55 protein-coding genes (1 of these 55 running past the window's edge) are annotated in these 57,671 nt (G+C 28.6%); 4 read left to right on the top strand and 51 right to left on the bottom strand.

The window, feature by feature from the left end; all coding sequences use genetic code 11:
- Together QX51_RS14515 and QX51_RS14510 are read left to right on the top strand one after the other, a co-directional pair.
- Nucleotides 1-2,362: the 3' portion of an ATP-binding protein gene (locus QX51_RS14515; RefSeq protein WP_039680613.1), read on the top strand. Its footprint begins 335 nt before the window's first position; 2,362 of the gene's 2,697 nt are visible here — the last part of the coding sequence; the start codon falls outside the window, past its left edge; the stop codon is at nt 2,360-2,362.
- A complete protein-coding gene (locus tag QX51_RS14510) occupies nt 2,355-3,053 on the top strand; it encodes a response regulator (protein WP_039680612.1) in 699 nt (232 codons plus the stop codon). Before QX51_RS14515 ends, QX51_RS14510 begins: the two co-directional genes overlap by 8 nt.
- 67 nt (nt 3,054-3,120) lie before the next feature.
- Here the strand turns inward: QX51_RS14510 and ppdK are convergent, their stop codons facing one another.
- The 33 genes from ppdK to gpr form a co-directional block, all read right to left on the bottom strand.
- On the bottom strand, nt 3,121-5,751 hold the full coding sequence (gene ppdK / locus QX51_RS14505) for a pyruvate, phosphate dikinase (RefSeq protein ID WP_039680611.1): 2,631 nt from the start codon (nt 5,749-5,751) through the stop codon (nt 3,121-3,123).
- Nucleotides 5,752-5,800: 49 nt separating this feature from the next.
- Nucleotides 5,801-6,640 (bottom strand): pyruvate, water dikinase regulatory protein, encoded by an 840-nt coding sequence (locus tag QX51_RS14500; RefSeq protein WP_039680610.1) that lies wholly within the window; start codon nt 6,638-6,640, stop codon nt 5,801-5,803.
- 10 nt (nt 6,641-6,650) lie between these two features.
- Nucleotides 6,651-7,280, bottom strand: coding sequence for a transcriptional regulator CcpN (locus QX51_RS14495; RefSeq protein ID WP_039680609.1), 630 nt, complete (start codon nt 7,278-7,280; stop codon nt 6,651-6,653).
- A 273-nt stretch (nt 7,281-7,553) separates the two neighbouring features.
- A complete protein-coding gene (glyS, locus tag QX51_RS14490) occupies nt 7,554-9,620 on the bottom strand; it encodes a glycine--tRNA ligase subunit beta (RefSeq protein ID WP_039680608.1) in 2,067 nt (688 codons plus the stop codon).
- Nucleotides 9,620-10,498: a glycine--tRNA ligase subunit alpha gene (gene glyQ / locus QX51_RS14485; RefSeq protein ID WP_039680607.1), complete on the bottom strand. Its 879-nt coding sequence runs from the start codon at nt 10,496-10,498 to the stop codon at nt 9,620-9,622. The genes glyS and glyQ overlap by 1 nt, the downstream gene beginning before the upstream one ends.
- A gap of 142 nt (nt 10,499-10,640) precedes the next feature.
- A complete protein-coding gene (locus QX51_RS14480) occupies nt 10,641-11,243 on the bottom strand; it encodes a DUF4342 domain-containing protein (protein WP_039680606.1) in 603 nt (200 codons plus the stop codon).
- Complete coding sequence (gene recO / locus QX51_RS14475; RefSeq protein WP_039680605.1) at nt 11,244-12,005, bottom strand: DNA repair protein RecO; 762 nt, start codon at nt 12,003-12,005, stop codon at nt 11,244-11,246.
- Between the two features lie 195 nt (nt 12,006-12,200).
- Nucleotides 12,201-13,574 (bottom strand): magnesium transporter, encoded by a 1,374-nt coding sequence (gene mgtE / locus QX51_RS14470; protein ID WP_039680604.1) that lies wholly within the window; start codon nt 13,572-13,574, stop codon nt 12,201-12,203.
- A gap of 11 nt (nt 13,575-13,585) precedes the next feature.
- A complete protein-coding gene (gene era, locus QX51_RS14465) occupies nt 13,586-14,476 on the bottom strand; it encodes a GTPase Era (RefSeq protein ID WP_039680603.1) in 891 nt (296 codons plus the stop codon).
- A 128-nt stretch (nt 14,477-14,604) separates the two neighbouring features.
- Nucleotides 14,605-15,327: a diacylglycerol kinase gene (locus QX51_RS14460; protein WP_039680602.1), complete on the bottom strand. Its 723-nt coding sequence runs from the start codon at nt 15,325-15,327 to the stop codon at nt 14,605-14,607.
- Nucleotides 15,328-15,332: 5 nt separating this feature from the next.
- Nucleotides 15,333-15,794, bottom strand: a complete 462-nt coding sequence (gene ybeY, locus QX51_RS14455) for an rRNA maturation RNase YbeY (protein WP_039680601.1) — start codon at nt 15,792-15,794, stop codon at nt 15,333-15,335.
- 19 nt (nt 15,795-15,813) lie between these two features.
- A complete protein-coding gene (locus tag QX51_RS14450; RefSeq protein WP_039680600.1) occupies nt 15,814-16,827 on the bottom strand; it encodes a PhoH family protein in 1,014 nt (337 codons plus the stop codon).
- A 34-nt stretch (nt 16,828-16,861) separates the two neighbouring features.
- The gene (locus tag QX51_RS14445; protein ID WP_039680599.1) at nt 16,862-18,154 is read right to left on the bottom strand and encodes a sporulation protein YqfD; all 1,293 of its coding nucleotides are present in this window, start codon (nt 18,152-18,154) and stop codon (nt 16,862-16,864) included.
- 12 nt (nt 18,155-18,166) lie between these two features.
- Nucleotides 18,167-18,400, bottom strand: a complete 234-nt coding sequence (locus tag QX51_RS14440; RefSeq protein WP_039680598.1) for a YabP/YqfC family sporulation protein — start codon at nt 18,398-18,400, stop codon at nt 18,167-18,169.
- Nucleotides 18,401-18,518: 118 nt separating this feature from the next.
- On the bottom strand, nt 18,519-19,016 hold the full coding sequence (locus QX51_RS14435; RefSeq protein ID WP_039680597.1) for a TspO/MBR family protein: 498 nt from the start codon (nt 19,014-19,016) through the stop codon (nt 18,519-18,521).
- A 133-nt stretch (nt 19,017-19,149) separates the two neighbouring features.
- On the bottom strand, nt 19,150-19,593 hold the full coding sequence (locus QX51_RS14430) for a GatB/YqeY domain-containing protein (protein ID WP_039680596.1): 444 nt from the start codon (nt 19,591-19,593) through the stop codon (nt 19,150-19,152).
- A gap of 26 nt (nt 19,594-19,619) precedes the next feature.
- Nucleotides 19,620-19,799 (bottom strand): 30S ribosomal protein S21, encoded by a 180-nt coding sequence (gene rpsU, locus QX51_RS14425; RefSeq protein WP_039680595.1) that lies wholly within the window; start codon nt 19,797-19,799, stop codon nt 19,620-19,622.
- 160 nt (nt 19,800-19,959) lie between these two features.
- Nucleotides 19,960-20,310 (bottom strand): histidine triad nucleotide-binding protein, encoded by a 351-nt coding sequence (locus QX51_RS14420; protein ID WP_039680594.1) that lies wholly within the window; start codon nt 20,308-20,310, stop codon nt 19,960-19,962.
- A gap of 45 nt (nt 20,311-20,355) precedes the next feature.
- Complete coding sequence (mtaB, locus tag QX51_RS14415) at nt 20,356-21,666, bottom strand: tRNA (N(6)-L-threonylcarbamoyladenosine(37)-C(2))-methylthiotransferase MtaB (protein WP_039680593.1); 1,311 nt, start codon at nt 21,664-21,666, stop codon at nt 20,356-20,358.
- Nucleotides 21,666-22,418 (bottom strand): 16S rRNA (uracil(1498)-N(3))-methyltransferase, encoded by a 753-nt coding sequence (locus tag QX51_RS14410; protein ID WP_039680592.1) that lies wholly within the window; start codon nt 22,416-22,418, stop codon nt 21,666-21,668. The genes mtaB and QX51_RS14410 overlap by 1 nt, the downstream gene beginning before the upstream one ends.
- An 8-nt stretch (nt 22,419-22,426) precedes the next feature.
- Nucleotides 22,427-23,368, bottom strand: a complete 942-nt coding sequence (gene prmA, locus QX51_RS14405; RefSeq protein WP_039680591.1) for a 50S ribosomal protein L11 methyltransferase — start codon at nt 23,366-23,368, stop codon at nt 22,427-22,429.
- A 158-nt stretch (nt 23,369-23,526) separates the two neighbouring features.
- Nucleotides 23,527-24,687 carry a molecular chaperone DnaJ gene (gene dnaJ / locus QX51_RS14400; protein ID WP_039680590.1) on the bottom strand — a complete coding sequence of 387 codons (1,161 nt, stop codon included), beginning with the start codon at nt 24,685-24,687 and terminating at the stop codon, nt 23,527-23,529.
- 139 nt (nt 24,688-24,826) lie between these two features.
- Entirely contained in the window at nt 24,827-26,656 is a 1,830-nt protein-coding gene (dnaK, locus tag QX51_RS14395; protein WP_039680589.1) for a molecular chaperone DnaK, read from the bottom strand.
- 57 nt (nt 26,657-26,713) lie between these two features.
- Entirely contained in the window at nt 26,714-27,313 is a 600-nt protein-coding gene (grpE, locus tag QX51_RS14390; protein ID WP_052233075.1) for a nucleotide exchange factor GrpE, read from the bottom strand.
- 17 nt (nt 27,314-27,330) lie between these two features.
- Nucleotides 27,331-28,362 carry a heat-inducible transcriptional repressor HrcA gene (gene hrcA / locus QX51_RS14385; protein WP_039680588.1) on the bottom strand — a complete coding sequence of 344 codons (1,032 nt, stop codon included), beginning with the start codon at nt 28,360-28,362 and terminating at the stop codon, nt 27,331-27,333.
- 115 nt (nt 28,363-28,477) lie between these two features.
- A complete protein-coding gene (locus QX51_RS14380) occupies nt 28,478-29,290 on the bottom strand; it encodes a coproporphyrinogen-III oxidase family protein (RefSeq protein WP_330376091.1) in 813 nt (270 codons plus the stop codon).
- Between the two features lie 278 nt (nt 29,291-29,568).
- Nucleotides 29,569-31,176: a gamma-glutamyltransferase family protein gene (locus tag QX51_RS14375; RefSeq protein ID WP_052233074.1), complete on the bottom strand. Its 1,608-nt coding sequence runs from the start codon at nt 31,174-31,176 to the stop codon at nt 29,569-29,571.
- 208 nt (nt 31,177-31,384) lie between these two features.
- On the bottom strand, nt 31,385-31,834 hold the full coding sequence (pgsC, locus tag QX51_RS14370) for a poly-gamma-glutamate biosynthesis protein PgsC (RefSeq protein WP_039680587.1): 450 nt from the start codon (nt 31,832-31,834) through the stop codon (nt 31,385-31,387).
- 18 nt (nt 31,835-31,852) lie between these two features.
- Nucleotides 31,853-33,052, bottom strand: a complete 1,200-nt coding sequence (gene pgsB / locus QX51_RS14365; protein WP_277613689.1) for a poly-gamma-glutamate synthase PgsB — start codon at nt 33,050-33,052, stop codon at nt 31,853-31,855.
- 502 nt (nt 33,053-33,554) lie between these two features.
- Nucleotides 33,555-35,357 carry a translation elongation factor 4 gene (lepA, locus tag QX51_RS14360; protein WP_039680586.1) on the bottom strand — a complete coding sequence of 601 codons (1,803 nt, stop codon included), beginning with the start codon at nt 35,355-35,357 and terminating at the stop codon, nt 33,555-33,557.
- A gap of 181 nt (nt 35,358-35,538) precedes the next feature.
- Nucleotides 35,539-35,733 (bottom strand): hypothetical protein, encoded by a 195-nt coding sequence (locus QX51_RS14355; RefSeq protein WP_039680585.1) that lies wholly within the window; start codon nt 35,731-35,733, stop codon nt 35,539-35,541.
- Nucleotides 35,734-35,747: 14 nt separating this feature from the next.
- On the bottom strand, nt 35,748-36,719 hold the full coding sequence (spoIIP, locus tag QX51_RS14350) for a stage II sporulation protein P (protein WP_039680584.1): 972 nt from the start codon (nt 36,717-36,719) through the stop codon (nt 35,748-35,750).
- 15 nt (nt 36,720-36,734) lie between these two features.
- Entirely contained in the window at nt 36,735-37,688 is a 954-nt protein-coding gene (gpr, locus tag QX51_RS14345) for a GPR endopeptidase (RefSeq protein ID WP_039680583.1), read from the bottom strand.
- Between the two features lie 273 nt (nt 37,689-37,961).
- On the opposite strand from gpr, the gene rpsT reads away from it, so the two are divergent.
- Nucleotides 37,962-38,228 carry a 30S ribosomal protein S20 gene (gene rpsT / locus QX51_RS14340; RefSeq protein ID WP_018591488.1) on the top strand — a complete coding sequence of 89 codons (267 nt, stop codon included), beginning with the start codon at nt 37,962-37,964 and terminating at the stop codon, nt 38,226-38,228.
- Nucleotides 38,229-38,428: 200 nt separating this feature from the next.
- Here rpsT and holA read toward each other — a convergent pair whose 3' ends face one another.
- From holA to QX51_RS14315, 5 genes are all read right to left on the bottom strand, one after another.
- Nucleotides 38,429-39,472, bottom strand: coding sequence for a DNA polymerase III subunit delta (gene holA / locus QX51_RS14335; RefSeq protein WP_039680582.1), 1,044 nt, complete (start codon nt 39,470-39,472; stop codon nt 38,429-38,431).
- Entirely contained in the window at nt 39,441-40,706 is a 1,266-nt protein-coding gene (locus tag QX51_RS14330) for a ComEC/Rec2 family competence protein (RefSeq protein WP_039680581.1), read from the bottom strand. Before QX51_RS14330 ends, holA begins: the two co-directional genes overlap by 32 nt.
- Before the next feature lie 122 nt (nt 40,707-40,828).
- Nucleotides 40,829-42,031: an aminotransferase-like domain-containing protein gene (locus QX51_RS14325; protein ID WP_039680580.1), complete on the bottom strand. Its 1,203-nt coding sequence runs from the start codon at nt 42,029-42,031 to the stop codon at nt 40,829-40,831.
- A 182-nt stretch (nt 42,032-42,213) separates the two neighbouring features.
- Entirely contained in the window at nt 42,214-43,371 is a 1,158-nt protein-coding gene (locus QX51_RS14320) for a GNAT family N-acetyltransferase (protein ID WP_039680579.1), read from the bottom strand.
- Between the two features lie 5 nt (nt 43,372-43,376).
- Complete coding sequence (locus QX51_RS14315) at nt 43,377-44,282, bottom strand: DUF2156 domain-containing protein (RefSeq protein WP_039680578.1); 906 nt, start codon at nt 44,280-44,282, stop codon at nt 43,377-43,379.
- Nucleotides 44,283-44,592: 310 nt separating this feature from the next.
- Here QX51_RS14315 and QX51_RS14310 point away from each other — a divergent pair, with 310 nt between their 5' ends.
- The gene (locus QX51_RS14310) at nt 44,593-45,426 is read left to right on the top strand and encodes a ComEC/Rec2 family competence protein (RefSeq protein ID WP_039680577.1); all 834 of its coding nucleotides are present in this window, start codon (nt 44,593-44,595) and stop codon (nt 45,424-45,426) included.
- A gap of 43 nt (nt 45,427-45,469) precedes the next feature.
- Here QX51_RS14310 and QX51_RS19615 read toward each other — a convergent pair whose 3' ends face one another.
- The 13 genes from QX51_RS19615 to QX51_RS14245 all read right to left on the bottom strand — a co-directional run bounded on the left by QX51_RS19615 (nt 45,470) and on the right by QX51_RS14245 (nt 57,653).
- Complete coding sequence (locus QX51_RS19615) at nt 45,470-46,870, bottom strand: sensor histidine kinase (RefSeq protein ID WP_052233072.1); 1,401 nt, start codon at nt 46,868-46,870, stop codon at nt 45,470-45,472.
- A 16-nt stretch (nt 46,871-46,886) separates the two neighbouring features.
- Nucleotides 46,887-47,915 carry a sensor histidine kinase gene (locus QX51_RS14300; protein WP_039680576.1) on the bottom strand — a complete coding sequence of 343 codons (1,029 nt, stop codon included), beginning with the start codon at nt 47,913-47,915 and terminating at the stop codon, nt 46,887-46,889.
- Entirely contained in the window at nt 47,869-48,588 is a 720-nt protein-coding gene (locus QX51_RS14295; protein WP_039680575.1) for a response regulator transcription factor, read from the bottom strand. The genes QX51_RS14300 and QX51_RS14295 overlap by 47 nt, the downstream gene beginning before the upstream one ends.
- A 213-nt stretch (nt 48,589-48,801) precedes the next feature.
- A complete protein-coding gene (locus QX51_RS14290; RefSeq protein WP_039680574.1) occupies nt 48,802-49,506 on the bottom strand; it encodes a tRNA threonylcarbamoyladenosine dehydratase in 705 nt (234 codons plus the stop codon).
- Nucleotides 49,507-49,702: 196 nt separating this feature from the next.
- A complete protein-coding gene (gene metK, locus QX51_RS14285; protein WP_039680573.1) occupies nt 49,703-50,896 on the bottom strand; it encodes a methionine adenosyltransferase in 1,194 nt (397 codons plus the stop codon).
- 20 nt (nt 50,897-50,916) lie between these two features.
- The gene (gene speB / locus QX51_RS14280) at nt 50,917-51,825 is read right to left on the bottom strand and encodes an agmatinase (RefSeq protein WP_039680572.1); all 909 of its coding nucleotides are present in this window, start codon (nt 51,823-51,825) and stop codon (nt 50,917-50,919) included.
- A complete protein-coding gene (speE, locus tag QX51_RS14275; protein WP_039680571.1) occupies nt 51,815-52,666 on the bottom strand; it encodes a polyamine aminopropyltransferase in 852 nt (283 codons plus the stop codon). The genes speB and speE overlap by 11 nt, the downstream gene beginning before the upstream one ends.
- Nucleotides 52,667-52,804: 138 nt before the next feature.
- Nucleotides 52,805-53,218 carry an adenosylmethionine decarboxylase gene (gene speD, locus QX51_RS14270; RefSeq protein ID WP_039680570.1) on the bottom strand — a complete coding sequence of 138 codons (414 nt, stop codon included), beginning with the start codon at nt 53,216-53,218 and terminating at the stop codon, nt 52,805-52,807.
- 19 nt (nt 53,219-53,237) lie between these two features.
- A complete protein-coding gene (locus tag QX51_RS14265; protein ID WP_039680569.1) occupies nt 53,238-54,716 on the bottom strand; it encodes an aminotransferase class I/II-fold pyridoxal phosphate-dependent enzyme in 1,479 nt (492 codons plus the stop codon).
- A 479-nt stretch (nt 54,717-55,195) separates the two neighbouring features.
- Nucleotides 55,196-56,008, bottom strand: coding sequence for a G5 domain-containing protein (locus QX51_RS14260; RefSeq protein ID WP_039680568.1), 813 nt, complete (start codon nt 56,006-56,008; stop codon nt 55,196-55,198).
- Between the two features lie 194 nt (nt 56,009-56,202).
- Nucleotides 56,203-56,517: a rhodanese-like domain-containing protein gene (locus QX51_RS14255; protein WP_052233071.1), complete on the bottom strand. Its 315-nt coding sequence runs from the start codon at nt 56,515-56,517 to the stop codon at nt 56,203-56,205.
- Between the two features lie 68 nt (nt 56,518-56,585).
- Complete coding sequence (locus tag QX51_RS14250; protein ID WP_039680567.1) at nt 56,586-57,260, bottom strand: uracil-DNA glycosylase; 675 nt, start codon at nt 57,258-57,260, stop codon at nt 56,586-56,588.
- A 15-nt stretch (nt 57,261-57,275) separates the two neighbouring features.
- The gene (locus QX51_RS14245; protein WP_039680566.1) at nt 57,276-57,653 is read right to left on the bottom strand and encodes a NusG domain II-containing protein; all 378 of its coding nucleotides are present in this window, start codon (nt 57,651-57,653) and stop codon (nt 57,276-57,278) included.
- Nucleotides 57,654-57,671: the final 18 nt, after the last annotated feature.

The raw sequence follows: 57,671 nt of genomic DNA, 5'->3' as shown, positions 1-57,671 counted from the left end.
ATTAGCTCATACAAATGCTGCTGGATGTCGTCATTTAAAAAGATATCAAGATGTAAACGAGCTTTTAAATTTAGGTATTAATGTTTACACTACTGTAAATGTTCAACATATAGAAAGTTTAAATGATATTGTATCTTCCATAACTAAAGTTATTGTTAGAGAAAGAATTCCTGACTATATCTTCGATAATGCCCATCAAGTAGAGCTTGTAGATATAGAGCCGGAAGAACTTATTAAAAGATTAAATGAAGGTAAGATTTATGCGTCAAATCAAGTAAAAAATGCCCTAATTAATTTTTTTAGTATTGAAAATTTAACAGCCCTTAGAGAAATTGCTTTAAGAAGAACTGCTGATAGAGTTAATAAGATTTCAGAAAAAGTAAAACAAAATGATAGTGCCAATTATTTTACTGACGAGAAAATCCTAGTTTGTCTTTCTTCTTCTCCTACTAATAGCAAAATTATCAGGAGAGCTGCTAGAATGGCTTCTGCTTTTAAAGGTGAATTTATTGGATTATTTGTTGAAACATCCGATGATGAAAATATGAGCGAAGAAAATAAAACTAGATTAAGAAATAATATTCATTTAGCAGAACAACTTGGTGCTAAGATAGAGACAGTTACAGGAGAAGATATTGCTTTTCAAATTGCTGAGTTTGCAAGACTTGCAGGCATATCTAAAGTAATACTTGGTAGAAGTAGTAGTAAGAAAAAATATTTTTGGGCCAAATCACCTTTGACTGAAAAACTTACTTCTTATGCTCCTAATTTAGATATTTATATTATCCCAGATACATCAACATTAAGTTATCCGTCAAATTCAAAACTTAATATTAAATCAAAATTAACTTTAAGAGATTTGGCTATATCTTTTTTTATTTTAACTTTAGCTACTATCATAAGTTTTATATTTTTTAACCTTGGATTTAGTGAATCAAATATTATTACTTTATATATCTTAGGCGTTTTAATTACAGCAATACTTACAGAAAATACCTTGCAAAGTATTCTCTCTGCACTTATAAGCGTTCTTGTATTCAATTTTTTCTTTACTGATCCAAGGTTCACTTTTAACTCTTATGATGCTGGTTATCCTGTAACATTTGTTATTATGTTTATCTCAGCTTTTTTAACAGGCTCTTTAGCTTCTAAAATAAAACGTCAAGCTAATCAATCTGCTTATACGGCTTATCGTACTAAGATTCTGCTTGAAACTAATCAACTTTTACAGCAAGAAGTGAAAAAAGAAGGGATCATAAAAGTTACAGCAATACAATTATCAAAGTTGTTAAATAAAAATATTATATTCTATAATTCAGAAAATAATCAATTATTAGAGCCTGTTATATTTTCACCTTCTGAATACACTTATGATACTTCTAGATTTGTTACATCTAATGAAAAAGCTGTAGCTCAGTGGGTATTCAAAAATAATAAACATGCTGGTGCAACTACAAATACCCTAGGTAATTCTAAATGTTTGTATTTAGCAATAAGAGTTAATAAAAGAGTTTACGGTGTAGTGGGTATCGCCTTAGAAAATGATTCTTTAGATGCTTTAGAAAATAATATTATGTTATCCATATTAGGTGAATGTGCTATTGCGTTAGAAAATAATTTTATACGTAAACAAAGAGAGGAAGCTGCTACTTTGGCAAAAAATGAGAAATTGAGAGCTAATTTACTACGTTCTATTTCTCACGATTTACGAACTCCCCTTACTAGCATATTTGGTAATTCAGAAATGTTATTAAAAGATAATGAAATTATTTCTAAAGAGAAAAAAATTCAACTTTATTCTGATATTCATGAAGACTCTTTATGGTTAATTAATTTAGTTGAAAATTTACTTGCTGCTACTAAAATTGAAGACGGTACTATGAGTCTAAATATAAAACCTGAACTTATGGAGGAAGTAATAGATGAAGCTCTTAGACATATAAAAAGAAAAAGTATTAATCATTTTATAAAAGTTACTACTTCAGATGAAATGCTTTTTGCAAAAATGGATTCAAAATTAATAATACAAGTAATAATAAATATTGTTGATAATGCACTTAAATATACACCAGATGACTCTCATATTAATATTAATACACAAAAATATGAAGACATGGTTCTAGTAGAAATTAGTGATGATGGTAATGGCTTATCTGACGAAGACAAGGAAAAAATCTTTGATATGTTTTATACTGTTAACAATAAAATTGTTGATAGCAAACGTAGTTTAGGATTAGGATTAGCCCTTTGTAAATCTATTATTTTAGCCCACGGTGGGGAAATAAACGTAAAAGATAATAAACCTTGTGGAACAACATTTTCATTTACATTACCATTAGAGGAGGTAAACTTATATGAATAAATCATTAATTTTAATAGTTGAAGATGATAAAGCAGTTAAAAATTTAATATCAACTACATTGGAAACACATAATTATAATTACCACACTGCTTCAAATGGCGAATCTGCCATATTGGATGCAACATCTAATAATCCAGATGTTGTTTTTCTTGATTTAGGACTTCCTGATATAGATGGTATCGATATTATAAAAAAAATTCGCTCTTGGTCTAACGTTCCTATTATTGTAATAAGCTCAAGAAGCGAAGATAAAGATAAGATAGATGCCTTAGATGCTGGTGCAGATGACTTTATTACCAAACCATTTTCTGTTGATGAACTTCTTGCAAGGCTAAGAGTTACTTTACGTAGGTTAAATAATATACAATCCAATTCAAATTTAGAAAGTTCTCTTTTTAATAATGGTGACTTGAGTATAGACTACGCTAGTAGATGTGCTTATAAAAATAATGAAGAATTACATCTGACTCCTATTGAATATAAATTGCTTTGTTTACTTGCTAGAAATGTTGGAAAAGTTTTAACCCATACCTTTATGACAAAGGAAATTTGGGGAAATTCTTGGGATAGTTATGTTTCTTCTTTAAGAGTTTATATGGCTACTCTTCGAAAAAAAATTGAAAATGATACTTCTCATCCTCAATATATTCAAACACATGTAGGTGTTGGATATAGAATGATAAAAATTTAATAAATAAAAAGGTCAAAGCACTTAAGCTTCGACCTTTTTATTTATATATTAATGTTATTTTGTGTGTCTACTTTAATTTATTTTTAATAGTTGCTTGTGCAGCTGCAAGTCTAGCTATCGGAACTCTATATGGTGAACAAGAAACATAGTTTAGTCCTGTTTCATAACAGAATTCAACTGATGCAGGATCTCCTCCATGTTCTCCGCATATTCCAAGCTTAATATTATCACCTTTTTCTTTTCTAGCTAGCGTTGATGCCATTTTTACTAATTTACCAACACCATTTTGATCTAATACTTGGAATGGATCTTTTTCTAGTATTTCTTCATCTACATATTGCCCTAAGAATTTTCCAGCATCATCTCTAGAGTATCCAAATGTCATTTGTGTTAAGTCATTTGTCCCAAATGAGAAGAAATCTGCTTCTCTTGCTATTTCATCAGCTATTAAACAAGCTCTAGGTATCTCTATCATTGTACCTACTGTATATTTTAAGTCTACATTACTTTCTTCTATTATTGAGTTTGCAGTTTCAGCTATAATATTTTTAACTACTCTAAATTCATTTAATGCACCTACTAAAGGTATCATTATTTCTGGTTCTACATTTAATCCTTCTTTTTTAACTTCAATAGCAGCATTTATTATAGCTTTAGTTTGCATTACAGCTATTTCTGGATAAGTCACTGCCAATCTACATCCTCTATGCCCAAGCATAGGGTTAAATTCAGCTAAATCAACTATTCTTTTTCTTATTTCGCTGGCATCTATATTCATATCTTTAGCAAGCTCTTCTATTGTTTCATCATCATGCGGTAAGAACTCGTGCAAAGGTGGATCTAATAATCTTATATTAACTGGTCTCTCACCCATAACCTTATATATATCAATAAAATCTTGTTTTTGCATAGGTAGTAGCTTATCTAAAGCTTCAACTCTATCTTCTACAGTATTTGATAATATCATCTTTCTAACAGCAGATATTCTATCTTCATCAAAGAACATATGCTCAGTTCTACAAAGTCCTATACCTTCTGCTCCAAAATCTACAGCTGCCTTTGAATCTCTTGGGTTATCTGCATTAGTTCTAACTTTCATATCTCTAATTTCATCAACCCAGTTCATTAACTTTTCAAAGTTACCTGTCATAGATACTTCTGTTTTAGCTACTTCTCCTAAATAAACAATACCTGTAGATCCATCTAGAGATATATAGTCTCCTTCTTTTAGTACTAAATCATCTTTTCTGACTTCCTTAGCAGCTTCATCAACTTTGATTTCACCACATCCAGCAACACAACATTTACCCATACCTCTTGCAACAACAGCAGCATGAGAAGTCATCCCCCCCCTTGCAGTAAGTATACCTTGTGAGCAAACCATTCCTTCTATATCTTCTGGAGATGTTTCTTGTCTTACAAGTATAACTTTCTCTCCATTTTTTGTAGCCTCTGCAGCATCTTCAGCTGTAAAATAAATTTTACCACTTCCAGCTCCTGGTGATGCTGGTAATCCTTTAGCTAAAATAGTTGCTTCTTTTAATGCTTTATCTTCAAACTTAGGATGTAATAATTGATCTAATTGCTTAGGTTCAACTCTCATTATAGCTTCTTCTTTAGTTATTAAACCTTCTTCTACTAAATCCACAGCCACATTTATTGCAGATGCTGCTGTTCTTTTACCATTTCTAGTTTGTAAAAAGAATAATCTACCTTTTTCTATAGTAAACTCGACATCTTGCATATCTTTATAATGATGTTCTAATGTTTTAACAGTATCTATAAATTGTTTATAAATTTCTGGCATTACTTCTTCAAGTGTAGCTATAGGCTCTGGAGTTCTTATACCTGCAACAACATCTTCACCTTGTGCATTTATTAAGTATTCCCCTAATAACTTATTTTCTCCTGTAGCAGGATCCCTTGTGAAAGCAACTCCTGTACCTGAAGTATCTCCCATATTACCAAATACCATTGATTGTATATTAACTGCTGTTCCTAAATCATTTGGAATATCATTTAGTCTACGATATATTATAGCTCTTGGATTATTCCAAGATCTAAATACAGCTTCTACAGCTAACATTAATTGTTTTTTGGGTTCTTGTGGGAAGTCTTCTCCAACTTCTTTTTTATATATTGCCTTATATTCTTCTACAATTGCTTTTAAATGTTCACATGTTAAATCTGTATCAAATTTGAAATTATTCTCTTTTTTATATCTATCTAGTACATTCTCAAATTTATATTTTTGAACTTCCATGGCAACATCAGAAAACATTTGAATAAATCTTCTGTAACTATCATACGCAAATCTCTCATTATCAGTTGCTTTAGCTAATGCCTTAACTGTATTATCGTTTAGTCCAAGATTTAATATAGTATCCATCATCCCTGGCATTGATATAACTGCACCAGAACGAACAGACACAAGAAGTGGATTTTCTTCACTTCCCAATTGCTTATTTAGGTCTTTTTCCAAAGATGATAATTTTTCTTCGATTTGGTTTATAATTTCTTGTTTTATTGTTTTGTTGTTTTCATAGTAATCGATACATGATTCAGTTGTTATTGTAAACCCTGGAGGCACTGGAAGCCCTATTTTAGTCATTTCAGCTAAATTAGCTCCTTTTCCTCCTAATAATGATTTCATTTCTTTACTGCCTTCATCAAAGCTATAAACGTATTTAACACTCATATCACGAATCCCCTTTAAAATATTTATTTATGCAAATCTTTAAAAGATTTTAATTAGCTGTGTGTATTTTTTTCTTTAAACCATTTTCTTTCATAATATCTAAAATTAGTCCAGCAGTCTCTTCTATTGCTTTATTGGCAACATTAATAACTGGACAAGATAATTTTTTCATTACTTTTTCAGAGTAATCTAACTCTTCTAAAATTCTATCTAATTTAGCGTAATTTGCACTACTTGATAATCCAAGGGCTTTAAGTCTCGCTTGTCTTATCTCATTAAGTTTTTCTGGTGTATTAGTAAGTCCTATTATTTTTTTAGGATTTACCTCATATACTTCCTTTGGTATTGGAATCTCTGGTACTAAAGGAATATTAGCTACTTTTATATTTCTATTTGCTAAGTACATACTAAGTGGAGTCTTTGAAGTTCTTGATATACCCACTAAAACTAAATCAGCTTTTAATACTCCTCTTGGATCTTTTCCATCGTCATACTTAACTGCGAATTCTATTGCTTCTATTCTTCTGAAGTACTCTTCATTCATCCTTCTGATTATACCAGGCTCTCTTTTTGGAGATTCACCTATTTTTTCTGTTAAAATATTTAATATTTGAGACATCAAATCTACACAGTGTAAATTTTCTTTTGAACAGAAATTTTCAACAATATCGCCTAAATTTTCACTTACTAAAGTATATACTATTATGGCATTTTCATTTTTAGCACTTTCTAATATTTCAAGAAGAACTTCCTTGCTAGATACATAGGGAAATCTTCTTACATCATAAGATTCTTCTTTTATATCAAATTGCGATATAGCTGCCTTAGCAACTTGTTGTGCAGTCTCCCCTATGGAATCGGATATTGCATATAATATAAAACTCTCCATATTCTCCTCCTTAATTGTCTACAATCTCTAAGAATAACTTTGTAATGTTTGTTTTTGATATTTTTCCTACTACCTTACTTTTATCATCTATATTTTCAACTACTGGAATAGAGTCGATTTCATGTTCTATAATTTTTTTAGCAACTACAATAACACTATCTTCTTTTTCTACTGTAATAATATTAGGAGTTCTAGTCATTATCATTCCTATAGGCATCTTATTCATATCTGCGCCACCTATAGTTGCTTTTAATAAATCTTTTCTCGAAACTATACCACATAAACTTTCATCATCATCTATGATAAAAATACTCCCCACATCTGATAAAAACATGTTTACTATTACTTCATATAAACTATCATCTTTTTTAGCTATTACAGGAATACTCATGATATCCTCGACCTTTTTATTTTTCATGTCGTTTCCTACTAAGTTAAGTTTATTTATTCCTGCATAGAAGTAACCTACCTTTGGTCTTGCATCTAATATCCCCGTCATTGTTAGAATAGCTAAATCTGATCTTAATGTAGCACGAGTAACATTTAACATAGAAGCAATTTGTTCACTTGTTATAGGTTCATTTTCTTTTACTATTTCTATTATCTTTTGTTGTCTTTGATTTAGTTGAATGACAATCACCTTCTTTCAATATGCTATACTTTTTATCCGTTACACCTTATATAGTATATTATATATCTATATATGCTATTGTGTAAATAGGTTTTTTCATTATTTATGATATATTTTTTATTATTTCTATGGATTATACACTTAGTTTTTACTGTAGCATTAATATTAATACATACTATATTAATTTATGCATAGTATTTGTGTCGTACTAAATATTCCCAGTCAAAAACGCCTTCCTTTATTTTGTGTTCAAAAGGAAGGCCATGATTTTTATAAAGTTGTTTATTTATAAACTATCTTAGATAAATCACAAATTGTAAGCATTGTACTATAAATTTGTTTTAATATTCCAAGTCTATTTTCTTTTATTGCTTCATCTTTATCCATTACCATTACATTATCAAATAAATTATCAACTAATGGTTTTAATGTTGCAAAAGCATCTAAAGCTTCATTATATTTCTTATCATCTAATAAACTTTCCACATTTGATTTTATTTCTTTGAAGCTATTATATAATTTAATTTCTGCATCTTCTTTTAACAATTCTTCTTTGACTATATCAGTAGTTGCCTTCTCTGCTAAAGTAGAAACTCTGTTGAACGCAGTTAACATTTCAACTAGTTCATCTTTTTGAAGCCATCTATTTAATTCAAGGGCTCTTGTATGTATATCCGATATATCATCTAAATTATTATTTAATACTGCGTCGATAACATCATATCTTATTCCTAAATCTTTAAATAAGTTTTTAACTCTTTCAACAAAGAATTCAACTATTTGAGAAGCGACTTCTTCTTTATTAAATTCTAAGTTAGAGTAATTATCTAATGCTGCATTTATTAAGTTATTTAGGTTAACAGATAATTTTTTATCCAATAATATAGAAAGTATTCCTAAAGCTTGACGTCTTAGGGCATAAGGGTCTTGAGAGCCTGATGGTTTTATTCCTATCGCGAAGAATCCTGCTATGGAATCTAGTTTATCTGCTATAGATAAAGCTATACCTGTATCAGTCTCAGGTAATATATCTCCTGCAAATCTTGGTAGATAATGCTCAAATATACCTTGGCATACTTCTTCATTTTCTCCACTTACTTTTGCATAATCTCTTCCCATTATACCTTGAAGCTCAGTAAACTCAAATACCATATTAGTTACAAGGTCAGCCTTACAAAGTTTTGCTGCTCTTGAAGTATTTGTAGCACTTTCACTCATATTTAATTCATCAAGTATAACTTGTGATAATTTTTCTATTCTTAAAGTTTTATCGTAAACTGTACCAAGTTTAGCTTGGAATACAACTGTATGTAATTTATCAACAAAGCTTTCTAAAGGCTTTTTAGTATCTTCATTATAGAAGAATAAAGCATCAGCAAGTCTAGCTCTTAATACTTTTTCATTACCAGCTTTAACTAAGTCTATTCTATTAGAATCACCATTTCTAACAGCTATAAAGTTTGGTAATAGCTTTCCATCTTTTAATACTGGGAAGTATCTTTGATGTTCTTTCATAGGCGTAGTTACAACTTCTTTTGGTAACTTAACATATTCTTCATCAAACTCTCCATAAAAAGCAGTTGGATATTCTACTAAGAATGTTATTTCTTCTAGTAAATCATCATCAAACTCAACTTCTCCACCTAAAGACTTAGCTACTTCTATAGCTTGCTCTTTTATCATTTCTTTTCTCTTATGTTGATCTAATATAACAAAATTCTTTTCTAACTTTTCAAAATAATCTTCTATTGAGTTTACTTCAAATTCTTTTTCCCCTAAGAATCTATGACCTTTAGTCATATTAGAAGATTTTACACCTTCTAAATCTACGTCTAGTACTTCATTGTTTAATAAAGTAACCATCCATCTTATCGGTCTAGCAAATCTCATGTTTTTACCACCCCAACGCATAGCCTTAGGGAATGTTACATTTTTAATTGCTTCCGGAATTATGTCTTTTAATACTTCTTTAGTATCTTTTCCTTCTTGCTTAATTGTACCAAATAAGTATTCAGCATTACCTACTTGCTTAAAGTATACATTCTCAGAATCTAATCCTTTACTTTTCATAAATCCAAGAGCAGGTTTTGTGAAGTTTCCTTCAGCGTCTACTGCTATTTTCTTAGCAGGTCCTTTAACTTCTTCTTCTAAGTCACTTGCTTTATCAGCTAAGTCAGCTATAACAAAAGTTAATCTTCTTGGTGTTGCATATTTTTTTATTTCTTTAAAGCTTACTCTTTCTTCTTTAAGTAGTTTACTTAAATTATTTTCTATTTGATCTAATGTAGTTTGTCCAAATCTTGATGGTAATTCTTCTACCCCAATCTCTAATAAAAGGTAATTATTCATTATTTGTCACCTTCCTTTAACAGTGGATATCCCATTTCTTCTCTTTGTTTAACATAAAGTTCAGCTACAGCTTTTGCCATATTTCTAACTCTACCTATAAATGAAGCTCTTTGACTAACACCTATAGCTCCTCTAGCATCTAATGTATTAAAAGTATGAGAACATTTTAGTACATAGTCATAAGCTGGAACTACAAGACCTCTGTCTATTATTCTTAATGCTTCTTTTTCATATGTATCAAATAAATTAAATAACATATCTGCATCGCATTCATCAAATGAATATGTACTATTCTCAAATTCAGCTTGCTTAAATACGTCACCATAAGTTATGTTATCATTCCATTTCAAATCGTAAACACTATCTACATCTTGGATATACATTGCAAGCCTTTCTAAACCGTAAGTTATTTCTCCAGTTTCTAATTCACATTCTATACCACCAACTTGTTGGAAATACGTAAATTGAGTAACTTCCATACCATCTAACCATACTTCCCATCCAAGTCCCCAAGCTCCAACTGTAGTTGATTCCCAGTTATCTTCAACAAATCTTATATCATGTTCTAATGGATTAATTCCTATAGCTTCTAAACTCTTTAAGTATAATTCTTGTATGTTTTCTGGAGATGGTTTTAGAATAACTTGGAATTGGTGATGTTGATATAATCTATTTGGATTTTCTCCATATCTACCATCTGCAGGTCTTCTTGATGGCTCTACATAACAAACACTCCATGGTTCTGGACCTAATGATCTTAAGATAGTGTTAGGGTTCATTGTTCCTGCACCTTTTTCTACATCATAAGGTTGCATCATGATACATCCTTGCTTAGACCAGTAACTTTGAAGTGCTAGTATCATATCTTGAAAATTCATATTAATACCTCCTAAATTTAATTTCTTAACTATTTATAGCAATAAGGCCTTCCGTATCCACGAAAGGCCTTTTAATACTTCGTTTATATTTGTAAGAATAACAAAACATAAAAAATTTGTCAATAAACTAGCTCATTATTTGTTATTCTTCATCCTTTTTTTCTCTGTAGTCGTTTTTATTAAGGTCAATTATAACTTCGTCATTATTTGATTCATTTTTATCTTCTGTGTTTTTATTTTTCTTATCAACAGCTTGCTTTACATCTTTAGCAGCAGAGCTTACCATATCTTTAATTATAGTTAACTTTTCTTCGCTAAATTCTCCTAAATCAACTGTTGTGCCTTCATCTTCATTTTCAATTTTTATTCTATATTTTGCAAGTACTGATGCTGATAAACCTATGAGTGATAATATTGGTGCAAATACTACTCCTACAACTCCAACAGTAATAGGTACATTAATTATAACTTTTCCATTTTTTTCAACAACTATACGTACTACATTGCTTTTTCTTATAAGTTCTGTAATTTCTTCTTTCATTTTATCTGAATCTTTTCCAAATACATCTTCAAAGGTTTTTTTATCTTTCTTTTCTCCTGCGCCTGTAGAATTATCTTGTAATAAAATTATAGCATCAACCACATCTCCATCACATTTGAGAAGAGCTTCTTTTACCTGAGCATAAGTTGCGTCTGGCACTCTCTCCATCACCTGATCAATGGACTCTATAGTTATTTTACTCATTTATTCCACTCCCTTTTTATTTAGACTTTTTAAAACATTTAGTGATTTTTCATTTATATTTCCTAGATATTCATTCATGTAGATATTTAAAATCTTATTTAGCTCATTTATTAGATATTTAGATACCTTTGCTTTTGAGCATGAAAGTATATCATTTTTTAATATATAATCCATAAGTTTTGTCGTAGTTACATTCATATTTAGGTTGTGGTCGAAATTATCACTACATTTTTCACATAATATTCCACCTTCATATATATTAAATACTGGACTTTTAAAATCACTATTATAGCAACTTACACATTTATTAACAATTGGTTTAAATCCTATATAATCTAAGAATTTAAGTTCAAAGCATAAACTCACATATTCCATATCTATATCCTCTTCACAAAATAAATAAAGAGATTGAGCAAGCAATATAAAGAGTCTATTATTAGATTGATTATCAACAATAAAGTTATCTATTAATTTTAGTATATGAGTTGCATAAGAAAAAGCCTCAAAATTATAAGATAAGTTATAAAAACTTTTTATAATTTCACTTTGGGTTACTCTATACATATTTCCTTCTTTTTTTAATGTAAAATTAGAGTATGCAAATGTTTGTGAAGAAGATAATAAAGAACTTTTACTTTTCTTAGCTCCTCTAGCTATTGCCGCTATTTTTCCCAGTTTCCTAGTATATATAGTTAGTATTAGGTCATTTTCTTTATAGGTAACTGATTTAAGTACTATACCCTGGGTGTTTAATATTACCATTACTTATCTCCCTTTTATTCTTTCTTTTTAAGTAAGGCTTTATGATTATTAATATACAAATAAGCTTCTATACTTCCACTTTTTTTAAAAAATTGCCATATCATATCATACATATTATTGCCCCCTTCTTACATTATTTCTAATTATTTTTCGTAAGAATAGAGGAAATAATTCATATCTTTTGAATACAATTTTTTACAGGAACATAGTTGTTATTAAGAAAAATATACATATTCCTATAAAATCAAGTATTACAGAAACTAGAGGTGCAGATACTATAGAAGTATCTATATCTAATTTCTTTAATAAAGCAGGTACAAAAGCTCCAATAGTAGCTCCAAATATCATATTTATAAGTATCGCTACTCCTACAAGCAATGCAATACTTTGATTATTTATTATAATATATGTTCCTGCTCCTCCTATTAGCCCACAGAATATACCTGTTATTATACCTACTAAGACTTCCTTTAATGTATTATTTAAAGATGTCATATCTTTATTTGATAATGTCATTATTGTTATAGATGATGATTGCATACCTATACTTCCACCTAAACATAATATAACTGGTAAGAAGAAAAGTATTTTTACATAGGTTGAGTCAGTTCCAATAAAATTTAACTTAGTTAAAAGTATTGTTGATAGTAATCCCATTATTAATATTATTATTAACCATGGCATTCTAGCTCTAACAGAAGAAGTTACTTGTTGAAGCGGTGTAGCATTTTGATCTTCTGCCACATCTCTTTCATGTTCCGAAGAGCCAGCTAGTTTATATAAATCTTCACTTGCTTCTTCTTCCATTACATCTATGATATCATCCACTGTTATTATACCTTTTAATACTCCATGTTTATCTATTACTGGTATAGCAATTAAATCATATTTTGATACTAATCTAACTGCTTCTTCTCTATCTTCTTCTACATCTATTGAAATAATATTTTCACTCATTAAATCTTCTACAATAACTGAGTCCCTAGCTGTTATCAATTCTCTAAGAGATAAAACACCAACTAGTTTTTCATCATTATCAACTACATAAATATAATATATTGTTTCTGCATCTAAAGCATTTTCTCTCATGTGATCTATTGCTTCTTTTGCAGTCATATTTTTATTTATTTCAATATAACCAGGAGTCATAATACCACCAGCTGAATCTTCATCATATACTAACAATTCTTTAATATCATCAGCATCTTCTTTACTTAAAAGATTCATTATTCTATGTCTTTCTTCTTCTTCTATTTCACTTAAAATATCTGTCAAATCATCTAATGACATTTGCTCTAAAATATTTTTTCCATGTTCCTGATCTATATTAGATAATAATGATTTAAAAAATTCTGGACCACTTTCCTCCAAAATAGAAGCAGACATATCTATTGGTAATACTTCAAATAATTTTATTTTCATATCTTCATCTAAGTTTTCCATTACATCAAAAATATCCATAATATGATATTCTTCTAGTAACTCTCTTAAATCTAATAATTTATTATTTTCAAGTAAGGATATAACATCCCTTAACAAATCCCTGGAATCTTCCTGTTTCTTATCCATATAATCCACCTTTATTTATCATTGTATCCAAAATTACTTATGTAATTTTGCGAGTTTCTCCAATTTTCTTTTACCTTTACCCATAACTGAAGATTTGCTTTTGTTCCTAAAAGTAATTCCATATCTTCTCTTGCTGACTTCCCTATTCCTTTTAGTTTTCTACCATTCTTTCCTATAATTATACCTTTATGTGAACTTCTTTCGCAACATATCACAGCTGAAATATCTACTATATTTTTATCTTTTCTAAATTTCATTCTCTCTATTTCTACTGCTACTCCATGAGGTACTTCATCATGAACATAGTGTAATACTTTTTCTCTTATTAATTCTGCCACTAATACTCTCTCTGGTTGATCTGTAATCATATAATCTGGGAAGTATTTTGGTCCTTCTTCAAGATACTCTCCTATTACCTTCATTAATTCTTTTACATTTCTTCCCTTTAAAGCTGATATAGGCACTATTCCTTTAAATATTCCTTCATTATTGTACATTTCCATTAATTTAAATAAATCAGCTTCTTCTATTTGGTCCATTTTATTTATAACTAATATTACAGGAGTTTTTATATTTCTTAACTCTTCTATTATCATTCTATCTCCTGGCCCTATTTTTTTAGACTCATCTACTACATATAAAACTACGTCTACATTCTTAAATGCATCCGTTGCTTGATTTACCATAAATTCTCCTAATTTAGTTTTAGGTTTATGGATACCTGGTGTATCTAAAAATACTATTTGCATTTCTTCATTTGTGTAAACTGCTTGTATAGTATTTCTTGTTGTTTGAGGCTTATCACTCATTATCGCGATTTTTTCTCCGACTACGTTATTCATTAATGTAGATTTCCCAACATTTGGTCTACCTACAATACTTACAAATCCTGATTTAAACATATATAATTCTCCTGACTTTTCTTTTGATTGTTTATATTATTGTTCATTTTTTCCCGTGTATATACATCTATTCGTTTCACTAATATTTTTTATAAAAATTAAATAAACATCTAATATTATAACACATTTTAATAAAAGTTAATTATTTTTAATTGGAAAACTAACATAGCTACTAAAATGCCTAATAATCCACCTGCAACTGTCTCCCAAAATGTATGTATTTTTCCTTCTATCCTACTTTGTGCTACTAATACTGCCATAATATAGCCTAAGGCTGCTACTACAGGTCTTTCAATCAACATTGCTATTGATGTGGCTATTGCAAACGCAAGAGCTGCATGACCACTTGGCATACCTCCTTTAAGTGGAGTCCCTGTAGATGTTAGTGCTTTTACAACAACTACACATATTAGTACTAATACAATACATATTAAGGTAACATGAGGATCTGATTTCCTTATAGTAAAAATTAATGATTTAGATAAATCTGTAAATTTATCATAAAATATAAGATAACCAACTGCCACTGCATTTAAAGCTGATATTAATACTCCTCCAGCTGCCACGTCTTTCGCTATTTTAGCTAGTTTATGATACTTGTCTGTAACTAAATCAACCGTATTTTCTATAGCAGTATTAAACATTTCAGATATTATAACCAAAGAAATAGATAGGATTAGTATCATCATCTCCAGTTTACTTAAATCAAAAAACAAACTTACAATCAATACTGATACTGCTATAAAGTAATGTATTTTCATATTTCGTTCATATTTAAATGTATATAAGATACCCTGAATAGCTGCATTAAATGCTTCTATAATATTAGGGCGAGTTTTTTTATCTTTCATAAAGATTACTCCCTTGTTATCCCAAGCTTATTTAAGATATGTTCTTCCTTTTCTCTCATTTCTTTTGTATTTTCTTCTGTATCATGGTCATACCCTAATAAATGAAATACACTATGACACACTAAAAAACAAACTTCTCTTTCAAAACTATGGTTATATTCTTTACTTTGTTCAAAAGCTCTTTCTAAAGAAATTACTATATCTCCTAAAGATTCTTCTCCAAAATCCACATCAAATTCTTCATCTACTAAAAGAGGAAATGATAATACATCTGTAGGTCTATTTACCCCTCTAAAGTCACGATTTAATTGGTGTATTTCTTTATTATCAACAAATGATAAACTCACTTCATAGTCATCGTCGTATCCTTCATAATCTAAACATTCAGATATAATATCTTTTATTTTTTCTATTAACTCTTCTGTTATGTCTAATTTATCTTGTCTATTGTCTATAATTAATTCCATTGTTCCACCTTCTATTGTCTTATTTTTTTGTACCGCTATCTTTTCTTTTCATTTCTTGTTTTTTATTTAGATTAAATTCTTCTTTGTTCTCAAATTTTTCATAAGCTCTTATTATCCTTTGAACTAACTCATGTCTTACAACGTCTTTTTCGCTTAGTTGAATACTGCCTATACCACTTACATTAGCAAGTATTTTTGTCGCTTGAACTAAACCACTCTTCTTATTACTTGGAAGATCTGTTTGAGTTATATCTCCAGTTACTACAGCCTTTGATCCAAATCCAAGTCTTGTTAAGAACATCTTCATCTGTTCTGGTGTAGTGTTTTGAGCTTCGTCTAATATGATAAAGGCATTATCTAAAGTTCTCCCTCTCATAAAAGCTAGCGGAGCAACTTCTATAGTTCCTCGTTCTAAGTATTTATTAAACCTATCAGCTCCAAGCATGTCAAATAAAGCATCGTATAATGGTCTTAAGTATGGATCTACTTTATCCTTCATGTCTCCAGGTAAAAAACCTAAACTTTCTCCTGCTTCAACTGCTGGTCTAGTAAGAATTATCCTACTTACTTCATCATTTTTAAAAGCTCTCACTGCCATAGCTACAGCTAAATAGGTTTTTCCTGTTCCTGCTGGTCCAATTCCAAAAGTTATATCATTATTTCTAATTAAATCAACATACTCCTTTTGCCCTAAAGTTTTAGGTTGTACAGGATTTCCTTTTTTAGTTAAAATTATTACATCTTCTAACTCTTTAATCTTTCTTTCACTGCCTTCTAATAATAGGGATAATGAATAAGTTATACTTTGTTTATCCAATGACTTACCTTTAACTACTGAGTCATGCAACTCATTCATTAGCCTAAGTGCCAAGTCTACATTTTTTTCTTCGCCCATTAATACAATATTACCTTCTCTAAGTATCACATCCATATTTAGAGTGTTTTCTATTAATTTTATATTTTCATCAAAGTTTCCAAATAACTCTCTTTCAAACTTTTCTTCTGATACCATAAATTTTTTTTGTATGATCAATTGAAATATTCCTCCTTAAGTGATATACATTTTATTAATTTTCTTTATCATTAGTGTTAGTTTTTATATCTTCTTCTTTAAATTCATTTCTTATATCATTAATAGGTCTATTTTGAGGATTTGAACTCTTTTGTTCTCCCTCTTCTTGCTTTTTCTTTTCTAAATTAGACTTAATTATAGCTTCTGCCTCGCTTTTACTTAATATATCCAGTTGAGCTATATCTTCACTTGTAGTCACTGTCACTATATATTCTACCATACTTTTATTTACATTATATTTGTCCTTTGAATCTACAATTCTTGCTGATACTGGTATTGTGTAATCCAACTCTTTTAATACAGCTCTAGATAGTTCTTCTTTTACTTTTTTAACATCTATTTTATTTTCAACTTTTCTTACTTCATAAAAAGTACTTACTGTTATTTTTATAGGAAATGTGTAATCTCCTAATTTAAGTTCATGTGTTTTATTTTCAATTTCATAATCCTTATATTTTATGTTTCTCAATATTTTATATTTTTTATCATAGAAACTTATGGTATAAACTTTTTTCTTATTATCAGTTCTTTGATTTTTAATATCTATGTAATTTGAAGATTTTTTTGCCTCATAAAAAGTTGTTGCCCAAACTTCTGGTAAAGCTGTAGTATTAGCTCCGTTGACTAATACATCTCCCTTTTTAACTATGTCACCTTCTTCTACAACGGCCTCACCGCTTCTAGGAACTACTTTTTCTATTATACCATCTTTTGTGGCTATAATATTACAATAATTAGAGTTTTCTTCTGAATTTTGACTTTCATCTTTTTTAGTAATATTTACGAATATGTTAGTTCCTTTAACATTTATTGATACGTAGGCAATTTGTTTAAATTTGCTCATTATATTGTCTCTTACGGTTTTTCTATCTATGCTTTTTTTATATATTCCTGGTTTAACTCCTTGTATGTAAAGCTCCTTTTTTAGAGCCGTTTTGTCTATCCCCTCTGGAGCTGTAATATACACATCTGTGACAAACTGCGATGTGGACATCAATATGATTAAAGAAATTATTGCACAAATAACCATTCCTCTATAAGTATATATTCTTTTCGCAATAAAAGGAATGCCTGTCTGTTTTTTAACCTTAATATTAAATTTATTACTTCTATGAATTTTTTTTAATTTTCTATAGTTATCTCTGTCAATATTAAATTGAATTTTCACTTTTTCTATCCTATTTACATTGTAAACATATATTTTATTTCTTATAAGGTAATTTAAAAAGCTTTCTGTATCTAACCCTTCTACAACAATTGTGTAATATCCTCTTACGAAACTTATCACTACTATCTCCTCCTAATCAACATACTCTAGGGAGTATATAAGTCCTTTTATTCCAATTTCTTCTGTTTCTATATACTTTAATAAAAGCTTATCCCCAGTTATTTTTATTGTTTTAACTTTAGTCTTTATTTTAATTAAACTAGTGTCATAAGTTATAATTGATAAATAGTTTTCTATCTTTACAAATGTATTACCTACTAAAGTAACCGTCGGTTGTGTTACTTTTAAATCTGGTGATATATCCATTATGAAAATCCCCTCCCTCTTGTATATTCTATTAATGTATCCCTTTAAAATTTCATGTTTTTTATATCTTTATACAAAAAAAACTGAGAATACTCTCAGTATTTTTCCTTGCATTTATCTACTTATTTATAAACCATATAAAGTAATTAAGGACTATAGCATAAATTAACCATAGAATATATGGTATGTTTAAATAAGCTGCAATCGGTTTAATATTATAAAATTTATAAACCATTATTACTACAAAAACAAAAAGTAGTATTAAGTCTACTAAAGCTGTTAATCTAAGTTGAAATCCGAAAAACAAAATAGACCATAAAAAATTTAGTCCTAACTGAGCCCAATAATAAAACATGGTATCCTTTATTTTCGATTCATTTTTCTTTTGTGATAACATTATGTAAGATGATGTACCCATTAATATGTATAGTATAGTCCAAACAATAGAAAATACTATGCCTGGAGGTGCAAAGCCCGGTTTGATAAGTTCATGATAATATATTATGGTATCTACCCCACTTATAGCTTGGGCTAAAATACTGCTTAAATATCCAACAAGTACTGGAATCAGCACACAGCATGTATATTTTTTAACTTCCTTTACTGATATAATCAACTTCTTACCTCACTTTCAATTATTATTCTTATGTATTTCTATTAAATAAATATGAATAATAAGAAGTGATTATGAGTATTTATTTATTAATTACAACATAAAAAAACCTAGAGATCACTCCCTAGGCTTTTATCTATTGTAAATTTTTCTTTACTAACTCATTTATTAGTTTTCCATCAGCTCTGCCTTTCACTTTAGGCATAATTGATGTCATAATTTTTTTCATATCTTTCATAGAAGTAGCTCCTACTTCAGATATAGTAGAAATTACAATTTTATTTAATTCTTCTTCGCTTAATTGTTGAGGTAGGTACTCTTTTAAAACTTCTATTTCTGCTTCTGCCTTACTTACTAAATCTTCTCTTCCAGCTTTTGCAAACTCCTCACGAGAATCTCTAGTTTGTTTTAATTGCTTTGCAATAAGATCTACTATCTCGTCATCTCCTAATTCAACTCTATTATCAACTTCATATTGTTTAATAGAAGCTCTTATTAAAGTTATAACAGATTTCTTAACAGTATCTTTATTTTTCATAGAAGATTTTAGATCTTCTTGTAACTTTTGTTTAAGGGACATTCCCCTCACCTCTTTATTTCTATTTACTATCTTTTAGCGTTTTTTCTTCTAGCTGCTTCAGCTTTTTTCTTACGTTTAACACTTGGCTTGTCATAGTGCTCTCTTTTTCTCACTTCTGACATTATGCCAGACATTGCACATTGACGTTTAAATCTTCTTAAAGCGCTGTCTAATGTTTCATTTTCTCTTACTCTTACTTCTGACATTCTTTTTCCCTCCCTCCGATTTCGCGAATTATGCTGGGACTGTAATTTGATTATATCTGCATCACTGCATTACAACCTCACACTTTGTTTATTATAAACTAAAATTAAATTTTTATCAAGTATTTAATTATCTATAATTTTAAATTCTTTATAAAAAAAACTATTTTTCATTTGCTTCATAATTAGGTAACTTTTTACCCGCTAGTACATGATAATGAAGGTGCTTAACTTCTTGACCTCCGTCGCTTCCACAGTTATTAATTATTCTAAATCCAGCATCACTAAAACCTTTATCTATAGCTATTTTATTTATAACTGAGTGAATGTGTGCAACAATTTCTATTTCTTTATCTGAAATATCTAATATACTATCGTAATGTTTTTTAGGAACAATTAGTATATGGTGTGGTGCCACAGGGTTTATGTCATTAAAAGCTAAAACTTTATCATCTTCATATACTTTATCACATGGTATGTCTCCATCTATTATTTTACAAAATAAACAATCCATTTTTCCACCTCCTAACTATTGATTATAAACCTAAAATTCTACATCTTATACTAAAATTCCTTCTACATATTCATCTTTTACTTCTATAATTTTAACTTTTAGTATTTTTCCACAAATATCTTCATTAGAAGTAACAATAGTTTTTAAATAATTAGGAGTTAATCCTTCATATTTATTTTCTCCTACTTCTTGTTCAAATAATACTTCAAACTCTTTACCAACCATTCTTGTTGCCATTTTCTCAAAGTTTTCTTTATTTAATTTCAAAAGTTTTTCACTTCTTTCATGCTTATCTTGTGGAGAAACTTGATTTTCCATATCTGCTGCTTTAGTTCCTTTTCTTGGTGAATATTTGAATATATGCATTTGTGATAATTCAATATCTTTTAGGAAATTATAAGTCTTTTCAAATTCTTCTTCAGTTTCACCTGGGAATCCAACTATTACATCTGTAGTAATCGCTACATTTGGAATTTCTTCTCTTAATTTATTTACTATTGTTTTATATTCTTCTGTTGTATATCTTCTATTCATTCTTTTTAATGTTTCATCACATCCACTTTGTAATGATAGATGGTAATGAGGCATTACTTTTTCCATGTTTGATACTTCATTTACAAATTCATCTGTGAATAATATAGGTTCAACAGAACTTGTTCTTATTCTCTTTATTCCATCGATTTCATTTACTCTCTTAATTACATCTAGAAGATTTGTATTTTCTTCTTTTAAATCTTTTCCATAAGAAGCAACATGTATACCTGTTAATACTACTTCTTCGTATCCATTTTCAGCTAGAGTTTTAGCTTCATTTACTATACTTTCCATATCCCTACTTCTTACTTTTCCACCTCTTGCGTAAGGTATTATGCAGTAAGTACAGAATCTATCACATCCATCTTGTATTTTCATAAATGCTCTAGTTCTCCCATTAGACTGGCTTATTTCAATTTCCTCGAAAGCTCTAACTTTCATTATATCATCAACTGTAGAAGCTTTTTTATCACCTTCTACAACTTCTAATTTTTTAATTTCATCAACTATAGTTCTTCTCTCATTAGTTCCCATTACCAGATTAACTTCTTCTATTTCAAGTATTTCTTCTGGAGATACTTGAGAATAACACCCAACAACTGCTATTATAGCATTTGGATTTTTCTTTTTCATTCTTCTTATATATTGACGTGATTTTCTATCACTCATATGTGTTACTGTACAAGTGTTTATAACATAAACATCTGCATAATCTTCACTATCAACTTGTTCATATCCATCTTCTTTGAACATCTCAAGCATTGCTTCTGTTTCGTATTGGTTCACTTTACAGCCTAAAGTATAAAAAGCTACTTTTTTCATTATATATTTCCTCCTAAGTCACTTAGCTCATATAAAACTATGGATGAAGCAACTACAGATGCAGTTTCTGTTCTAAGTATTCTAGGACCTAGAGAAACAACTTTTCCATCTATATTTTGAATTTTTTCAATTTCGTCTTCTTCAAATCCACCTTCTGGTCCAACAAAAATTCCAATTTTATTTGCACTAGAATCTTTTAAGCCTTCCTTTATAGAGATTGTCCTTTCATTTTCGTAAGGACAAAGGTTCAAATCATTATTTTTCATATCTTCTAATGCTTCTTTAAAAGTTAAAACACCTGTAAGTTTTGGTATTTTCCCTCTTTTACTTTGCTTTGCAGCTTCGTAAATGATTCTTTCCCATCTTTCCATTTTCTTATCTTCTTTTTTGTTGTCTATTTTAGTTACGCTTCTTTTAGTTTGTACTAAAACTATTTCATCTACACCTATTTCTGTTAATTTTTGAAGTATTAACTCCATTTTAGTTCCTTTAGGCATACCTTGATATAACTTAACCTTTAGGCTAGATTCACGTTTTATATTTACTGTTTCAATTATGTCTAATAATATATTGTCTTTGTTTATTTCCTTTATTTTACAAATATACTCATTATTGTCCATGTCGCATACTTCAAGTTTGTCATTTTCCTTACATCTAAGAACTCTTGAAATATGTTTAACATCTTCACCTTCTATAATACAAGTATTTTGTTCTAAATTAATATTGCTTTTAGGCGTGAAAAATCTATCCATAATTTCACCTACTTAAGTTTTGATACTATAGCTGACCATTCACCAAGTTTTACTATCTCAGCTATTTCAAATCCATTTTTCTCTAATGATTCTACAACTTCATCTATTTTAGCATGAATTATTCCTGATGATATAAATACACCATCTTCACTTAAGAATTTACTTACATCGTTAGCTAATATTTTTATAATATCAGCTATTATATTAGCCACGATTACATCAGCTTTTCCTTCTACGACTTCAAATAAACTACCATGTTTTACAGTAACTTTATCTGATACGCCATTTAGTTCACAGTTTTCTTTTGAAACTTTAACAGCAACTTCATCTAAATCTCCTGCAACAACTTCTTTTGCTCCAAGTTTTGCTGCTGCAATAGCTAGTATTCCACTTCCGCACCCAATATCAAATACTCTTTTTGTAGAATCTACATATTTCTCCAATTCTCTTATACACATTGATGTAGTTTCATGGGTTCCCGTACCAAATGCCATCCCTGGATCTAATTCTATTATTAAATCACCTTCTTGAGCTTCATAATTTTCCCAAGTAGGTTTTACTACTATTTGTTTTCCAATTTTTGTTGGTTTGTAGTATTTTTTCCACTCATTAGCCCAGTCTGATTCATTAACATTACTTAGAGATACCGTTCCTTCTCCTATATCTAGTCCACATGATGGTAATAAAGATATTTTAGCTTTTATAGTTTCTACAAGCTCTAATACATTTCTCTCTTCAGGTATATATGTTTTTATTAATACCCCTTCTTGATTACTTTTATTGAATACTTCTTCCTCAACGTAATCCCAATCTAACTCATTTTTCTTTTGGAATAAGAAATCTTTAGGGTCTTCTATCATTACCCCTCCACATCTTTCTTCTAATAATATATTACTTATAGCTTCTACAGCTTCTGTCGCCGTTTTAACTGTTACTTCTGTCCAATTCATATGTAAACCTTCTTTCAATATTTAATACTATTCTTTTCATGAACTTTATTATATCATAATTATTCTCTTTTATAATATTGTTTTATACATATAATAGTTATAATTAAATAAAAAATCCTACCAATATTATGTACATTGGAAGGATTTTATTATTTGCTTTATTTTTTTTTTAGATTTTTAAAAAAGTTATCTATTTTATCACTTAAAGTTTTTTGCCTTTGGTGGACTTCTTGACCACACTCTTTAGCAAATTGTCTAACTAATTCTTTTTGTTTATCATTTAATTTTTTAGGTATTTCAACAGTTACTTTAACATATTGATCTCCTCTAACATTGGATCTTAGTTTTGGTATACCTTTACCTTTTAATCTAAATACTGTTCCTGTTTGAGTTCCCTCTGGAATTTCATATTCTACTTTTCCATCTAAAGTAGGAACTTGTATTTTATCTCCTAAAGTAGCTTGAGCAAATGTTATAGGCATTTCTAAATAAACATCGTAACCTTCTCTTGTAAATAGTGGATGAGCATTTACATTAACCTCAATATATAAATCTCCTCTTGGTCCACCTCTACTTCCAAGTTCACCTTGACCACCTAATTTAATCATTTGACCTTCATCTATACCTGCTGGTATATCAACTTCAATAGTCTTAGTTTTTCTTATACTTCCTTTTCCATGACATTTTGTACATGGTGAGTCTATAACTTCACCCTCACCGTTACATGTAGAACATGTTCTTGTACTTGCTATGTTTCCAAAAGGAGTTCTTTGTACTGATTGCACTTGACCACTACCATTACATGTTGGACAAGTTTTTTTAGAAGTTCCTGGTTTTGCACCACTTCCATTACATTCTTCACATTCTTCACTTCTATTGATTTTAACTTGAACCTTTTTACCAAAGGCAGCTTCTTCAAAAGATATATTTACCCTTTGTTTTATGTCAGCACCACGTTCTGGACCTCTTCTTCTTTGACGTCCACCGCCAAAACCGCCTCCAAACATATCTCCAAATATATCTCCAAATATATCATCAAATCCACCAAAGCCTTGGCCACCAAAACCTCCAGCTCCACCAAATCCTTGACCATTTACACCTTCGTGTCCAAATTGATCATAGTTTCTTCTTTTAGTTTCATCTGATAATACTTCATAGGCTTCATTAATTTCTTTAAATCTTTCTTCAGCTTCTTTATCTCCTGGGTTTTTGTCTGGGTGATATTTCATAGCTAGTTTTCTATAAGCTTTTTTTATCTCCGTTGCATCCGCACTTTTACCCACACCTAAGACATCATAGTAGTCTCTTTTAGTACTCAAGTATTGTCACCACCTTTATATTACAAAACAATAGCTTGTAGAATATCAAACTACAAGCTATTATTAATTGTTTCAAAACAGATTAATATCCTTTAATTTATTATACACAATCAGTATATTTTTGCAACAAATTCAAATTTTATACTTCTTTAAAATCCGCATCTACTACATCATCATTTGATTGATTTTCTGTAGCTTGTTCTCCACCTTGAGCAGCTTGTTCAGCTTGAGCTTGTTGATACATTTGCTCAGATACTTTGTGGAATTTATTCATTACTTCATCTATAGCAGCCTTTATTTCTTCAGCAGTAGCAGCTTCTTTGTCTTTAACTTCTTTTAATGAAGCAAGAGCAGCTTCTATTGCAGATTTATCATCAGCATTTACTTTATCACCTAACTCATTTAAAGTTTTTTCTGTTTGATATATAGTTGAATCAGCTTGGTTAACAGCTTCTATTTTGTCTTTTTTAGCTTTATCAGCTTCAGCATTCATTTCTGCTTCTTTAACTTTTCTTTCTATCTCGTCTTCACTTAAGTTAGTTCCTGAAGTTATAGTAACTTTTTGTTCTTTTCCAGTTCCTAAATCTTTAGCAGTAACATGAACTATACCGTTAGCATCTATATCAAAAGTAACTTCTATTTGAGGTATTCCTCTTGGTGCTGGTGGTATTTCAGATAATTGGAATCTACCTAAAGTAGTATTGTCGTAAGACATACTTCTTTCACCTTGAAGAACATGTATATCAACAGCAGTTTGGTTATCTGCAGCAGTTGAGAATACTTGTGATTTCTTAGTTGGTATAGTAGTATTTCTTTCTATTATTTTAGTCATTACGTTACCCATAGTTTCTATTCCTAGAGATAATGGAGTTACGTCTAATAATAATAAGTCATTAACTTCACCAGTTAATACACCAGCTTGTATAGCAGCACCAGCAGCAACACATTCATCTGGATTTATACCTTTGTGAGGTTCTTTTCCTATGAATTTCTTAACAGCATCTTGAACAGCTGGTATTCTTGTAGATCCTCCTACTAATAATACGTCATCTATTTCTGATACAGAAAGACCCGCATCAGATAAAGCTCTCTTAGTTGGTTCCATAGTTTTTTCTACTAAATGATGAGTTAATTCATCAAACTTAGCTCTAGATAAATCTATATTCATATGCTTTGGTCCACTTGCAGTAGCTGTTATGAATGGTAAGTTTATGTTTGTTGTCATTGTTGAAGATAATTCTTTTTTAGCTTTTTCAGCAGCTTCTTTTAATCTTTGAAGAGCCATATTATCTTGTCTTAAATCAACACCTTCAGCTTTTTTGAATTCTTCAGCTAAATAATCTATTATAACTTTATCGAAGTCATCTCCACCTAATCTGTTGTTACCAGCAGTAGCTAAAACTTCGAAAGTACCATCACCTATTTCAAGTATAGATACGTCGAAAGTACCTCCACCTAAGTCAAATACTAATATTTTCTTATCTTGATCTAATTTGTCCATACCGTATGCAAGAGCTGCTGCAGTTGGCTCGTTTATTATTCTCTTAACTTCTAATCCTGCTATTCTACCAGCATCTTTAGTTGCTTGTCTTTGAGCATCTGTAAAGTAAGCTGGAACTGTTATAACAGCTTCTTTAACTGGTTGACCTAAGTAACTTTCAGCATCGGCCTTTAGTTTTTGAAGTGTTATAGCTGATATTTCTTGTGGTGTATATTCTTTTCCTTCTATATTAACTTTATAATCTGTACCCATATGAGTTTTTATAGATATTACTGTATTATCAGCATTTGTTACTGCTTGTCTTTTTGCAGGCTCCCCTACTATTCTTTCTCCATCTTTTGTGAAAGCAACTACAGATGGAGTAGTTCTCATACCTTCGTTATTTGCTATTATTTGTGGTTCTCCATTTTCTAAAACAGCAACACATGAGTTTGTTGTTCCTAAATCTATTCCTATTACTTTTGACATAATTTATTTCCTCCTTAATTATTCATCTATTTAAATTTTAATAATTTGTTATCTTAATTAACAAGAAACTTTAACCATTGTAGGTCTTATTACTTTTGTATTTAGCTTATAACCTTTTTGTAGTACCATTACGACTTTGTTTGGTTCTACTCCATCTACACTTTCTTGCATTACAGCTAAATGTAAATTTGGGTCAAAATCTTCATTTAATGCCTTGATTTCTTCAACCTCAAATTTTTGTAAACAGTCTATTAACTGTTTATGTACAAGTTCAATGCCTTTATACATGTCATCTTCTTTATCTGCAAAAGCATCCATAGCTCTTTCCATGCTGTCAATAACAGGTATTAATTCTGTAATTATTTTTTCATTGGCAAATATACCTATAGTTTGCTTTTCTTCTTGAGTTCTTCTAATATAATTAGAATATTCAGCTTGAAGTCTTTTATATTTGTCTTCTTTTTCTTCTACTTGTCTTTCAAGTTCTTCCATTTTGTCATTTATTTTTTTTTCTTCTAATTTAGAGTTTATATCTGTTACATTATCTTCACATGCAGTTTCTACTTCTGCATTTTCTTCAGATGTTTGTACTGCTTCTCCATCATTAGAAGTGCAATTTTCTTGTATGTTTTCATCCTGATTCATGTTTTTTTCCAAGATTTACACCCCTCAGCTTAAAATTTATTTGATTTATTATTTAATAATATATTCATATAATTTATTATTGAATATATTCTAGAATAATCCATTCTCGTAGGTCCTATAAAGCTTATACGACCAATTAAATCTGTATCTACCTTGTATGTGGCTGTTACAACACTGCATTCTTGAGCTTGCTCACAATCATTATCACTACCAATAATAATTGTAGCATTATCTTTTAATATACCCTTTGATTTAACTATCTTAGCTATAGTTTCTTTCGTTCCTAGCATATCTAAAAATGACCTTGCTTTTAGCACATCATTAAATTCAGGATAATTAAAAATATTAGTAGCTCCATTTAACGTCATTGAAAGCTCTTCCTCAGTAGGGTTTGTATTTAACATATTAAGTAATTGGTCTATTATTGATGAATATTCTCCAATTTCATATTTTATATATGCTATTAATCTATCATCTATCTCTGTTATAGTCTTGCCTGAAAGCTTTCTAGTTAAATTATCAGAAATTAAATTCAACTTAGCTTGATCTAAATCAATTTTAGCACTTAAGCTTGATTTTTTTATATCTCCCTTTTCTGTAACTACTATTAATAAAATTTCGCTTTCATGCATCCCAACTAATTGAATATGCTTAATTTCATTTAAAGTAGATACATGTTTTGTCATTGCAACTGTAGTATAATTAGTTAGTTGAGATAACATTTTTGATGTTTCATGTATTAAATTTTGAATATGATTCATATTACTTTCTACACATCTTTCAATTATCTCTTTATCATTGTCACTAAGTTCAATAGTATTCATAAGAGAATTCACATATAGTTTGTAGCCCTTTTCCGTAGGAACTCTTCCTGCAGATGTATAAGGCTGAACTAAATATCCCAACTCTTCTAAGTCAGCCATTTCATTTCTAATAGTTGCTGCGCTAACGCCAAGGTTATATTTTTTTGATATTGTTCTAGACCCTACAGCTTCAGCTGTTTCTATATAATCTTTAACTATTGCTTTGAGGATATTCATTTTTCTTTCATTTAATTCCATTCAAAAATACCTCCTTCGCTGTTAGCACTCATTAAGTTCGAGTGCTAAAAAGATTATATATATTATATACCACGTTAAATTTTTATTGTCAATAGTTTTTAAGTAATTTGTTTTCTTATTTCATAAATTCCACAAAAACACTATTAGATATCTCTCTTCCTTTTTGAGTCAACTTCATACCTTCATCCTTAGTTTCAATCAACTTCATTTTTTTCAATTTGTCGATCTCATTTTTATATTCTTCTTCAAAATTAAAATTGTACTTTTCATAAAAATATTTAAATTTTATACCTTCATTCATTCTTAATCCTAAGAATATACTTTCCTCTATTTCATCTTTGATACTTAGTTTTTCTTCCCACTCTATAGGTTTTTTACCACTATGTATTATATCTTCATATTTATCTAACTCACACAAGTTATTATATCTTGTTTCATTTAAAAAACCTGACGCTGAAACTCCAAGTCCAACATAGTTTGCACATTTCCAGTATAAAATATTATGCTTGCATTCAAATCCTTTTTTGGCATAGTTTGATATTTCATATTGATTATATCCATTAGATTTTAAATAATTTATTGTGTATTCATACATTTCAATGTCCGTATCTTCATCTAACAGTTTAAATTCATGCCTTTCATACATATTAAATAATTCCGTATTTTCTTCTAATATTAAGGAATATGCAGAAATATGAGTAGGATTTAGCTTTACAACCTTTTCTAAGGATTCCATCCAATCTTCTTTACTTTGATTTGGAAGAGCATACATAAGATCAATATTTATATTTTCAAAACCAACTTCTTTAGCTTGATAATAGTTTTTTTCAAATTCTTCATAAGTATGAACTCTTCCTATGTACTCTAAATGATTATTTTGAACCGCCTGTAGACCTATACTCAGTCTATTCACTCCACATTCCTTCATAATTTTTAATTTAAAGATTTTCTTTATATAATTCCATTTCTCTTTTTAAAGAATTTAAATATTTCCTTTTTTCATCAATATTAAGTTTAAATGAGTTAAAATCACAATATTTACATTTTTTCACACAAAAAGGAATATGTATATATAATCCTAACATTTCTTCACCTCTTTTACTTTATTTGTGTCTTTTTATATTATTACCCTTACTTATTAAATTTAAAATTCACTTAAATTTAATAAAACCTCATTTATTTTCATAAATGAGGTTTAATATATGTTTATTTATATTTAACTTGGTATTCTCCACGTCTTCTATAGTCAGCTCCACCAGTTATTCCTTTTGTTTTATCTTTTATTATGGTTTGGATAGAACCATAGAAAATATTAGAGTCATAATAACTCACTGAATATCCTTTAGAGACCATTTCATTAATAATATTATCAGAAAGTTGTCTTTCCGTTAATATTTCTTCATTATTTCTAAATACTGTTCTAGGTTCATCTATAGACTCAGATATATTTTGACCAAACTTAAAGTAATTTAATAATACTTCCGAAATAGCTTGAGGTATAACATTTCCTCCTGGAGAAGCAATACCCATTATAAAATCGTCACCTTTTCGTATTATAGTTGGCGCTATAAATGTTCTTGATCTCTTTCCTGGTTTATAAGCATTTATAGAGTGAGCATTTTCATTAAAATGACCTACTGAATCATTTAAGAAAAATCCACCTACTGTAATTTGAGAACCAAAGAAATCACCTAACGTATTTGTACAAGAAACTACCATTCCATCTTTGTCAGTTACAACAAAAGCTGTCGTATCTTCACTTTCATCTTCTGTTATATCCTCAACATATTTTCTCTCATATAGCTTTTTTACATAATTATCAGTTACATATTTTTGAGAATCAACATTTTCAAAGTTAGGATCTGCAATATGTGCCATTCTATTAGTATAAGCAATGTTTACTATTTGAGACATTTTTTCTAAATAATCTATTTCATTAGTAGCAAATTTTTGAACATCAGCATATTCAGCCATTTTCAGTATTTGTAATAATGTTGTCCCACTGAAAGGTGCTGGAGCTGTTACAACTTCATATCCATTAAATTCACCTGTTAATGGTTTTAAAATTTCTGTTTTATACGTAGATAAATCTTCTGGTTTCATTAGAGTCCCAACTGTTAACTGTTGAGCAATTACTCCATTATAAAAAGCCTCCGCTCCACCTTCTTGAATAGTTTTTAAAGTGCTTGCTAATTCCGGTTGAACTATGGTCGTTCCCTCACTTTTTGGTTCACCATCTTCATTATAGAATGTAGTCAAACTATTCATATCTGAGTAACCTTTAAAAATATCAAGTCTATTATACAAGCTCGTATCCATTTTAAATCCATTTTGTGCATAGTCAACAGCAGGTTGTATAAGCTCTTTCATTTCTTTCGTCCCATAAGTGTTATTTACATCTTCCATACCTTTTACAAAACCAGGTACACCAATACCACTAATTTGAGTTGTAGAACTTATAGGGGCTGTCTCTCTATAATTAAAGAATTTAAAATCATCATCTTTCGGAGAGTAAACAAGCATAGCTCCTCCACCTCCAATTCCAGAACCATAAGGTTCAACAACGCCTAATACATATGATATTGCTACTGCTGCATCTGCAGCATTTCCACCATTTTCTAAAACATCAATGCCCACTTTAACAGCTAAAGGATTAGATGAACTTACTCCATATCCTTCTAAGCCATCTCTTTTTAATACCTTATTCACACCCATAGTAAGCATAGTTTGAATATTATCATAGAAAACTAAACTTAAACCTAATGCGAGTGCTAATAGCACAGATGTAATTTGCTTCCATCTTGTTTTTTTCAATTTATTCTCTCCTTTTTGATATTAAATTTCAAAACTAGCGGTAAAGATTAAATTATCTATTTTAGAATATAACATCTAAAAACATATAAGTAAAACATAAAATTAACGATAATGTCAATAAATTAAAAAGTGTTATCTCTTTTCTATTTTTTATATATATTTGGATTTTTTCTTTTAAAGTCAAATTCTTAGTCATATTTTCATCTCCTTAAACTAATTGAGCTACATTTAAGATAACAAAAACCACTAAAGAAACACCTATAGTACTTACTGCTGTAAGCTTTATACCTTGCTTATAGAAACAGTTCGCTATTAAACCAGGTATAACTATTCCAACTCCATCAAGAGCACCTAATGACATACCCATTGATATATTTAATGTATCTATCGCTATTTTTAATAGCATGCATACCAATAGCATTGCTAAAAATCTTCTTCTTCCATATAGTATAAGGAATTTATTCAATCCAAATTCAACTATAATATAAGTTAAGACACTTAATAAAAATATTACTATTAAACTTTTAGGATTGTCCATTGTAAGCGCTAAGTAACCAGGAACTACCATACCTCCTGGGTTAATTCCGAATTTTTCTTGAAATAATAAACTTAGAGTTAGACCTAAGATTATTGCAACGTATAAATCTGTCGATACCATTATAGCCTCCTAAATTTTCTAGATTATAGCTTTTTGCTTTCTACTATAATCATTTATTGTTTTATCTTGACTCATACTTAAAAGTCTTTCTATAAATGGTTCACCCGTACCATGTATATTTCCTACACCATAGATTACTCTATTTTTCATTAACGGTCTTATAGTCTCTAATATTTCATCTGGTGTTGCATTTTCTAAATCAATATAATTTTTCACGTTTGGTAACATACCTTTTTTAAATGCCGTAGTCATAGGCTCTGTTACTTCACCTATACCAACTAGGGTATGAGCTTGAATATTTGGGAACACATCTCTTACGAATATTTCAGTTCTATCAACCCTATCTTGTCTACAGTTCATTATAACTATTGGATCATCTGATTTGTAATCCATTTCACATATTTTGGCCCAAATATTTAAAGTTGATTGAGGATCATTTGCCGCAAATCCATTTACAAAATGACAATTTAGAGATTCTTCACCTATTTTAGTAACTCTCATTGCACCTGGATCCGGATGAGCATTAAGCATTCCTCTCATACATACTTCTTTGTCTAAACCTAAAGCTTCACCTACAGCCAATGCTAAAGATGCATTATCTGGGAATACCATATAGTCAAATTTAGCTAAAAATTCACTGCTTATTTTTGAGTTATCAGCTACTATTACCTTAGTATTTCTTTCTTCAGCGACTTCTTTAAAGTAATCTAAATAAGGGCTTGGTATAGTAATTAAGTGTCCATCATATGGTATTGTTGCAGCGAATGCTTGTGCAACTTCATTTAATGTTGGTCCCAGTACATCCATATGATCTTCAAGGACATTAACTATTAAAACAATATTTGCTTCTAACATTCTAAATTGATATACCTTTTGATAGTCTGGATTTACTGCCATACACTCACATACTAAAGCTTCTGCCCCTAGATCAGCCGACTTTTGTAATACATCTAATTGTTCACCTATATTAGCACCTTGAGGTTTTCTTATTATAGGTTCTTCTTCATCTTGGAACCAATAAATCATTCTTGCTTCTGTTCCAGTTGTTTTTCCTACTGTTTTATATCCTGCTTCAGTTAATATTCCAGTTATTAATCTTGTAACAGTTGATTTTCCTCTTATTCCATTTATATTCACTCTTATTGGTATCTTTTTAACATTTTTCTTTTGAGCAAGTTGCTCTCTTATACCAAGTATAAGCAGAGTGATTATACACAATACTATAATAATAATAGCTCATCCCTCCCTAATTAATAATCATTGTATGATTGTTTTCATGTACCAAGGTTAATACTAAAAATATTTTATTTCATACATTAGTATAAAATCTAGATTATTATCATATCTTGTCTAACAACTAGTCAATTATATCAAAAACTCCTAATTTCTAAAAGTATTTATTTCAATTTCTAAATAATATATTTTTTATTAAAATTGGTATCTACTCAATGTTACAAATTTCTTCTCTATAGTGTATAATATTTTCGGATATTTTTCAATAAACTATATAATATCATATTTAATGTAGTTTGTATTAATTGTTAGGGAATATCTAACATAAATAAAAAGATTATCTTAAAATAAAAAATAGTTATACAAAAGTAAATATCAAAATCTAAGAATTTATTTTACATAATAAGCAAATAAAAAAGAAGCTATCTCTTATAACTGTAAAAACTATTTGAGATAACTTCTTTAACTAACTATTTATTTATACAATTTATTCATCTAATTTAAGAACTGACATAAATGCCTTTTGTGGAACTTCCACGCTACCAATCTGTCTCATACGTTTCTTACCTTCTTTTTGTTTTTCAAGAAGTTTCTTCTTACGAGATATATCTCCTCCGTAGCATTTAGCTAGTACGTCTTTTCTAAGAGCACTTATTGTTTCTCTTGCAACTATTTTATTTCCAACAGCTGCTTGTATAGGAACAGCAAACTGATGTCTTGGTATTTCATTTTTAAGTTTTTCACACATTGCCTTACCTCTAGAGTACGCTTTACTCTCATGAACAATAAAACTAAGTGCATCTACTTGTTCTTTATTTATTAATATATCTAACTTTACAAGTTGAGAAGGTACATACCCTTTCATTTCATAATCAAGAGAACCATAACCTCTTGTTCTTGACTTTAAGGCATCAAAGAAATCATATACAACTTCATTTAATGGCAAATCATAATGTAGCATAACTCTTTTTTCATCAATATACTCCATGTGTAACATTGTTCCACGTCTTTCTTGGCAAAGTTCCATAACTATACCAACAAAGTCTTTTGGGGCTATAATATCTGCTTTTACAATTGGTTCTTCTATCATTCTTATTTCTGAAACTTCTGGTAAGTTAGCAGGATTTTGAACCATAACTACTTCACCATCAGTTTTAGTAACTCTATATATAACAGAAGGAGCAGTTGTTACTAAGTTTAGATTAAACTCTCTTTCTAATCTTTCTTGTATAATTTCAAGATGTAATAATCCTAAGAACCCACATCTAAAACCAAATCCTAGAGCTGCAGAAGTTTCTGGCTCAAACTCAAGGGCAGCATCATTAACTTGTAGTTTTTCTAAACAGTCTCTTACATTTTCGTATTTTTCACCTTCACCTGGATAAATACCACAGTAAACCATAGGAGTTGCTTTCTTATATCCTGCCATAGGTTCTTCTGTTCTATTATTAGCATCTGTAATAGTGTCTCCTACATGACAACTTCTTATGTCCTTTATACTTGCTGCTATATATCCAACATCTCCAGCCGATAAACTATCAAGTTCAGTAGCTCCTGGGGCCATAACACCAACTTCTGTTACTTCGAATTTCTTCTTAGTATTCATCATTTCGATTGTCATACCTTTTTTAACTTCACCTTCAAAAACCCTAACATAAGCTACAACACCTTTATAAGCATCATAATACGAGTCAAATATTAAAGCTTTCAACGGTTTATTTGCATCTCCTATTGGAGCAGGTACATTAGCTACTATATCTTCTAATACATCTTGTATGTTTAAACCACTTTTTGCTGATATTAATGGTGCTTCACTTGCATCAAGTCCTACTAAATCTTCAATTTCTTCTTTTACCTCATCTGGTCTCGCACTTGGAAGATCTATTTTATTTATTACTGGTAATATTTCTAAATCTTGTTCTAAAGCTAAATACACATTAGCTAATGTTTGAGCCTCTACACCTTGAGCGGCATCTACTACAAGTAACGCCCCCTCACATGCTGCTAAACTTCTCGATACCTCATAGTTAAAATCCACGTGACCTGGAGTATCTATAAGATTTAAATAATATTCATTTCCATCCTTAGCTTTATATATTAATCTAACATTTTGTAGTTTAATAGTGATTCCTCTTTCTCTTTCCAAGTCCATGTTATCTAATAACTGACTTTTCATTTCTCTATCACTTACTAAACCTGTGTACTGTATTAATCTATCAGCTAAGGTAGACTTACCATGATCTATATGAGCAATTATACTAAAATTCCTAGTTCTACTTTGTTTGTCCACCTTTATTCCTCCTTAATAAGTTATTATCATAAACTTTATTTTATAATATATCTGCACTTCTGTAAATAAGTACTATATTACAAAAAAATAAGACTTATTTCTTAAGTCTTATTTTTTCTATTATTTTGATTTATTTTTGTAATTTGTATTCTTATATTATGTAACAATTAAATGCTCTAGCTTAAAATATATCCATTATATATTTTGTAAGATTACTTTTACTATCATCATCTAAGACTTCATTAGCTCTGTAATCTATTAACAGTATACTACTACTAGTAATTATTAACATTAGAAATAAAAATATAACTCTGCAAACCGTTTTATATTTCTTTTTAGAACTCTTTTCTTTTTGTATTCTTTCTAAACGACTCATAATTTACACCCTAATTATTTAATATTAGAATAATATTCATCTAGTATTTCTGCTACATATTTAGATGTAGCCAAAGCTTCTTTTGTACTTGTTGCATTATTTCCTATTTCTATTAATAAACCATTTTCTGACATATATTGATTAAATCTACCATATTGTTTTGTTACTACTGGACAAACTAGCCCTGGGTATTTCTTTTCAGCCAATGCAGTGATTTCTTCTGCCTGTCTTTTTAGTTCTCCAACATTTTGATTTCTCTGCCCAACTACCAAGAAAAATTTAGCAACGGTTTCTCCATTTATTTCAGTAGTATATTTATCATGCACTGTTTTTTTTGCTTGCTCACTCTTTAAACTTTGACCATCTCTATGCAAATCTATAGCTATTTTAACAGAATCATATTTAGATAGTATAGATTTGACTGTTTTAGCACTTGTTGCATAAGCTTCATTATATGATAAATCATTATATTTGGTACTATGAACTACCCCCCACCCCTTCTCTGTTAGCTCTGTAGATAAAGCACTACCTACAGCCATAACTGAGTTTTCTATATCTGTAGAGTGATAGTTATTCTTTGGTGAATCTGAATATGTTTCACTACTATGAGTGTGATAAATAAGTATTTGAGGTTTGTTCTTTGTTATCCTTAAGTTATTTGTATAACTTGAGTCAATAATATTACTAGTTGCCTTTGATTCTTTTTCTTTATTTGTTTCTGGCTTGTTTTCTTCACCAACATAAATATTAACATATTCTTCATCATCTTTATTACTTATATTGCTTTTTATATTATCTGTAGATTCTAAGTTTTCTTCATCATCTTTTTTATCGTTATCTTCTTTGTCTATAACCTTTACTTCAGGATAAGATGACTTCACCAAATATTTTAATATATCTTCTTTATCTAATGCTTGAGAAATAGTAGGTAAAATACAAACTATTAAAAATCCTATTTTTATAGCTTTTATTTTATTTTTTTTCATTAAAATTCCTCCTTGTTACGAAGTTCTCCCTGGATGAAGAGATCTATTTAATCCTTCACTAATTATTATTGATAGATTTTCTATAGTTTCATCTATATCCTTAGGAGTAACAATTAAATTTTTATCATAAGGATCTAGAGAATCTCTAATTAGTTGATATTTTTCTTCTTCCTGTAATTTTTGAAGCATTTTATAAAATACTTCACCTTGATTAGATTGCTCCATCAAATTTTTTATAGCCATATCTAATACATCATTTGTTAAAGTCGCTGCATCAACTACTGTCGGTACACCTATAGCTATAACATCCACTCCCAAATATTCTTTATTTAGAGCCTTTCTTTTATTGCCTACTCCTCCACCTGGGGCTATCCCAGCTGTTGATATTTGTATGGTAGAATTTACCCTATCCATCTTTCTTGAAGCAAGTGCATCTATGGCAACTACTCTGTCTGGCTTAATAGTATCTACTATTGCCTTTACAGTTTCGCTAGTTTCTATTCCAGTAATGCCCATAACACCTGGACTTAAAGCTGCAACTTCTGTAAAATCATCATCGTAATCCTTATTATAGTTTTTAAATATATGACGAGTTACAAGAGTTTTTGATACTGATTTTGGGCCTAGTGCGTCTGATGTTATATTCCAGTTTCCAAGTCCAATTACTAAAGTTTTCTTGTGTTCCTCTGAACCAAAAATATCTTTAAGTTCATTAGCTAAATAACTTATTATTTGTTCTCTTGATTCATCGTCATCATATTTCATCAATTTACTTTCTAATGTTACGTATGTTCCAATTCCTTTATTCATTATTTGAGAACCTTGCTCATTTAATACTTCGACTTTTGTAACTACGCAGTCATCAAGTTGTTTATTTATTGTTTTAACTCCTGGTATTTCACTACTATTACTGCTTTCTTCTATTATCTCCCTTGCTTCTAGAGCTAGGTCAGTTCTAATTTTTATCATAGTTTCCTCCAGTATTCAATAAAATGATATTATTGATTATTGACATGTACTAACATTTTAAACATTATTTATCATTTTTTATTACTTTTATGAATAAATAAATCTATTATTGTGAAATATTTTTATATGTGATAAAGTAAGTCATGCACTAAAAAAACAGTTAACAAATTATATTTAACTAATAAATATTAACTCTTGATTTTTATATTTATTTCTGTTAAAATCTAATATGTTGACGATGAGAATAATTATATTTACGAGGAGGTGTTTTTCGTGGCAAACATAAAATCAGCTAAAAAGAGAATAAAAGTTATCGATAAGAAAACTGCTTTAAACAAAGCTAGAAAATCTCAATTAAAAACTGCTATAAGAAGATTCGATGAAGCTGTTACTGCAGGTAACGTTGAAGAAGCTACAGCTAGATTCCAATATGCTCAAAAGAGAATATACCAAGTAGCATCTAAAGGAACTATACACAAAAACGCTGCAGCTAGAAAAGTTGCTAAATTAGCTCAAAAATTAAACGCAATGAACGCATAATAACAGTTTAATTTTTATAAATTTAAACCCTTGATTTTATCAAGGGTTTTTTATTATATTCATTTTAATATTACCTCTTCCCCAATTCTTCAAAAGTCTACTTTATTTTTGGCACTATATGAATGAAATATCTCAATGCCTCCAACTAACTTGATAAGATCCTCGCAATAAAAAAAGCCTTAGAATTTTAACCAAGACTTTTAACTAATATTTCTCTGACAATACTTACCCACTAAAATTTCTATGGCCAAAGTATCCTTTATTAATCCATTTTTAATTTTAAAATCATTTTCTAGGATAAAATTTAACATGTCTATTATTATATCATCCGAGAAATTACGACTTTGCTTTAAGGCTTTATTAACTACAAATTGTCTTAAACTTAATTTTTCACAAATATCATTTACAGATATACCTTGTATTTGTAGCTGCCTAACTTGTAAAACAATTTTAAATTGTCTACTTATCATAGCGAATATCCCAAGAACTGACTCACCTTCGCCAATCATATCATTTAATATTTTTATGGCAGATGATGAATTCTTCTCTCCTATATAATCTATAAGTTTAAAAATATCATTTTCTATTTTCTTTTGAGATAACCTATCTATAATCTCATTACTTACTTTATTTTCTTTACCTACAAAAGAGCTAATTTTAATTATTTCATTTTCTAAATCCGAAAGGGTCTTGTCACTATTTTTATCTCTGTATCCTTGAGATTCTATAAAATACATAACTTGTGCATTTTCTATTATGGCACCAAAAGCTTCAAACTTCCTTTTTGTCCATTTAAACAAGTCCATATCAGAGATTTTATCACAGTTAAATACAATACCTTTTTCTTGTATTTTTTTAACTATCTTCTTTCTTTTGTCCACTTCACCGTACACGACAAAAACTAAAACGGTACTTTCTGATATATTATCTAAGTAATCAATAAAGTATTTTTCATCACCTTCAGAAAAATTCTTTCTTTTCCCTTTTAGCAATTCAAAATCCTTCACTATGGTAATTTTTTTATCATCCATAAAAGGTAGAGTTTCTATAGAACTTAACAATTGATCTAAAAAAATTTCTTTACCATCTATTACATCTAAGTTGAAATCAATCATAGATTCATTTAGGCTTTCTTTAAAGTTTTTTATAGCATTATCAATTAAGTAATATTCCCTACCATATAAAAGATATATATTTTCAAAGTTTTTATTTTTAATATTCCTTATAATATCCTTGTAATCCATTTTCTTGCTCCTTCATAATTTTTAACTCTCTATATATCATATACGAAAAAATTAAAATGTAATAAAAAGTTACATAAAATAATTTAGGATTCTTCATTTCAATATATGCTAATTTGTTCTCTGCGAGTTTGTCCAATAAATAATATACCATAATAATAATACTTTTGCTCAAATATGCTAAAATTTTTGATATTAAAATACTAAATCTAAATAAAATCACACTAGTTATACTTAAATTCATTATTATACCAATTACAGGAACAATAATTACATTACCTAGAAGAAATAGTACTGGTATACCTTTAAACACATAGTATACAATAGGCAAAGTTAATATATTTGCACTTAAACTTATGGATACAACACTTATTTTTAAATACTTATTTATTATTTTATAAAAATATATAATAGATAATGTGGCTAAAAAGGATAATTGAAAAGATGTATTATAAATTATATAAGGATTATTTACAACCAAAAATGCACCTATCAAAGATAGGCTACATATTCCATCTCTCTTTTCCTCCAAAAAAATAGCCAAATACATAATTACAATAAAAACTATAGATCTACTTATGGATGGTGAAAACCCTACTATTACACTGTATAAGATCATTATAATAGTCAAAATTATAAGTTTGTAAAATTTATTAATTCCATTTATAATTATGGCAATCATTGTGCATAATATTCCTGTATGAAGTCCAGATATAGCTATAATATGACTCGTTCCCGTTTTCGAAAACATCTCCTTTTCATCCTTACTCAAATACTCCTTTTGCCCTAAAATTAATGAATTAACAAAATCAGATTTATCTTTATATAAATATCTAAATGTATCTCTTAAATAAGTTTTTATATCTCCTATAAAAGTATAGAATTTACTATCTCCTTTTATTTTATAATATTTTGAAGTTATAACACCTTTATATCCCATACTTTTTACATATCTACCATAATTAAAATCATCAAAGTTCATTTTGTCTAAACTTTTTATTCTTCCATTTATTTTAACTATTTTACCTATTTTTATGTCTAGTTTTCTACTGTAATCATTTACTAGGTATTTTTCAATTTTATATTGATCATATTTATCTTTTTCAACTTTATCTCTTACCACGCCTTCAATAGTTATTTTTTCTTTATCTTCAATTTTATCTAGTGGTTTATTATTTGTATAAATAAAAGATATGAATAATAAAAATATAAATAATATTAATATCGGCCTTCTCATCTTACCTCCATAATTCTTTTTTATTTATTTTTATTATCATCATCTTATTTTTTTTCAAACATATTATATAATTTCCTTGCAATTAAAAACATATCTTCACTTAAGAAGGTATGCCTTTTATATTAAACCTCAGCAGTTTCACTCACTGATTCATTTAAAACTTTGCCTAATCTTTTTATTCCTTCGACTATTTTATCCTCTTTACAACTAGAGTAATTTAACCTAAAGTAATTTTCTTTATTTCCACTTGGGAAGAAAAATCCACCTGGAACATAAGCCACATTGTTTTTTACACATTTTCCCATAAGTTCTTGAGCATTTAACGTTTCAGGTAATCTGACCCATGTAAATAATCCTCCATCAGGATGAGTAAAACTAACTCCTTCCGGAAATTCTTCTTTCATACAATTTAACATTAAATCTCTACGCTTTTTATATGTAGCTTTTATTTTTTCCACATGTTCATCTAAGTCATAATCATCTATGTATTTACTAAGTTCTCTTTGTCCTATAGTAGATGTTTGTAAGTCAGAGTTTTCTTTACAAGTTATAAATTTTCTTAATATTTCTGGTGATGCACAAGTCCATCCTAATCGATATCCTGGGCAAAATATTTTAGAAAAAGTACCTAAATATATTACAAGCCCCTTTGTATCAAATGATTTCAATGATGGTAAAAACTCACCTTCATATCTTAGTTCTCCATAAGGATTATCTTCTATAACAGGCATTTCATATTTATTTATAACTTCCATAAATTTTTTACGTCTTTCAAGTGACCAAGTTATTCCTGTTGGATTCTGAAAATCAGGTATCACATATATAAATTTTATTCTATCATTTTCTTTCAATATTTTTTCTAGTTCTTCTATTATCATTCCTTCTTTATCCATAGAGACTTCCATAACTTTAGGTTGATAATTTTTAAAAGCATTTAAAGCACCCAAATATGATGGACTTTCACATAATACTATATCTCCCTCATCTAAAAATATATTCCCAGCATAATCTAAAGCTTGCTGTGATCCACTAGTTATAAGTATATTCTCTGCTTTTACATTAGTTTTACTTTTAGCATTCATTCTATTAGCTATATGAATTCTAAGAGGTAGATATCCTTGAGATCCTGAATATTGTAGAGCTTCTTCTCCATTTTCATCTAAAACTTTAACTGCTACTTTCTTCATCTCCTCCACAGGAAATAACTCTGACGCCGGTAATCCTCCTGCAAAAGATATTATATCTGGCTTTTCAATAAGTTTTAATATTTCCCCTAATTCCGATTTTTTAAATAAGTCCATTCTTCTAGCATATTTAACTGCCATACATTGCCCCTCCTTTTCCAAAATTTTCTAAATATTTATAATAATAGTCCTTTTTGCTATTTTTTTCAACTGTTGTTTTATATTTTGTATACAAAATATAATTTAATTACCAAATATCTAATACACTTAATTCTTATATTTATGAAATTTATTATGCAAAAAAGACAGCCTTTAGCTGTCTTCTATATATATTCATTTATATAATTTTCTTTTTTAGTAAAAATCAAATCTAAAAACTCTATAGCCTCTTTATTTTCTTTTAAGTTATTTAATAAATAAGCTTCTTTTGCGCTTATATATGAAAATGCCAATTGAGATATGGTATTTATATTAAACTCTACATCATAATCAAATTTTCCTTCTTCAACGCTTAATTGATTATTTTCTAAAGTAATTTTAAATATCTTATTATTTTCCTTTATATAATCATCTTTAAGAGAAATAATTAAGCTCGATTGATTATTACCTTCTATATTCAAGCTTTCTAAAAAACTCTTAAAGTTAATAATTCTGCCCATCATAAAAGGCTTTAATTTCATGGTTACAGTTCTTGGATTTGATAAAATAAATCTTATTTTATCATCTACAGGTGATGTTATATTTACTTTTTTGCACTGAGTGTTATGATTGTATATAAATCTTAACATTCCCTTAAGAGCATTTATATTTTTATAGTATAACTCTCTAACAAAAATACTTTCTCCATTTATGAAGTATATTATATATCCATCACTTCCCTCATTTTCATGAATATAAATATGCCCATCTTCACTTTCTACTTCTTTAAATAAATTTTTATAGTAGTTTTCATCCCTTACTACTATTCCATTTAAGTTTTCTAAGAAAGATTCTTCTATATTTATCATTTCATTAATATGATTTAAGCTAGCTTTTTTTAAACATCCTAAAGATTTAAATCCTCTTAGATCTTCCATATTAATTTCATATTCTATTTGGTCATAACAATGCTCATAACCATATTTTCTATATAATCTATAATCTATTGGCATTAATATGGATACTAGTTGATCTTTTTTATATAACTCATTTAAAGTAAAATCCATAATATGCTTCATATACCCCCTACCCCTAGCTTCTGGTAAAGTAGAGACTCCTACTACATAAGATGTACTATATTCTTTATCATTCAATTTTATTTTATATTGATTTAATTGAAGAGAAGAGACTATATTCGCCTCTTCTTCAACTACTATTGTGTTATAATTTTTATATTTATTATTAAAATAATACTCTGTAAATTTAGGACCATCATTAAAACAATAGTTCCAAATTTCCATTATATTATTTTGATCACATTCACTAGCAAACCTAATATTCATAAATCTTATACCTCTCTAACAGTATATTTTTCTACAAATCTAACCGGGTGGTAAGAAAGTTTAGCTTTTCTAAGACCTTCTATTCCTAAATCCTCTTCTCTGTTTACAAATTCTACATCACTAAATTCATGAACTAAGAATTGTTGATTTATAAATGGATATAGTCCTCTTATACTTGGATTAGCTTTTTCTATATGAATTAGTGCCATATCAGGATTTATATATTCTCCCATAGTGAAAGCTTCTAATTTTCCATCTATAAATATACCTGCTATTTTAAGTTTGTCTTTTAAAACACTGTAGTTTTCAAATAACTTTTTAATTCCTATAAGTTCTTCTTCCATCTCTTCATCTATTTGACCATTCTCTTCTTTATTGCTAGTCCATTCTTGCACCAAGGCTAAACAAGCATCAAAATCTTCTTCATCAAGTAATCTATATTCATATCTTCCTTCATACTCTTTTATGAAGTAATTTATGTGGTTTCTTTTCTTTACGTTTTTTCTACCTTTTAGTTCTCTCATGCTTTCCCCGTCATAAACATAATCGAATAAATCTCTTTCTTCAGTATAATCAAACTTTCCTGGGTAATTTTCTTTTAAAAATTCTACCACTTCTTTCGTTATTCCTCTAAAGTAAATCTTCTTTTGTTCTTTTTCAAAATAATCAACAACAAATTCTATAACTCCTGGCATATCTTCTTTTTTCGCTAATGGTAATATTGAGAATGTATTTCCTTCGTACTCTGCAACTATCACAGCAAATCCATCTCCTATATAGTAACCAGTTTTATATAAATGTTGCCACATGTATAATGTATTGAAACAGTATTCACATGCTTCATAATCTACTAAATCGAAATATGGATTAAGAAGTTCTCTAGATTCCATACTTATGTCTTTAAAAATCATAATTTCCTCCTAATTTATTGCTCTAAATTCTATGTTAAATAGTAATTTTACATTTGTACTTTATTATTAAGTATTTTCGTTCAAAATTAAATTTAATATATATGATACCCTAACAATATATATATAAACATTTTATTTGAAATCAAATAACTTTTTATTTTATTCATTGTATATAATAGCACTTTTATCCAAATGTAACAAAATTTTTTGATATTTTTTTAAATTTATATTTGATAAGTGTATAACAATCTATATTTTACCTAATAATTGTGAATAAAATATGAAGAATAATTATTAGGAGGACTTATATTTGGTTAAGAAAATTAAATGTATAATAATAACTTTACTTCTTTTATTATGTTGTGGCTGTAATCCATATAAAGAATTTTTATCTGTACATATTATAGATGTTGGACAAGGAGATTGCATTTTAATACAAACGCCTAAAGAAAAAAATATATTAATTGATGGCGGAGATGAAAGTACTTATAAAATCATAAAAACTTATCTAAAATTTAATAAAGTGAAAAACTTAGATATAGTTATAGCTACTCACTTGGACAAGGATCATATTGGTAGTTTGGATGAGATTATTACTAATTTCAATGTAAATAAAGTTTATACACCAAATCAAAAAGATGATTCTTCTCATTATTATAATCTAGTAGAAGCATGCGAAAATAAAAATCTCAAAATTAATTATTTAAGTAAAGATGATTACATAAAAATAGACAACAACACAATTATAAATGTACTTAGCCCATCTTATATACAAGATAATAATAACCAAAATTCTATTGTTTTTAACTTAGAATACAATGATATGGATTTTTTATTTACAGGAGATTGTGAAGAACCAAATGAAATAGAAATGACTAGTTCATATAAACTTGATGATATTGATTTTTTGAAGGTGGCTCATCATGGAAGTAGTTCGTCTTCTACTGATGACTTTATAAAAGATAGCAGTCCTTCCATTGCAGCAATTTCTTGTGGTTACAAAAATCAATATGGTCATCCACATAAGTCAACTTTAGATACTTTAAAAAAATACGGTGCTAAGACACTTCGTACTGATATTAACGGAGATTTAGTATTTTATAGTGACGGTTACAAGATTTTTACTACTAAAAAATATAAGTAACTTATAAAATAAAAAACTGCATTGAAAAATGCAGCCTTTTATTTTATATCTTAGTAAATTTTAAAACAAGTTTAAATAAGTCCCCTTGGATATCAAATTCTACTTTTCCACCTTGTATATTTGCTAAACTTTTTATTATACTTAGGCCTAGACCATGACCTTCCATATTTCTTGATTTATCACCTTGAACAAATCTCTCACCTATTGTATTAACATCAACATCTATACCATACTTGCTAATATTCTTAAATGTTATTTCAACATTTTCTTCTTTTTTAATTATATCAACATAAACTCTTGTGTCCTCTAGTGAATACTTATTTATGTTACTAAGTATATTGTCAACAATTCTTATGGTTTTATCTTCATCTAAAAATAATGTTACATCTTCTTTGGGAACATTTAATTTTATATCTAAATTAGAGCTTTTAAATTTATCGCTATAAATTTCTATTTCATTTTTTATAAGCTCATTTATTTTTATTTCCTTTTTTTTGACTACTAAACCTTCATAATCTGTATCTACAGTTTCATTCAAGTCTTTTATTAAAATATTTAATCTTTCTAACTTTTTTTCTAATATTTCAATTTGTCCTTTTTTCTCTTTTTCGCTCAATGTTTCATTTTTTAATATGTAAATTGAATTGATAATAGAAGTTAAAGGTGTTTTCAAATCATGAGATAAATTAGTTATTAAATAATTCTTATTTTGATAAAGTTCTTTTTCTTCTTTTGTTATATCTTCAATTTTTCTAAATAGTGTTTTTATTTCCACAAGAATATGCTTAAATCCCAATCCCCAAATAAACTCTATTCCATCTCCATCGCCTATAAGCTCCGCCATAGAATCTTCAATTTTATTAAAATCTCCATTTTCCACTTCTTCTATGGCATCTTCCAAAGCTCCACTTATCATAGCTATTCTAAATTGGATTATTAAAAGTCCAATTAATTTTATAATTGTTTTTGTTACAATAGTTATTATAAGTATATTGAACCAAATCTGTAAATTTGAAGTTATATAGTTTATTAAGCTAATTGAAAATATTGTATTTAAAATGTATGTGCACCATTTTTTAAATATTTTCTTTTTTATAATCATTTCTCCCTCTTCATTACTGTTCGCTGACAAAGCGTAAAGTTGAACTGTTTTCACTATTAAACTTACTCCGGTTAACCCTATTATTGCATATATCAATATTAATAAATAGTATCCTACACTATTTGCCATAGGACCATTAAGAAAGCCTCCAAGTCCAGTTTCAAAAATACCATATGATAATTTTAAGTTTTTCCTTACCCATACACAATAAATTAATAATAATAAGTACCAAGTTAGTTTTTCTATAAATAAAGGGTTTATTAGTTTTCCCCTATACTTTAATTCTTCTTCACTTAAATATTTTAATTCTTCATCGTGAGAATAAATATATTTTTCTATCATTTATATCTCACTCCTTTCATCCTTGTAGCCCTTTGTTTTTAAACAACAAAGTTACTTTAAACATATCTCCATCTATGTCTATATCAAACTTACCACCTTGCACTTCAATTAGACTGATAGCTATAGGTATTCCTAAGTTTTTATTTTCATTTATTAATTCATAAAACTTTTTAACATCCATATTTAACTCATTTTTTGAAATATTAATCAAAGTTAACTCAATATTATCTTCCATCTCTTTAACTTCAACATAGGCTCTAGTTCTCTCTTTAGCATGATTTAATATATTCTCAACCAGTATTTCAAGAACCCTCCATAATTTATCTCCATCAGCATCTATAAATATCTTCTCATTTGGAATATATTTTTTTATTTTTATATTTTTATCTTCCAATCTTCCTTCATATTCAACCAATGCCTGTTTTATTAGAGAAACTATATCAATTTTTTGAATATCAATTTCTAAGGTTTTTGTTACTGCCTTTGATAATTCAAAAAGCTCATTTATTGTGTCTTTCATTGTATAAGCTTCTTTTTCTATATAATCAAGAATTTCATCATTCATATTTTCTTTTAGACTTTTTACACCCTTATCTATATTCTCCACTGGTTTAATAAGATTTTTACCCACATCTTCTACCACTGTATTAGCCATTTTTTCACTTTGCTTTCCTTTTATAACTGCTTCATAAGTGTATTTTTCAACTTTATGCATTTCATTTAAAACCTTTTTATATTTCTTACCTAATACAAGGCTTATTTCTGATTTTTCATCAGTTTTTTCTAATATTTCTGACACACAATAACTTGTATTTGACATTTCTCTTATATGTTGTAAAAATAATATAATTCTACAATTATCAAATGTATATAATAAACTTACTTTTACAAATATTATTAAAGCAATAATTAATATTGCATCTTTTTTTCTCTGTAAGAACATGATTAATAATATTGATATTAAAATTATTAATATATTAATTGCAAATGCAAATTTTTTAAATTTGCTTACTGTAGTTTGAAACTTTTTCGAACTTATATCCAATTCCCCACACCACCTTTAAATATCTTGGTTCTTTAGGATTTATTTCTATTTTTTCTCTAATCCTTCTAATGTGAACCATTACTGTATCTGTGCTTACACACCTTTCATCCCAGGCCTTTTCATAAATTTCTTCTGCTGAAAATACCCTTCCAGGACTTTTCATAAGCACTTCTAAAATTTTATACTCTAAAAAAGTTATTTTCTTTTCCTCCCCATCTACTATAAGCAGTTTACTTTCTAAATCTAACTTTATGCCGCCTATAGTTATAACCTTACTTCTATCTTCATTTTTAAAGTTTCCTAAATTTATATACCTTCTAAGCTGAGATTTGACCCTAGCTATTAGTTCCAATGGATAAAATGGTTTTGTAATATAATCATCAGCACCTATATTTAATCCTAGAATTTTATCACTATATTCAGATTTAGCTGTTAACATTATTATTGGTATATTTTTCTCTTCTCTTATTTTCATAGTTGCTTCAATACCGTCTATCTTTGGCATCATTATATCCACTATTACCAAATGAATTTCTTCATTATCTATAATTTCTAAAGCTTCTTTTCCATCATAAGCTTTTAGTACCCTTATATTTTCAGGCATTAAGTACCTTTCAATAGCGTCTGGTATTTCTTTTTCATCATCTACAACTAATACATTATGTTTATTCATACTTCCTCCTAATTTATTTCCAAACTTATAAATTTATAATAATCTATGATTCTAAAAAATTTGTTTATGTATTTCTTACAAATTTCTAAAATTCACTATACTCATAACATCAACAAGAGATGCTCGTTCCACTTATAATAACGACATTACTTAAAATTTTCACGTAAAAAGTATTATACATTAAAAAAAACCCTAAAAAGGGCTTTTCATATATTATTTATTTAATAACTCATTTACGACAACAGAAGCTATTGTTAATCCTCCAACAGAAGGTACAAATGAAGTACTTCCTGGAGTAACTTTTCTTCCATTCATTACTCTTTTCTTTAGTTCTTGTGGTTGTTCTTCTGAATAAACAACCTTAAGTTTTTTTATTCTTCTATCTTTTAATTCTTTCCTCATTACTTTTGCCAGTGGACAAGTGTGAGTTTTATGTATATCTGTAACTACTATCTTCGTTGGATCTAATTTATTTCCCATCCCCATAGAAGATATTAATGTTAATCCTCTTTTATTACATTCTTCAACTAATAAAATTTTAGATGTAACCATATCTATGGCATCTATTACATAATCATAATCTTCTATTAGTATTTCATCCGTAGTTTCTTTGTTATATTTTTTAGCAACTGCTCTTATATTTAAATCTGGATTAATATCTAATAATCTTTCTTTCATTACTTCTACTTTTAATTTCCCTACAGTTGAGTGCAACGCTGGCAATTGTCTATTTATATTAGTAACATCAACATCATCAAAGTCTACTATAGTTATATTACCTATTCCAGCACGAACTAGAGCTTCTGTAGCAAAACTTCCAACTCCACCCACTCCAAATACTATAACATTTGATTTTTCTAATTTATCTATGCCTTCGTCTCCAACAATAAGGCTTGTTCTCATTGTAAAATCTTTCATATATGCATTCTCCTTAAATTTTAAATAAGTATTATTATAAATTATCTTTAATGATTTTAAAAGAAATTTTATGTATTTATTATTTATAAATATTTATTAACTACAACTTATTATACCTTATTTCTATTTTTATATAAAATCATTTCAATATATCAAAAAAACGAATCAGCTATAAAAATAACTAATTCGTCTTTTATTATTTATTTAAAACATCTAATTTAAGTAAGTCTGCCTTATCAGTCTTTTCCCAAGCAACATCTAAGTCATTTCTACCAAAATGTCCATATGCTGCTGTATTTTTAAATATAGGCTTTCTAAGTTCTAAATCTCGAATTATTGCACCTGGTCTCAAATCAAAATGCTTATTTATAAGCTCAACTAATACTTCATCAGAAACTTTACCTGTTCCAAAAGTATCAACAAATATAGATAGAGGTCTTGCTACACCTATAGCATAAGCTAGTTCTATTTCACATTTATCAGCAAGTCCCGCTGCAACTATATTTTTAGCCACATATCTTGCTGCATAAGCAGCTGATCTATCAACTTTAGTTGCATCTTTTCCTGAGAATGCTCCTCCACCATGTCTTGAATATCCACCATAAGTATCTATTATTATTTTTCTTCCTGTAAGACCTGTATCACCTTGAGGTCCACCTATAACAAATCTTCCCGTTGGATTTATATATATTTTAGTTTCTTCATCTAATAAGTTAGATGGTATTACTTCTTTTATCACTTTTTCTATTAAATTTTCTCTTATTGTTTCAGTTTCCACATCTTCGCTGTGTTGAGTAGATATAAGTATAGTATGAACTCTAAGAGGAGTATTTCCTTCGTATTCTACAGTTACTTGAGTTTTACCATCCGGTCTTAAGAAATCTAAAGTTCCGTTTTTTCTAACTTCTGTTAATTTTCTTGATAATTTATGAGCTAAAGATATAGGTAATGGCATTAGTTCTTCTGTTTCGTTGCACGCAAAACCAAACATTATACCTTGATCTCCCGCTCCTATAGCTTCTATTTCATCTTCACCTTGTTCACCGGTTCTATTTTCTAAGGATTCATCTACCCCCATGGCAATATCTGATGATTGTTCATCTATAGCTGTTAGCACACCGCATGTATCACAATCAAATCCATATTTTGCTCTATCATATCCTATTTCTCTTATTGTTTCTCTTACAACTTTAGGTATATCAACATATGCATTTGTGCTTATTTCTCCTGCTACCAATACAAGTCCCGTCGTAACAGTAGTTTCACAAGCAACCCTTGATAGTGGGTCTTGTTTTAATAATTCATCTAATATGGCATCTGATATTTGATCACATATTTTATCTGGATGTCCCTCTGTAACTGATTCTGATGTAAATAAATGTCTCGTCATGTTTCTCTCCTTATATAAGTTTATTTTTTTTTCTTTTTTTCACGATTTTTTATTAAATTATCGGACGCAACTAAGGATAGTTCTCTTAGTATTTTGCATGCTACAATTGTAGATACGTTACTTCTATCATAATCAGGACTAAGTTCTACTATGTCGCAACCCACTAAATTTATATTTGAATTTTTTAGTATTTTAAATATTTGTTCAAACATTCTATATGTTATTCCTCCAGGTTCTGGCGTTCCTGTTCCTGGGAATATGGATGGATCTAATACATCCAAATCTATTGTTAAATAAACATTTTTACCACCTAATGTAGATACTATCTTCCAAAAAGTATCTATGGTATGAGTTTCCATATACGTATGTCTTTCTTTTAAAGCAAAATCAAACTCTTCTCTTGTCCCTGATCTTATTCCAAATTGAAATATTTTCCCATCACCTGTTATATCCCAAATTCTTTTTATTACTGTTGCATGAGAATTTTTATCATTATTATATTCTTCTCGTAAATCTGTATGTGCATCAAAATGAAGTACATATACATCACCATATTTTTCACTAATTGCTTTAAATACAGGAAGAGTAACTAAATGTTCTCCTCCTATCATAAATGGAAATTTATCATCATTAAGTATTTCTTTAGTTCCTTCATAAATTTCATTTAACACTTTATCAGTATTACCTATACTTAACTCTAAATCACCCATATCACATATATTAAAATCTTGTAAATCTAATCCCAATAGTGGACTATATGTTTCAAGTCCATAAAATTCACCTCTCATGGCACTACTTGCAAATCTAGTCCCCGGTCTATTAGAAGTAGTTCCATCAAATCCAGCTCCAAATACTATCACATCTGATTCTTCATAATCACATTCCATTTCCATAAATTGTCCAACATTGTAAAATCTATTATTTTTCATTTAACATATCCTTTACATATTGAGGCAACATAAAAGCTCCAACATGAATATCACTATTGTAATATTTAGTTTTTAATTTTAAAGCTTCCCATCTTTCTCTATTTTGATCTTTTATAGGATCATATTTTTTTGATGCAAATCCAAATAACCAATGTCCAGATGGATATGTCGGAATATGTGCTTGATAAACTTTAGCTATCGGGAATAGATTATTTATTTTTTCATAAGCTCTTTTCATTTCTTTTGCATTAAAGTCAAAATATGGACTTTCATTTTGATTTACAAGAATTCCTTCGTCAGACAATATTCTGTAACAATTATTATAGAAATCAACTGAAAATAATCCTTCTCCTGGACCTATTGGATCAGTTGAATCAACTATTATTAAGTCATAAGTCTTATCTTTAGAGTTTTTAACAAAAGCAACCCCATCTTCGTAATATAAGTTAACTCTTTCATCATCTAATTTGCATGCACAAATATCTATAAATTCTCTTGATACATCTACTACCATCTTATCTATTTCAACCATATCTATATTTTCAATTTGAGGATATCTAGTAAGCTCTCTTACTGTTCCTCCATCTCCACCACCTATAACTAATACATTTTTAATATTCATATTAGTAGACATTGGAGTATGAACTATCATATCATGATAAATAAATTCATCTTTATAAGTTACCATCATTAATCCATCTAATGTTAAGAATTTCCCATATTCTTTACTCTCAAAAACATCCACCCTTTGAAAATCTGACTGTCCACTAAAAAGTTGTTTATCAACCTTTATGGAAAAACGTACATTATCTGTCCATTCTTCTGTATACCAAAATTCCATAAATTTTCCTCCATTTTGTTATTTTATAACTATATATTTTATCTATATCTCTGTATTTGTATAATTTTTATTTTTATGTTAAAATATTATTTCGATTTTTATTTTATATTTTTATTTTATATTTAGGTATTAATTTGCTTATATAGCTTCTGGCTTATGACTAATTTTACCTAAATCTTTTTTTGCAAATTTTTGTATTTTACTTGTCAATCCTCTTGGTATTTCTGTTGATTCACTTCTTTCAGCTTCTAATAATTCTTCTAATAATTCAAAGCTTTTCCATGGATCAATATCTCCACATGTAAAGAAATCCGCTGCTGCATACCCATACTCTGGCCATGTGTGTATTGTTAAATGCGATTCAGCTATTATTACTGCACCTGATACCCCCCATGGATTAAAATGATGGAAAACCGAATCAACTATTGTTGCCTTTGCATTTAATGCTGAATTGTTCATATACTCTTCTATAAGTTTTGGATTTGATAACATCTTCTCATTGCAGTTATAATATTCTACTAATATATGACGTCCTAATGTTTCAAATTTCATATTATTCACTTCCTTTGTTCTATTTTTCTTTTATTACCAAAATTGTATTTAGTTCTTTATCAAGCATGTCCGTTAAATGTGCATTACTCTTTTTAAGAACCTTTATATACTCTAGAATTTCTCTAGTTATTATTTCTCCTGGCGATATTATAGGAATCCCTGGGGGATATGCCATAATATTTTCTCCGCATATTCTATCAACAGAATTTTCAATCTCTATACTTTCCTTTTCACTGTAGTAAGCATCTCTTGGGTTCTTTTCTATAATAGGATTTATTTGTTTTAAAGAATAATTGTTTAATATACATTTATTTTTATTTCTTTTAGAAATAATTTCTAAAGCGTTTATAAGCCTATCAACATCATTTTTAGTAGTTCCTAAAGATATTAGTGCTAGTATATTATATAAATCCCCCAACTCTACCTGTATATCAAAATCTTGATATAATATATCATAAACTTCAAATCCCGTTATATTTAATCCATTAACATTTATGCATAACTTTGTTTCATCCAAAAATTTGAACTTATCTTTGCTATAATTACTATGATTAATAACCTTTATTCCAGGTATTTTATTAAGCTTATATTTAGCATACTTAGAAAGATTCAAAGCTTTTGATAATTGTTGTTTGCCATTTACAACCAAATTATATCTAGCTCCATCGATGCTTGACATTAGTAAATAGGATGCAGATGTAGACTGTAACATATTTAGAGTTTGGCTAACTTTTTTAAAATCAATATTTTTTTCATTAATAAGCAAAGCAGATGCTTGCGTTAAAGCTCCTCCTGTTTTATGCATACTTACAGCTGACATATCCGCTTTTAATTTCATTGCTGAGGGTGGTAAGTCATCATGAAATGTAAAATGTGCTCCATGAGCTTCATCTACTAGAACTAATACTGAATGCTTTCTACATAAACTTATTATCTTTTCTAAATCACAGCAAGCTCCATAATATGTTGGATTTAATAAAAATATCGCTTTTATATCTCTATTTTTTTCTAACTCTTTTTTCACACTTTGGTAACTTACATTCAAACTTATACCTAGCTCTTCATCAAATTCAGGTTGAATATACACTGGATTACCACCACTAAGTATTAGTGCATTAATAACTGATTTATGTATATTCCTTGGTAGAAGTATTTTTTCATTAGGATTTATTATGCTTAAAATCATCGTATGAATTGCCTGCGTTGTTCCATTTGTTACAAAAAAAGCTTTATCACATCCATAAGCTTCAGCTAATAATTCTTGAGCTTTTTTTATAATTCCATTTGGCTTAGATACATTATCCATATATGGAGATGAGTTTATATCCATTTTCATAATATTATCTCCTAAAAATTCATTTAGCACTTTAACACCCTTATTTTTCACATGACCTGGAACATCAAAACAAGCTATAGATCTATTTGAGTAATCTTTTAATCCATGCAATAAAGGTAAATCTTCTTCACTTAATTCAATATTATAATTTTCTGCAATCATACTTCAGCCTCCTTCCATCAATAAAATAGTTATTATTTCTAATTTTATAATTTAGTTTTATTAAACTTACGAAACAAATTATATAAACTTTTTAATAAAAATGCAAGAACTTTTTTATCTTAATCAACCCCTATTTTTCAATATATAAACATCAAACATAATTTTATGTTTATATTAATTTACTAAAAATTTAGTATTAATAAACACATCTTTTTATAAAATCCCAATCAATCCCCTATAAACATTTAGTTCTAATAATATAGTTAGAAATATATTATTTACTATTTTTAATTATAAAGTATACTATTACTAAACTAATATTGTTAACTAGTACTATTAAAAATATAAATCCTTAATCCTCCTTAAATCATCATATAAACAAATTATTTTACTTTATAATAATTTCAATTATAAATAAATTAGGATATATTAGTATAGAAAAAAAGCCTTAAGGCGATTATCCACCTTAAGGCCTTTTTCTATTTAACAATATATATATCTATTGTTCTTTTACCCCAGCTATTACACTGAGATTCACTATTCATAAATATATCGATTTTATTACCTTTGATTCCTCCACCACAATCTTCTGCTATAAAATAATTACCAAACTGAGGTATATATACCTTAGTCCCATATGGTATTACATTTGGATCTACTGCTATAGTTCCCCATTTAGGAACTGTACCTGTAGACGTTATGCTATCACCACTATAAGCTGTAGCCGATACTATCATTTTCTTCCCTAAACTACTGTTCGCACTACTAGTCTTCTTACTAGCAGTTTTAACTTTTTTCTTTTCTTTTATCCCTTTTTTAATTATTTTATCCTTAGCCTTTTTTGTTGTATTCTCTTCTACTAAGGTTTTACTCACTAATTTACCATCTTTATATATAACTTCATATATAAGTTCTTTTGTACCATTTCTACCTTTTTGCGATACTTCAGTCTTTCCTTTTAATAAAGTTTTATCTTTTTTTATAACTGTATCATAAGGTATATCTTTTGTTTCAGTAATAGTCTTTTTTTCAACCTGTTTAACTTCTATTTTCATTCCATTTTTTAACGAAGTATCTAAGTCTTCACTAATTATGTCATTTGAATCGTAATCTATTTTATTTTCTTCGAGTACACCTTGTACGTCTGGTTGAAATGAATTAACTTCAATTTCCTGTCCGTCAACAACTAAAACAACTTCTTTGTTAAAGGCAATATAATTTGCTGTTACAATCCCCATAGATAATAGTCCCGATAGCATAATAGATTTTACTTTTCTATTTAGATAACTCAAACTATCTCCTCCTAAGTTTTATTTAACTTTAAATTATTCTTTCAAAGTTATTTTGTAACTAAATTGTAAACTATTTTTCACAGCTCGTCAACTTGACAAAAAATATAAAAAGTGCTTATCTAGTTTTTTCAACTATTTAAGCACTCTTTCATCAAAGTTCAACAATTAACAAAATTGTTACCTTTTATTTAAAATTATTTATATAACTCATATTTGTAATCTTTTATTCCATTAGCAAGACTATATACATTTTTAAATCCATCTAGTAGAAGAACTTTTCCTACTGTTATACTTTGATTTCCATTAACACAACATAGCAATATATCCTCATTTGTAATGCTTCTGATATATTCTAAATTATCATTTATCTCATTTGTAGGAATATTAATTGCATCGAATAAATGTCCTTCTAAGTAAAATTCTTCTTGCCTTAAATCTATTATTAATTGGAACTCTTTATTTTTTATCATTTTAATTATTTTTTTACTATTTAGTATATTAACTTTCATAATCAACACCTTACCTCCATATAAGATATTACTTTATATGATAAGATGTTACATAAAAGTATATTATTTTATATATTAGGTATTTGCCAATCAATAGGCTCCTTTCCTAATCTTATAAGTATGTCATTTATCTTAGAAAAATGTTTACATCCAAAGAATCCTCTATGAGCAGACAGTGGACTTGGATGAGGTGCTTCTAATATATAGTGTCTATTGCTGTCGATAAAAACTTTTTTCTTTCTAGCATTTCCTCCCCATAATACAAATATAACAGGGTCTTCTCTTTTATTTAATTTTTTAATTATTTCATCAGTAAAGATCTCCCATCCTTTATTTTGATGTGAGTTTGCTTCACCAGCTCTAACTGTAAGGGCTGTATTTAATAATAATACTCCTTGATTTGACCATGGAATTAAATAACCGTTATTAGGTATAAAGCATCCCAGGTCGTCTCTTAGCTCTTTATACATATTTAACAGCGATGGTGGGGTCTTAACTCCAGGTTGAACTGAAAAATCCAATCCATGAGCTTGATTTTCCCCATGATACGGATCTTGTCCTAAAATCAATACCTTTGTATCCTTATAAGATGTATGTTTTAATGCTTCAAATATATTGTACATATTTGGATATATAATCTTACTTTTATATTCTTCAACAAGAAACTCTCTTAATTTTATGTAGTAATCCTTTTCAAATTCTTCTTTTAATAAATCATCCCAGTCATTTCCTAAATTAACCATTTTATCCTCCAAATCTTAATTAGATATAACATCTTCTTCATTTTCATTCTTATTATTATCATGTGTTGTTATTTTTATATGAATTTTATTCGGTAAACAAACTATACTTTCACTTGGTTTTGTTATAAATCCAGAGTTAACACATACTTTATCTGGACAGGATGCTTCTGTAATTTCAACTCCATGATCATGAATTTTAACGATATTATATCCTCCTTCACTTTTTATTTTAATTTCTTCATCATCATCAATACTATAAGTTTTATATAACTTATTATCAACATATATTTCTATATTTTCTCCTCTTTTAGTATTTAAAAAATAGTTAATACCAAAAGTAGTAACTATAACTAATAGAACTGCAAATATTAATATAAAGTCTTTTTTTTTCAACCTTTTACCTCCTAATCA

It is taken from the genome of Terrisporobacter othiniensis, assembly GCF_000808015.1.
GTDB classification, from domain to species: Bacteria; Bacillota; Clostridia; order Peptostreptococcales; family Peptostreptococcaceae; genus Terrisporobacter; species Terrisporobacter muris.
The sequence above is the reverse complement of the archived record's forward strand: the minus strand, read 5'-3'. Positions and strand labels throughout refer to the sequence as shown.

What these genes read in the sequence shown, in the direction of transcription:
- mgtE (WP_039680604.1), bottom strand. Translation starts at nt 13,574, where the DNA reads ATGGATAAGAAACAGGAAGATTCCAGGGATTTGTTAAGGGATGTTATA.
- QX51_RS14315 (WP_039680578.1), bottom strand. Translation starts at nt 44,282, where the DNA reads ATGATTTTTAAAGACATAAGTATGGAATCTAGAGAACTTCTTAATCCA.
- QX51_RS14255 (WP_052233071.1), bottom strand. Translation starts at nt 56,517, where the DNA reads ATGAAAGTTAATATACTAAATAGTAAAAAAATAATTAAAATGATAAAA.
- QX51_RS14430 (WP_039680596.1), bottom strand. Translation starts at nt 19,593, where the DNA reads ATGTCCCTTAAACAAAAGTTACAAGAAGATCTAAAATCTTCTATGAAA.
- spoIIP (WP_039680584.1), bottom strand. Translation starts at nt 36,719, where the DNA reads ATGAAAAAAAATAAAATAAAAGCTATAAAAATAGGATTTTTAATAGTT.
- QX51_RS19615 (WP_052233072.1), bottom strand. Translation starts at nt 46,870, where the DNA reads ATGATAGAAAAATATATTTATTCTCACGATGAAGAATTAAAATATTTA.
- glyS (WP_039680608.1), bottom strand. Translation starts at nt 9,620, where the DNA reads ATGAATAATTACCTTTTATTAGAGATTGGGGTAGAAGAATTACCATCA.
- dnaK (WP_039680589.1), bottom strand. Translation starts at nt 26,656, where the DNA reads ATGTCAAAAGTAATAGGAATAGATTTAGGAACAACAAACTCATGTGTT.
- speE (WP_039680571.1), bottom strand. Translation starts at nt 52,666, where the DNA reads ATGGAATTTTGGTATACAGAAGAATGGACAGATAATGTACGTTTTTCC.
- QX51_RS14250 (WP_039680567.1), bottom strand. Translation starts at nt 57,260, where the DNA reads ATGGTTAATTTAGGAAATGACTGGGATGATTTATTAAAAGAAGAATTT.
- speD (WP_039680570.1), bottom strand. Translation starts at nt 53,218, where the DNA reads ATGAAATTTGAAACATTAGGACGTCATATATTAGTAGAATATTATAAC.
- QX51_RS14380 (WP_330376091.1), bottom strand. Translation starts at nt 29,290, where the DNA reads ATGAAGGAATGTGGAGTGAATAGACTGAGTATAGGTCTACAGGCGGTT.
- ybeY (WP_039680601.1), bottom strand. Translation starts at nt 15,794, where the DNA reads ATGGAATTAATTATAGACAATAGACAAGATAAATTAGACATAACAGAA.
- gpr (WP_039680583.1), bottom strand. Translation starts at nt 37,688, where the DNA reads ATGATAAAAATTAGAACTGACCTAGCTCTAGAAGCAAGGGAGATAATA.
- prmA (WP_039680591.1), bottom strand. Translation starts at nt 23,368, where the DNA reads ATGAATTGGACAGAAGTAACAGTTAAAACGGCGACAGAAGCTGTAGAA.
- QX51_RS14510 (WP_039680612.1), top strand. Translation starts at nt 2,355, where the DNA reads ATGAATAAATCATTAATTTTAATAGTTGAAGATGATAAAGCAGTTAAA.
- QX51_RS14295 (WP_039680575.1), bottom strand. Translation starts at nt 48,588, where the DNA reads ATGAATAAACATAATGTATTAGTTGTAGATGATGAAAAAGAAATACCA.
- speB (WP_039680572.1), bottom strand. Translation starts at nt 51,825, where the DNA reads ATGAAAAATAATAGATTTTACAATGTTGGACAATTTATGGAAATGGAA.
- QX51_RS14480 (WP_039680606.1), bottom strand. Translation starts at nt 11,243, where the DNA reads ATGAGTAAAATAACTATAGAGTCCATTGATCAGGTGATGGAGAGAGTG.
- QX51_RS14420 (WP_039680594.1), bottom strand. Translation starts at nt 20,310, where the DNA reads ATGGATTGTTTATTTTGTAAAATAATAGATGGAGACATACCATGTGAT.
- rpsU (WP_039680595.1), bottom strand. Translation starts at nt 19,799, where the DNA reads ATGTCAGAAGTAAGAGTAAGAGAAAATGAAACATTAGACAGCGCTTTA.
- QX51_RS14410 (WP_039680592.1), bottom strand. Translation starts at nt 22,418, where the DNA reads ATGGATAGATTTTTCACGCCTAAAAGCAATATTAATTTAGAACAAAAT.
- QX51_RS14460 (WP_039680602.1), bottom strand. Translation starts at nt 15,327, where the DNA reads ATGAAAGATAAAAAAACTCGCCCTAATATTATAGAAGCATTTAATGCA.
- QX51_RS14325 (WP_039680580.1), bottom strand. Translation starts at nt 42,031, where the DNA reads ATGGCAGTTAAATATGCTAGAAGAATGGACTTATTTAAAAAATCGGAA.
- QX51_RS14330 (WP_039680581.1), bottom strand. Translation starts at nt 40,706, where the DNA reads ATGAGAAGGCCGATATTAATATTATTTATATTTTTATTATTCATATCT.
- glyQ (WP_039680607.1), bottom strand. Translation starts at nt 10,498, where the DNA reads ATGAATTTTCAAGATATGATACTAGCACTTCAAAGTTACTGGTCTAAG.
- recO (WP_039680605.1), bottom strand. Translation starts at nt 12,005, where the DNA reads ATGGTAATATTAAACACCCAGGGTATAGTACTTAAATCAGTTACCTAT.
- QX51_RS14440 (WP_039680598.1), bottom strand. Translation starts at nt 18,400, where the DNA reads ATGGATATATCACCAGATTTAAAAGTAACACAACCGACGGTTACTTTA.
- QX51_RS14355 (WP_039680585.1), bottom strand. Translation starts at nt 35,733, where the DNA reads ATGAGTCGTTTAGAAAGAATACAAAAAGAAAAGAGTTCTAAAAAGAAA.
- QX51_RS14500 (WP_039680610.1), bottom strand. Translation starts at nt 6,640, where the DNA reads ATGGAGAGTTTTATATTATATGCAATATCCGATTCCATAGGGGAGACT.
- hrcA (WP_039680588.1), bottom strand. Translation starts at nt 28,362, where the DNA reads ATGGAATTAAATGAAAGAAAAATGAATATCCTCAAAGCAATAGTTAAA.
- mtaB (WP_039680593.1), bottom strand. Translation starts at nt 21,666, where the DNA reads ATGAAAAAAGTAGCTTTTTATACTTTAGGCTGTAAAGTGAACCAATAC.
- pgsC (WP_039680587.1), bottom strand. Translation starts at nt 31,834, where the DNA reads ATGGTATCGACAGATTTATACGTTGCAATAATCTTAGGTCTAACTCTA.
- QX51_RS14265 (WP_039680569.1), bottom strand. Translation starts at nt 54,716, where the DNA reads ATGATTGCAGAAAATTATAATATTGAATTAAGTGAAGAAGATTTACCT.
- metK (WP_039680573.1), bottom strand. Translation starts at nt 50,896, where the DNA reads ATGACGAGACATTTATTTACATCAGAATCAGTTACAGAGGGACATCCA.
- era (WP_039680603.1), bottom strand. Translation starts at nt 14,476, where the DNA reads ATGTTTAAATCAGGATTTGTAAGTATTGTAGGTAGACCAAATGTTGGG.
- QX51_RS14320 (WP_039680579.1), bottom strand. Translation starts at nt 43,371, where the DNA reads ATGAATATTAGGTTTGCTAGTGAATGTGATCAAAATAATATAATGGAA.
- QX51_RS14290 (WP_039680574.1), bottom strand. Translation starts at nt 49,506, where the DNA reads ATGAAAGATTTTACAATGAGAACAAGCCTTATTGTTGGAGACGAAGGC.
- holA (WP_039680582.1), bottom strand. Translation starts at nt 39,472, where the DNA reads ATGGATTACAAGGATATTATAAGGAATATTAAAAATAAAAACTTTGAA.
- ppdK (WP_039680611.1), bottom strand. Translation starts at nt 5,751, where the DNA reads ATGAGTGTTAAATACGTTTATAGCTTTGATGAAGGCAGTAAAGAAATG.